General features: G+C 45.0%; 48 protein-coding genes and 1 pseudogene (1 of these 49 cut by a window edge). 10 read left to right on the top strand and 39 right to left on the bottom strand.

The annotated features are described in order from the left end of the window. Positions 1-389, bottom strand: partial view of an MBL fold metallo-hydrolase gene (locus tag A8806_RS14310; protein ID WP_242996092.1) — the 5' portion only. It extends 334 nt beyond the left edge of the window; 389 of the gene's 723 nt are visible here — the first part of the coding sequence; the start codon lies at positions 387-389; its stop codon lies beyond the left edge, outside the window. A 584-nt stretch (positions 390-973) separates the two neighbouring features. On the opposite strand from A8806_RS14310, the gene A8806_RS27130 reads away from it, so the two are divergent. The 3 genes from A8806_RS27130 (at position 974) to A8806_RS14295 (ending at position 3772) form a co-directional block, all read left to right on the top strand. Next, positions 974-1117 carry a peroxiredoxin family protein gene (locus A8806_RS27130; RefSeq protein WP_109731880.1) on the top strand — a complete coding sequence of 48 codons (144 nt, stop codon included), beginning with the start codon at positions 974-976 and terminating at the stop codon, positions 1115-1117. Positions 1118-1266: 149 nt separating this feature from the next. Next, positions 1267-2046, top strand: a complete 780-nt coding sequence (locus tag A8806_RS14300; RefSeq protein ID WP_109731879.1) for a response regulator transcription factor — start codon at positions 1267-1269, stop codon at positions 2044-2046. Then, positions 2030-3772, top strand: coding sequence for a cache domain-containing sensor histidine kinase (locus tag A8806_RS14295; protein ID WP_109731878.1), 1743 nt, complete (start codon positions 2030-2032; stop codon positions 3770-3772). Before A8806_RS14300 ends, A8806_RS14295 begins: the two co-directional genes overlap by 17 nt. A 243-nt stretch (positions 3773-4015) precedes the next feature. On the opposite strand, the gene A8806_RS14290 is transcribed toward A8806_RS14295, so the two are convergent. Beyond that, positions 4016-6754 carry a GLUG motif-containing protein gene (locus A8806_RS14290; RefSeq protein WP_181368732.1) on the bottom strand — a complete coding sequence of 913 codons (2739 nt, stop codon included), beginning with the start codon at positions 6752-6754 and terminating at the stop codon, positions 4016-4018. Between the two features lie 553 nt (positions 6755-7307). Further along, on the bottom strand, positions 7308-8729 hold the full coding sequence (locus A8806_RS14280; RefSeq protein ID WP_109731937.1) for a GntR family transcriptional regulator: 1422 nt from the start codon (positions 8727-8729) through the stop codon (positions 7308-7310). A gap of 339 nt (positions 8730-9068) precedes the next feature. On the opposite strand from A8806_RS14280, the gene A8806_RS14275 reads away from it, so the two are divergent. Next, on the top strand, positions 9069-9275 hold the full coding sequence (locus tag A8806_RS14275; protein WP_109731875.1) for a hypothetical protein: 207 nt from the start codon (positions 9069-9071) through the stop codon (positions 9273-9275). Next, positions 9262-12450 (top strand): response regulator, encoded by a 3189-nt coding sequence (locus tag A8806_RS14270; protein ID WP_109731874.1) that lies wholly within the window; start codon positions 9262-9264, stop codon positions 12448-12450. Before A8806_RS14275 ends, A8806_RS14270 begins: the two co-directional genes overlap by 14 nt. 241 nt (positions 12451-12691) lie before the next feature. Here A8806_RS14270 and proC read toward each other — a convergent pair whose 3' ends face one another. Continuing rightward, positions 12692-13474: a pyrroline-5-carboxylate reductase gene (gene proC / locus A8806_RS14265; protein ID WP_109731936.1), complete on the bottom strand. Its 783-nt coding sequence runs from the start codon at positions 13472-13474 to the stop codon at positions 12692-12694. A 169-nt stretch (positions 13475-13643) separates the two neighbouring features. Between proC and A8806_RS14260 the strand changes: the two genes are divergently transcribed. Together A8806_RS14260 and A8806_RS14255 are read left to right on the top strand one after the other, a co-directional pair. Continuing rightward, positions 13644-14183, top strand: coding sequence for a flavodoxin family protein (locus A8806_RS14260; RefSeq protein WP_109731873.1), 540 nt, complete (start codon positions 13644-13646; stop codon positions 14181-14183). A gap of 115 nt (positions 14184-14298) precedes the next feature. Next, a complete protein-coding gene (locus A8806_RS14255; protein WP_109731872.1) occupies positions 14299-15174 on the top strand; it encodes a LysR family transcriptional regulator in 876 nt (291 codons plus the stop codon). A 149-nt stretch (positions 15175-15323) separates the two neighbouring features. Here A8806_RS14255 and A8806_RS14250 read toward each other — a convergent pair. The 14 genes and pseudogenes from A8806_RS14250 to A8806_RS14185 all read right to left on the bottom strand — a co-directional run. After that, a pseudogene (locus A8806_RS14250) lies at positions 15324-15644 on the bottom strand (carboxymuconolactone decarboxylase family protein); the annotation flags it as partial. Positions 15645-15666: 22 nt separating this feature from the next. Further along, positions 15667-16200, bottom strand: coding sequence for a flavodoxin (locus A8806_RS14245; protein WP_109731871.1), 534 nt, complete (start codon positions 16198-16200; stop codon positions 15667-15669). A gap of 189 nt (positions 16201-16389) precedes the next feature. Beyond that, positions 16390-17220, bottom strand: a complete 831-nt coding sequence (locus tag A8806_RS14240) for a PRD domain-containing protein (RefSeq protein ID WP_109731870.1) — start codon at positions 17218-17220, stop codon at positions 16390-16392. A gap of 19 nt (positions 17221-17239) precedes the next feature. After that, positions 17240-19462: a PTS sugar transporter subunit IIABC gene (locus A8806_RS14235; RefSeq protein ID WP_109731869.1), complete on the bottom strand. Its 2223-nt coding sequence runs from the start codon at positions 19460-19462 to the stop codon at positions 17240-17242. A gap of 242 nt (positions 19463-19704) precedes the next feature. Then, positions 19705-21651, bottom strand: a complete 1947-nt coding sequence (locus A8806_RS14230) for a bifunctional metallophosphatase/5'-nucleotidase (RefSeq protein WP_181368731.1) — start codon at positions 21649-21651, stop codon at positions 19705-19707. A gap of 317 nt (positions 21652-21968) precedes the next feature. After that, a complete protein-coding gene (locus tag A8806_RS14225; RefSeq protein ID WP_109731867.1) occupies positions 21969-22979 on the bottom strand; it encodes an ABC transporter permease in 1011 nt (336 codons plus the stop codon). Between the two features lie 2 nt (positions 22980-22981). Further along, a complete protein-coding gene (locus A8806_RS14220) occupies positions 22982-23908 on the bottom strand; it encodes an ABC transporter permease (protein ID WP_330405369.1) in 927 nt (308 codons plus the stop codon). 68 nt (positions 23909-23976) lie between these two features. Then, on the bottom strand, positions 23977-24825 hold the full coding sequence (locus tag A8806_RS14215) for an ABC transporter ATP-binding protein (protein WP_109731865.1): 849 nt from the start codon (positions 24823-24825) through the stop codon (positions 23977-23979). After that, positions 24822-24977 carry a hypothetical protein gene (locus A8806_RS26235; RefSeq protein ID WP_181368730.1) on the bottom strand — a complete coding sequence of 52 codons (156 nt, stop codon included), beginning with the start codon at positions 24975-24977 and terminating at the stop codon, positions 24822-24824. The genes A8806_RS14215 and A8806_RS26235 overlap by 4 nt, the downstream gene beginning before the upstream one ends. A gap of 216 nt (positions 24978-25193) precedes the next feature. Then, entirely contained in the window at positions 25194-26285 is a 1092-nt protein-coding gene (locus A8806_RS14210; RefSeq protein WP_109731864.1) for a sensor histidine kinase, read from the bottom strand. Beyond that, positions 26282-26950, bottom strand: a complete 669-nt coding sequence (locus tag A8806_RS14205; protein ID WP_109731863.1) for a response regulator transcription factor — start codon at positions 26948-26950, stop codon at positions 26282-26284. The genes A8806_RS14210 and A8806_RS14205 overlap by 4 nt, the downstream gene beginning before the upstream one ends. 11 nt (positions 26951-26961) lie before the next feature. Then, on the bottom strand, positions 26962-27714 hold the full coding sequence (locus A8806_RS14200; RefSeq protein WP_109731862.1) for a Fic family protein: 753 nt from the start codon (positions 27712-27714) through the stop codon (positions 26962-26964). A 547-nt stretch (positions 27715-28261) separates the two neighbouring features. Further along, positions 28262-29236 carry an alpha/beta hydrolase gene (locus tag A8806_RS14190; protein WP_181368729.1) on the bottom strand — a complete coding sequence of 325 codons (975 nt, stop codon included), beginning with the start codon at positions 29234-29236 and terminating at the stop codon, positions 28262-28264. Positions 29237-29255: 19 nt separating this feature from the next. Next, a complete protein-coding gene (locus tag A8806_RS14185; RefSeq protein ID WP_109731859.1) occupies positions 29256-29489 on the bottom strand; it encodes a hypothetical protein in 234 nt (77 codons plus the stop codon). 188 nt (positions 29490-29677) lie between these two features. Here A8806_RS14185 and A8806_RS14180 point away from each other — a divergent pair, with 188 nt between their 5' ends. After that, the gene (locus A8806_RS14180; protein WP_109731858.1) at positions 29678-30556 is read left to right on the top strand and encodes a LysR family transcriptional regulator; all 879 of its coding nucleotides are present in this window, start codon (positions 29678-29680) and stop codon (positions 30554-30556) included. Positions 30557-30600: 44 nt separating this feature from the next. Here the strand turns inward: A8806_RS14180 and A8806_RS14175 are convergent, their stop codons facing one another. The 7 genes from A8806_RS14175 to A8806_RS14145 all read right to left on the bottom strand — a co-directional run bounded on the left by A8806_RS14175 (position 30601) and on the right by A8806_RS14145 (position 35347). Further along, the gene (locus A8806_RS14175) at positions 30601-32052 is read right to left on the bottom strand and encodes an MATE family efflux transporter (RefSeq protein WP_181368728.1); all 1452 of its coding nucleotides are present in this window, start codon (positions 32050-32052) and stop codon (positions 30601-30603) included. Positions 32053-32258: 206 nt separating this feature from the next. Beyond that, a complete protein-coding gene (locus A8806_RS14170) occupies positions 32259-32705 on the bottom strand; it encodes a GNAT family N-acetyltransferase (RefSeq protein ID WP_242996090.1) in 447 nt (148 codons plus the stop codon). 6 nt (positions 32706-32711) lie between these two features. Continuing rightward, the gene (locus A8806_RS14165) at positions 32712-33287 is read right to left on the bottom strand and encodes a DUF6434 domain-containing protein (protein WP_109731856.1); all 576 of its coding nucleotides are present in this window, start codon (positions 33285-33287) and stop codon (positions 32712-32714) included. 16 nt (positions 33288-33303) lie between these two features. After that, positions 33304-33939 carry a CatA-like O-acetyltransferase gene (locus tag A8806_RS14160; RefSeq protein WP_109731855.1) on the bottom strand — a complete coding sequence of 212 codons (636 nt, stop codon included), beginning with the start codon at positions 33937-33939 and terminating at the stop codon, positions 33304-33306. 105 nt (positions 33940-34044) lie between these two features. After that, complete coding sequence (locus A8806_RS14155; protein WP_278321115.1) at positions 34045-34524, bottom strand: GNAT family N-acetyltransferase; 480 nt, start codon at positions 34522-34524, stop codon at positions 34045-34047. A gap of 93 nt (positions 34525-34617) precedes the next feature. Beyond that, positions 34618-34950 (bottom strand): inorganic diphosphatase, encoded by a 333-nt coding sequence (locus tag A8806_RS14150; protein WP_109731853.1) that lies wholly within the window; start codon positions 34948-34950, stop codon positions 34618-34620. A 61-nt stretch (positions 34951-35011) separates the two neighbouring features. Continuing rightward, entirely contained in the window at positions 35012-35347 is a 336-nt protein-coding gene (locus tag A8806_RS14145; protein ID WP_109731934.1) for a winged helix-turn-helix transcriptional regulator, read from the bottom strand. A 132-nt stretch (positions 35348-35479) separates the two neighbouring features. Here A8806_RS14145 and A8806_RS14140 point away from each other — a divergent pair, with 132 nt between their 5' ends. Further along, the gene (locus A8806_RS14140; protein ID WP_109731852.1) at positions 35480-36052 is read left to right on the top strand and encodes a flavin reductase family protein; all 573 of its coding nucleotides are present in this window, start codon (positions 35480-35482) and stop codon (positions 36050-36052) included. A gap of 85 nt (positions 36053-36137) precedes the next feature. Here the strand turns inward: A8806_RS14140 and A8806_RS14135 are convergent, their stop codons facing one another. The 6 genes from A8806_RS14135 to A8806_RS14105 all read right to left on the bottom strand — a co-directional run bounded on the left by A8806_RS14135 (position 36138) and on the right by A8806_RS14105 (position 49222). After that, positions 36138-36377, bottom strand: a complete 240-nt coding sequence (locus tag A8806_RS14135) for a winged helix-turn-helix transcriptional regulator (RefSeq protein ID WP_207657865.1) — start codon at positions 36375-36377, stop codon at positions 36138-36140. Between the two features lie 133 nt (positions 36378-36510). Further along, complete coding sequence (locus A8806_RS14125) at positions 36511-38187, bottom strand: methyl-accepting chemotaxis protein (protein WP_109731851.1); 1677 nt, start codon at positions 38185-38187, stop codon at positions 36511-36513. Further along, positions 38184-40331 carry a sensor domain-containing phosphodiesterase gene (locus A8806_RS14120; protein WP_109731850.1) on the bottom strand — a complete coding sequence of 716 codons (2148 nt, stop codon included), beginning with the start codon at positions 40329-40331 and terminating at the stop codon, positions 38184-38186. The genes A8806_RS14125 and A8806_RS14120 overlap by 4 nt, the downstream gene beginning before the upstream one ends. Before the next feature lie 78 nt (positions 40332-40409). Beyond that, entirely contained in the window at positions 40410-43586 is a 3177-nt protein-coding gene (locus A8806_RS14115; protein WP_109731933.1) for a hybrid sensor histidine kinase/response regulator, read from the bottom strand. Between the two features lie 111 nt (positions 43587-43697). After that, positions 43698-47090, bottom strand: a complete 3393-nt coding sequence (locus A8806_RS14110; protein ID WP_109731849.1) for an EAL domain-containing protein — start codon at positions 47088-47090, stop codon at positions 43698-43700. Between the two features lie 23 nt (positions 47091-47113). Beyond that, positions 47114-49222: a putative bifunctional diguanylate cyclase/phosphodiesterase gene (locus tag A8806_RS14105; RefSeq protein ID WP_109731848.1), complete on the bottom strand. Its 2109-nt coding sequence runs from the start codon at positions 49220-49222 to the stop codon at positions 47114-47116. A 272-nt stretch (positions 49223-49494) separates the two neighbouring features. On the opposite strand from A8806_RS14105, the gene A8806_RS14100 reads away from it, so the two are divergent. Further along, on the top strand, positions 49495-50943 hold the full coding sequence (locus A8806_RS14100) for a GntR family transcriptional regulator (RefSeq protein ID WP_109731847.1): 1449 nt from the start codon (positions 49495-49497) through the stop codon (positions 50941-50943). Between the two features lie 105 nt (positions 50944-51048). On the opposite strand, the gene A8806_RS14095 is transcribed toward A8806_RS14100, so the two are convergent. The 8 genes from A8806_RS14095 to A8806_RS14060 all read right to left on the bottom strand — a co-directional run. Further along, positions 51049-51879: a class I SAM-dependent methyltransferase gene (locus A8806_RS14095; protein ID WP_109731846.1), complete on the bottom strand. Its 831-nt coding sequence runs from the start codon at positions 51877-51879 to the stop codon at positions 51049-51051. Positions 51880-51973: 94 nt separating this feature from the next. Then, a complete protein-coding gene (locus tag A8806_RS14090; RefSeq protein ID WP_109731845.1) occupies positions 51974-52723 on the bottom strand; it encodes an N-acetyltransferase in 750 nt (249 codons plus the stop codon). Positions 52724-52726: 3 nt separating this feature from the next. Then, on the bottom strand, positions 52727-53590 hold the full coding sequence (locus A8806_RS14085) for a helix-turn-helix domain-containing protein (RefSeq protein WP_109731844.1): 864 nt from the start codon (positions 53588-53590) through the stop codon (positions 52727-52729). 99 nt (positions 53591-53689) lie between these two features. Then, positions 53690-54175, bottom strand: coding sequence for a hypothetical protein (locus tag A8806_RS14080; RefSeq protein ID WP_330405366.1), 486 nt, complete (start codon positions 54173-54175; stop codon positions 53690-53692). A 295-nt stretch (positions 54176-54470) separates the two neighbouring features. Beyond that, entirely contained in the window at positions 54471-54887 is a 417-nt protein-coding gene (locus A8806_RS14075; protein ID WP_109731931.1) for a pyridoxamine 5'-phosphate oxidase family protein, read from the bottom strand. An 83-nt stretch (positions 54888-54970) separates the two neighbouring features. After that, positions 54971-55327, bottom strand: a complete 357-nt coding sequence (locus tag A8806_RS14070; RefSeq protein ID WP_109731843.1) for a winged helix-turn-helix transcriptional regulator — start codon at positions 55325-55327, stop codon at positions 54971-54973. A 72-nt stretch (positions 55328-55399) separates the two neighbouring features. After that, entirely contained in the window at positions 55400-56788 is a 1389-nt protein-coding gene (locus tag A8806_RS14065) for an MATE family efflux transporter (protein ID WP_109731842.1), read from the bottom strand. Between the two features lie 354 nt (positions 56789-57142). Continuing rightward, on the bottom strand, positions 57143-57671 hold a 529-nt coding region (locus A8806_RS14060), incomplete at its 5' end, for a hypothetical protein (RefSeq protein ID WP_181368727.1).

The following is a 57671-nucleotide window of genomic DNA, read 5'->3' as shown; positions in this document are numbered from 1 at the left end:
TTTTTATAGGTTTCATCGATTGCAGGAAAAAGATGTTTTCCATTGCCCAATAATTTCATAATGCAACAAAAGAACAGTGCAAGCCTACTACTACAACCACCATCAAATGAATTTTGTCCCCTTAACAAAACAGAAAATGCCTTTTCACTTATGATACAAGTAATATTTGGATGTTTATCCAATGCCTCTTTTAGAAAACCGGCATGGTCATCATGGGCGTGTGTTAGAAAAATATATTTAATATTAGACCAAGAAATTCCTTTTCGTTTCATAGACAAAGTACAATTTGTATAATTATTTTCGTAGCCTGTATCAATCATTACAAACCCATCTTTAATCTGGTAAAGATATGTATTCATGACTCTGTTTCCTGCATTATATATTTTCATACATCTCCTCCACGACTTCTAATTTTAGCAGTTTTCCTGGTACTTTTCTATCTTGTTGTTTTGATTGGGTAAATTATATCATATTTAATGAAAGAACTGTATTGAATATTTATATAGCTGCAGGGATACACCGAAGAAACTCCCCTGAAGATTTTTCACGCAATCACAAAAAATCAAAGAAACAGCGAAAGCCGTTCCATTACAATCTTTTTCGACTGGGCGTAGAATAAAGACAGAAAGAGAAAGTGGTGACATACATGGACGTTCGATCATTGTATCTAGGAACAGTGCTTACGGCGGGTCTCCCTGATCTCCCTGCATCGGCCCAGTTCTGGAAGCGATTCTGGGGCGGTCAGCCGCTGTACGGGGCATTTACGGGGCATTCCTGATGGCAGCCTGGACAATATATTATCCCTCTTTGGGTAACGTAGTAGAAAGGAGAAGATGACGATGAAACATAAATTATTTGGGGCAGCGGGTTTAAGTCTTTCGCTCTTGTTACTGACTGCGTGCGGCACCGGAGGGCGTGGGAACGCCCGCCAGCAACGGATGAACAAGAAAACAGCGCAAAGGAGAACACCAGCATGAGAAGGAATGAGAAGGAAAAAAAGAACGACGGAGCGTTGGCCCCCGATTTTGAAATGATGGATCTGGATGGAAATACTGTAAAGCTCTCCGACTTTGCAGGAGAAAAGGTCTATCTTAAATATTGGGCCTCCTGTTTTTAAATAGTGGAAGCGATACCGGTACTCACGGACTTGTACCATGAGTACCGGTGCTGTATAATAAAATGATACAGAGGCAGCACCCTATCCTTCGCAGTGAAAGCTGTGTATGGTGCGGTGTTATGTGCACTCACCGGAAAGGGGGCATTAGAATGTATCAGCTGCTGGTGGTGGATGATGAAAGCATCATCCGCCGGGGAATCCGGGCATTTATCGATTTTGAAGGGTTGGGCATCACTGGGTTCTACGAGGCCGAAAGCGGTGAGGAAGCCCTCGTGCTATTAGAAAAAGAGCCGATCGACCTGATCCTTGCTGATATCAATATGCCCAAAATGAACGGACTGGACTTCTGCCGCCGGGCAAAGGAGTACGACCCATCCGTCAAGATTGCCATGATAACGGGGTACGACTATCTGGACTACGCCATCCGCGCCATCAAGGCAGGGGTGGACGATTATGTCTTAAAGCCCCTCTCCCGGGACGATATCCAGGCGATTCTTTTCCGCCTGGTGGAGAAAAAGAAAGAAGCGGACAGCCTGGCAGCTGTGCGGCAGGAGGTAAATAAGCTGGCAGCGGACGCTGGCGCCAGAGAGGAAGGAAGTGTCCGCACACAAATGGCCGAGTGTTTAGAGGGACATCTTGCCGACGCCGGGTATTCCCTCAGCACGATGGCAGACGAGCTGGGATACAGCATCAGTTATCTGAGTACGCTGTTTAAAAAGCATTTTGGCGCCAATTTTAGGGACTACTTTCTGGACCTTCGGCTTGGGCAGGCAAAGATCCTGCTTTTGTCCACCCAGATGAAAAACTACGAAATCGCAGCGGCAGTAGGCATTGACGATCCAAACTATTTCAGTGTATGCTTCCGGCGCAAATATGGAAAAACGCCTACAGCGTTCAGGACGGAGGCGGGACATGGAAAAAAAGCATAGCATTCGCGGCTGGTTCCGGCGGTTCAGCGTTCAGCTCCCCCTGTTCGTTCTGGGCACGGGGCTGACCGTTATCCTGCTCCTTAGCGGAGCAGTCTATTTCTTCGCAGCCAATCTGCTGATGAATGAGACCGTCTCCAAAACACACGAGCTGATGGACTTAAGCGGAACTAATCTCTCCACCTACATCGCCCGCATCAAAGGGGAGTCCAACGTCTTCGCAAGCGACCCCACCCTCCGCCAATATCTTTCCGGGGATGACGAGAGCCTGCAGGAGGGCCTTCTGTCCCGTATCGATACATTGCTTGAAAACGACAGTGCCATAAAATCCATCGTTGTGGTCTCCAAGGACGGACGCATCCTTTCCAATGAAGAGGGCCTCGATATGTCAGTTTCCAAGGACATGATGAAGGAGGACTGGTATATGGAGTCCATCCACAACACCATGCCCATCCTCACCGGCGCCCGGATGCAGAGTTTTTCCTCCGACAAGGATAACTGGGTGGTTTCTATCAGCACGGAAATCACTGGCAACACTGGCGAGAACCTGGGCGTTCTGTTGATGGATATGCCATACAGCGTTGTCGAGGACCATCTGAGCCGTCTGGATCTGGGAACGAAAGGCTATGTATTCCTCCTGAATGAAAAAGGCGAGCCGGTTTACCATAAGGACACCAGTTACTTTTCCGACCCTGATAAGCAGAAGCAGCTGCAGGCGATTCTGGCAGAAGGAGACGGCTACGACAAAAAGCAGAACCTGCTTACTTACCAGACGGAAATCGAGAATGCCGGCTGGACCATGATGGGCGTGGTGTCTTTGGATACCCTGCACATGCTGGAACGGCAGCTTTTTGAGGCAGTGCTGCTGACCGGTGGTATGCTCTTCGGTGCGGTTCTGCTGTTTGGTTTTCTATTTACCCGCCGGCTGTCCACACCTATGGCCGACCTGGAACGGGGCATGGATGAGATTGAAAAGCTGGCGGAGATCAGTGTACAAAGGCATGGCTTTACTGAGGTGGAACTGCTGGCCGGAAATTATAATAAGATGATCCGCCGTGTGCGCGAGCTGATGAATGAAGTTTCGGAGAAGGAAAGGACGCTGCGCCAGGCGGAACTCAATGTTCTGGTGAGCCAGATCAATCCTCACTTCCTCTATAACACTCTGGACACCATCGTCTGGATGGCTGAATTTGGCGACAACAAAAAAGTGATTGCACTCACCAAATCCCTGGCCGCCTTTTTTCGCCTGTCCCTTGGCGGCGGCCGGGAGCTGGTCACCGTGGCCGATGAACTGGAACATGTGCGGCAGTACCTGTATATCCAAAAAGAGCGGTATGAAGAGAAACTCAGCTATGAGATTTCCGTCCCGGAGGAACTGCTGGATTACACAGTACCCAAGATCATCCTCCAGCCCGTTGTGGAAAACAGCATTTATCACGGTATCAAGCCGATGGACGGCCCCGGGCAGATCACTGTGACGGTGGCGGAGGACGGGGAACGGCTGCTTTTCACTGTGGCGGATAACGGTGTGGGTTTTGACCCCGCGGCGCTGTCTCGTGGCAGTGAAGCGTTCCAGAAGAACGGCGTGGGCCTGCAAAACGTGGACAGCCGCCTAAAGCTTATCTATGGTCCGGACTGTGGCATAACGGTCGAGTCCGCCCCTGGCGAAGGCTGCATTGTACGACTGACGGTAAACAAGAAAATAAAAAACACTCCATATATAAAGTAACAAATCTTATGGATTCTTCTGATGTGCGGGACAGATATGGCCACGAGAGCTGTACTTATCTTTATTGTATTCCTGGCAGGCACACACGAGAAAAGGCGGCGGTCAAGTTTTACCCAACCGCCGCTTTTAAATCGACTGCTAAAATATTGGCTGCCCTATTCTATCCTATCAATTCTGTACAATTGATAGAAAAGTGTTCTGACAGCAATCTGTTCAAAGCTATCTTATACTCTCTTTATCCATTTAACTCTGCCGTTTTCTAAAAGATATCATTAAGCCAATTCCGAACAGGGATGTCAGTGCTACCCAAAAGGGCCAGACAGGGGAGCTGTCTCCGGTTTGCACAGTGGAGGAAACGTCCGGTTTGCCCGGCTGAGATGGCTTGGTCGGCTGAGACGGAGTGGCCGGCTTTTTCTCCCATTTGGCTTTCAACACCACATCATGCTCTGGCATAGTAAAATCGCTGAGATTAACTTTGGCTGTATCATTATACCATCCGGAGAAGCTATAGCCCTTCTTTGCTGGATTGCTTACCGTTGCAGGCTTCGCACCAGCTTCCAGTGTCTGGGCACTCGGCACCGGTGTACCCCCGTCGGTATCGAAGGTTAGCGTATAGGTAACGACAGGAACGATAGTAAAGGGAACAGTTTTAATCAGTTCCTCCGGCAGATCGCTATCCAGAGACATCCAGCCATATTCGCCGGTGCTCTCTCCATTCTCAAGGATCTCACCAAATTGTTCCCAGCCGTACTGTATGTTCAAAATATGTTTTCCCAACGATAGCTTACTTAAATCGATGCCGCTGGTAAAGGGGGCCGCGTTCCACATTCCAGAAAGGACGTTGCCGTCGTCGATCTTCCAGCTCACCGGACGGTACCGCTCGTCACCGATGGCAGGATTGTCATTGTCCATGCCGGGGCCGACGGCTGTAAAGGATGGCATTTCATTTTGAATAAAGGTCTCGTCAGCCGTGATACCGGAGATGGAGGCGTCTTTCATATTGGATTCGATTCGTTCCGTGAGAAAATGTACCATATAGGTTTTTTCGTCCGTCCCGTCCTGTGCCTTCACGGTAATAGTAGCAGGGGACAGAAAATTTGACGCACCATTTACCAGCGTTGCATCGGTCGTTCCAATAATAGCTGCTCCCGTTTCCATGCATATACCTGTCAGTGTAAGCACCGCGTCCCGCGGTGTCTCGCGCGGCAGGAGTATGGAATAAGTATCAATGCCCGTTTTGAATTCTGGTACCGGAATCGGCTCGCTGCCGTTGACGCTGTAGCAGAGATTTTTTAACGTGGCGAGATTTGACTGATACATGCTGGATAAAACAGGGTGGGGAAATTCCGTGCGCGTAACAAAACCATCGCCCAACAGGTTGGAAACCGTACCGTCTTTGAATTCCTCCAGACTTTTGTTGGTCCCGTTAGAATCCTCTCGACCGCTGCGCTCAGCGTTATAATAGCAGTTAACCGCTGTTGCATGATCGTCGCTGCTCGCATCCCACATGCCATTTATCAGCGGCTTCGCAAAATCCTCATTATCGCTTTCATTTTCATGTACCCGACCAAACGCAAAGCAATTGGTGAAAGTGCCACCAGTGCGATCTTCGTCGTCGTTCGTGACCCATCCGACCAGGCCGCCGACCTCTCCCACCTGTCCTTCCACATCGCCCAAAGCGAAACAGTCGGTCGCCGTCGCACTGTAGCCGTTGCCCAACAAGCCGCCTATGCGGCTCTTCCCATTTGCCGTACAGGTAACGTTTCCCGTTGCAAAACAGCTTTCCAGTGTAGATTTTGGACCATAACCCACAAGGCCGCCAGACTGCCAGTCGCTGGCGGTAACATCGCCCGTAGCCGAGCAATTACGCAATACACTGCCCGGGGCGGCTCCGACCAAACCACCGATTGACCACGTGCCGCTGACAGCCCCGGAGGCAGAACAATTTTCCAACGTCAAGGCGGTGGCCTCTCCAAACAGGCCGCCCACAACGCCAAGATTTGGTGCTGTGATTGTTACGTCAGCATGACAATTGCTGATGAGAAATTCCTTGTTTTTTGTCACTATACCGGTATTACTATCATATCCGCCGCCGGTCATGAAACCCGCAAGACCACCGATTCCACCCCCATCACTACCATCCCAGCTTACGATGAGATTCGTTGTGATAAATCCGGAAGCAGAACAGTTATCCAACGTGTAAGCGTCGCCATCCTTGATGGCGGACAGCGCCCCCACTAAGCCGCCACTGTTTGGTGCTTTAGTCACTACCGAATCCGGCTCGATCAAGATGTCTTCTGCCGTACAGTCAAACAGACCACCACCAGTTACCTGTTCATTGCCATTGCTTACGACAATACCTATCAAGCCTCCGGCATCGAAGCAGCCCACAGTGATTTCTACCCCTTTTACATGACAGTTTTCCACTTTTGTATTATCATATAAATAACCCACCATTGCGCCAACGTAATAGGCGGTAGAAGCATTGGCCGTGTCCGTAATCCTTACATTCGATATGGTGAGATTTTTTAAATATACTCCATTATAAGAACCGAACAATCCCTGATCGTAAAAGGTTTTATTGTCCTCTTTCCCGTTGATGGAATAGTTGGAAATCATATGGTTCTGCCCGTCAAAAGAGCCGGAAAAGATACCTGTGTTCCCCGCGATGGGTTCCCACAGCCGATCGTCCAAATCCAGATCATTCGTCAGTTGAAAGTGCATGCCCGTGTAGGTTTCGCCGCTGTTGACCTGGTCACGCAGATACGCGAGCTGGGCGGCAGTGGAAATTAGATAAGGACTACCCTCAGTGCCGTCCCCGTCGGTGAAACCGCTTGCGGTGGATCCGTCCCAGACATCGGCATCCGACGCTGCCAGGACGACTGTGCCCAGCGGCAGCATCCCACACAGCAGACATAGGCTAAGCAGCATGGAAAACAATCGGTTTCGTGTGTGCTTTTTTACATATGTGTTTATTTGCATATGCATTTCCTCCTTTATACTCTCATTAGTTTTATGCACAAGCTCCAGCTATTTCAATCCATAAAACATAAAAAGCGCATTTCACCCATACAACTATGGGCAAAATACGCCTTTAATCTTTTTAGTTTTTTAACAAAAAAGGACAGAGTTATCCCTGTCAGATAGTCAGATAATGTGCTGTGCTGTGCTGTGCTGTGCTGTGCTGTGCTGTGCTGTGCTGTGCTGTGCTGTGCTGTGCTGTGCTGTGCTGTGAAAAGGGTAACCCACATTTGCATAACTGTCAACTCCTCTTCTGTTAAATTTTTATGAATTTTTGGATTTGTATAGCCCCCGAAGGACATCTTTCGCATAAACGTATATATTTACATGATACCATAAAAAATGCGATTTGCAATTGCTTTCAGAAAAAATCCATTTTTCTAAATCGACTAGTCTAGTAGTTACAGCTCTGATACACATGATATTGCAAGAGGCCGGCGGTTGGTGACCGCCTCCTGCTCTGGATTTATTATATATTAATAGCCACCCCTAAATGAAAACTGACCGAGAATGCCTATACCAGCTGTTCCTCCTTAAAGCCGAGTTCCAGAAGTAAAGCTCTGGTTCCCACAACGTTCTTTTTCATCAGCTCTGACAGATTTTCGGCAAAGCCATCGATATCCCGGCGGCAAAGCTTCTCTCGCAGACTCTCGGCATAGTCCTCGTAAAACCTGCCAGCATCCAGCTTTTGGGAAAACATATGAAGGGCGTGCCCCCATTGCAGGAGCAGGTAAAGCTGGCGGTATACCTCCCGGATAAAAGCTGAGGAGCTGTTCTCCCCAATGAATCGAAGGCAGGCTTTTGCGGCAAGGAACGGCGTTCCTTCCTCCGTAAGGCATTCAATTTCACGTTCAAGAGCCTGAAAGTCCTCATCGTCCAGCGAAGAGAGCGTATGTACCGCGACATTTTTGCAGGTCAGTGCGCTCATCTGCATCGCCTGCAGCAGCATGAGCAGGCATTTGCGGATTTGTAAATGCGAAAGGTCGGGCGGACCGGAAAGCCTTCCGGATATCACCCGTGTCCCGACCCCATTCTGCGTTTCGGTGACATGGATGTCGTTTAACAGCTCCAGTGTCCGCCGCATGGTAATCAGGGAAACATCATATTTCTGTGCCAGCGCCTGACAGGGGGGCAAAAGTTCCTCCTGTTTGTAAATCCGCGCATCTATTTTGCTCATCAGCTCGGCAGCCAGCGTATAGCACATTTGCGGGTGCTCTCTGTAGATCTGCCACTCAAATGGGATCTGTTTAACTGGCTCCGGTGTATCCAGCATGACACCCAGACTTTCAAAAAACATCTGCGTGACATTTTTGCTGAACGCCTGAGTCATCTCCAGCGCTTTTTCAATATTTCCTGCTTCAATCAGACTTAGCATCTGTTCGATATGCTCCGCCGCAGTATCTGAATCTTCAAAATTAGCGGGACGCTGAAGATAGGGGGGCTGAAGATACCGTACCATTTCCCAGTGTAGATTAAGCGCCAGGGAATTGTTCAGCGGGCGCATGGCCTCGGCGTAAAACATGTTGATCTGTTTCGCCGGGTGCCCCTTCCGCTTCTTCAGCTGCGACCGGATCTGTTTGATAGAATCCTCAGTCTGCCTTTGCAGATAGTAATGAACGATGGGTCTGAAAAGAATATCGGAGTTTCGGCACATGTCATTCATCCCCTCCCTGCGTGAGAGGAAAGTGTTCCGGTAGCGCTGCTCCTGCTGCTCGTCCGGCTGAAAGGTCACGATGCTGCGCTTGCGTTCAGTGGTTTCGATGTACCCTTCCTCTCGCATCCGGATCAACGCAGTACGCACGGTGAGAGCACTGACCTGAAACTGCCGGCAGATATAGCTGATAGAAGGAAGCTGATCCCCAAGCAGATAATAACCGAATACGATCCGGGAAGTAAAATAATCATAGATAATATCAGCCATGCTGTTGTTATGCATCGTTCCTCCTCCTTCTTTAAGAAATTCTTTATTTTCCGAGTTTACAAACCCAATCATGAAAGTGCTCCGTTCCCATTATTGCCAAACGCTGGAATGTGGGAAAAGCGCTTTCTGCATCCACATTCTGGATAAATAAACCACCGTTAAATGTGATTTTCTGCTTTTATTGTCCCCACTATATGCGTAATCACCTCTTCTTATTACCCAGCTATTTTGATAATTAAGTATATCACAGATGAACGTGGAAATCCATCATGGCAGGAAGCCAAAGGATATTGCATTTGTCAACTAAACAGGCTATAATAAACTGATAAATAAATGAGCAAGGTAGGCGGAGAAATGGATTGGGTTCTGCTAGAGGTAGTTGTGGATACGATAGACGTGCTGCAACGCTTTTCCAAGAAAAGCACCGTTTACCGAAAGTTCCAGCGAGAAGAAAAACAGAAAGCTGTCGCGGTATCCTATGAAAAGCTGCGGCATGCATACAGCACACTTGTCAGAAGCATTTGTTTCATAGAGGAGGCGCAGAAAAATGCCAGATCATAAGGAAGAAAACACGCGACAGCGGGAAAAACAGGCAGCGGCCGATTATGAATACAGTACCCTGATGCGCCTGTTGAGCGTCAGCGTCAGCAAGCATCTATTGGATGAGCATTTCACACTCGTCTGGGCCAATGGATTTTTTTATGACTTGATTGGCTACCCACAGGCGGAATTCCAAGGCCGGTTCCACAACCGCCCGGACGAATACTTCTACAATAACCCAGAGGGATTCCGGATCATGGCGGAATCCGTAAAAGAATCTCTGGCTAAAGGGGAAAACGGCAACTCCGTTTACCTGCCCCTTATCCATCCCAGCAGGGGGGCTTACTGGGTCAAGCTACAGGCAGCCTTTACAGACGAATATATTGATGGCTGCCGGATTGCCTACACTACCTTGACCGATGTGACTGAGATGATGCAGGCCAGACAGGAGTTTGAAAAGCTGACCCATGAACAGGATATGCTCATGAGCGCCTTAAACGTCAGTGTCAGCAAACACCTCATCGATGAACACTATACCTGTGTGCGGGCCAATGAGTATTATTACCGGCTCATCGGCTATTCTAAAGAAAAATACGAGACCCTGTTCCACAACCACCCCGACGAATACTATCGGAACAACCCGGAGGGATGGGAGATGCTGACACAGAAAGTAAACGAGGTTCTGGCGCAAGGCGGCAGTCAATATGAGCTGATTGTCCCGATGAAATACGAGGACGGTTCCAGCTACTGGGTCAAGCTGTTCACCTATTTCACGGAGGAATATATCGACGGAATCCAAACCGCCTATACCGTCATGACCGACGTAACGGAGCTGGTCCAGACGAAAAACGAGCAGGACATGCTGATGCAGGCCATGAAGGTCAGTGTCAGCCGCCATCTGGTGGACGAGCATTTCACGGTGGTCGGGGCCAATGATTTTTATTATGAGCTGATCGGGTACTCTAAGGAGGAATACGAGGCAGCCTTCCACAACCACTGTGACGAATATTTTAAGACCAACAAAGGCGGCTGGGAAAAAATCCACGGCAAGATTGAGGAAATGTATGCGGCAGGAAAAACCAGCTATGAGCTCTTTGTGCCGCTGAAACTTCCTGACGGGTCCACCAACTGGGTGAAAATGACAGGTTTTTTCACGGACGAGTATCAGGACGGCAGACAGCTGGCCTACACCACTATGGTCGACGTCACCGAGCTGATGCAGATCCAGCAGGAGAAAGCCGTTGCATATAATAACATCCCAGGTTTTATCGTCAAACACCGTATCCTAAGGGACAAAATCGTCATGATCGATGCCAGCGACGGCATTACGGATATTTTCGATGTGGATACAGAGCAGCTGGAGTCCTTCGACGTCTATGCTGCCCTGGAGACGGAAAGCAGGGCCATGATCGAAGCAAACCATCTGCATTTCCGGCAGGGCGAGCCCTTTGATGGTACACTGCGCATGAAGGACCGGGATGGCCGGGAGCGGTGGTTCCAGATCCGCAGTACCTGTACTGATTCTATTGCTGACGACCCGGTCTACCTGACGGTCTTTATCGACGTCACCGATATCACAGAGCTGCGGGAAATGCAAAAGCAGCTGACTGAGCAGAAGTCTGCCCTGCAGGAGGCACTTACAGCGGCGGAGCATGCAAATCGGGCCAAGTCAGATTTTCTGTCCCGGATGAGCCACGATATCCGCACGCCGATGAACGCGGTTTTGGGCATGACCAAGATTGGTAAAAAGTATGTAAACGATCCGGAACGGGTGATGGACTATTTTCAGAAAATCGACGTTTCCTCTAAGCTCCTGATCGACCTGATCAACGAAGTGCTGGATATGTCCAAAGTCGAAAGCGGCCGGATCCTGCTGGCAGAGGAGGAAGTGAACCTGGCGGAGTTGGTGCAGGGCATCGTCACTATGGTGCAGCCGCTGCTCCATGACAAAAGTCTCCTGTTTAAACCCTATATCAGCGGAATCACCCATGAAATGGTGATCAGCGACGTACAGCGCCTGCAACAGCTGATTATGAATCTGCTGTCAAACGCGGTAAAATACACGCCTGAAGGCGGGACTGTTACGCTGGAAATCAGGGAAACCCCAGCCGCTGGGTCAGATATGGCGCATTATGAGTTTATCGTTTCGGATACCGGTATCGGAATGAAGCCTGAATTCTTAGGCCGCGTGTTCGAACCCTTTGAACGGGCGGAGGATGTAAAAATCCAGGCGGTCCAAGGTACTGGTCTTGGACTCTCCATCTGTAAAAAAATCGCAGAGCAGATGGGCGGCACAATCGAGGTGGAAAGTACCTACGGGAAAGGCAGCCGGTTTACCGTATCAGTTTATCTCAAAGTGATGGAGGAAAAAATCGATTACAGCGCGCTGGCCGGTTTGTCGGTTCTGGTAGTGGACGACGATCACATTGTCTGTGAAAATACCTGCAAACGTCTGGAAGAACTGGAAATTACAGCGGAAGGAGTCGGCGACGGTCAGACCGCCCTCGCTAAATTGGAAGAAGCCCACGCCGCTTCCCAAGACCATTTCGCGGTCATCCTCGACTACCGAATGCCGGGTCTGGATGGTGTGGAAACCACCCGGCTGATTCGTAAGAAATTAGGAAAAGACCTGCCTATCATCATGCTTTCGGCCTATGATATGTCGGAGCAGATGGACGCCGCCAGACAGGCGGGTGCCAATGGTTTTATTACAAAACCCCTGTTTCGCTCCCAGCTCGTGTATAAGCTGAAGCAGTACGTAAACGGTGCGACCGCCGAAGAAAAACCGGAGGCGGGACCGCTGATCGGGGGCTCTTATGAGGGCAGACGGCTCCTTCTGGTAGAGGACAATACAATGAACCGGGAAATCGCCGTGGAGATTCTATCGGATACCGGTGTGTCGATCGACACGGCCGAAAACGGCCAAATCGCTGTGGATATGGTGAAAGACGCACCTGATGGAACCTACAGCCTGATTTTTATGGACATGCAGATGCCGGTTATGGACGGGTGCACAGCGGCCAAACAAATACGCTCTCTTCCACGAGAGGATGCAAAAACGCTCCCTATCATCGCCATGACGGCCAACGCTTTTGCGGATGACAGGCAGAAGACAAAGGATGCGGGCATGAACGGGCATCTGGCAAAGCCCATTGATATTGAGCAGCTGCAACGGGTACTGGAAAAGTGGCTGTAAGTATCGTGAAAATCAACTATCCGGTGTAGCCCCGTGATAATGACATATTTCGTAAACTGTAGACTCGGATTGCTGATCAGTGCCCGCGTCATGCTTACCCGCTGGCGCATCCCCTTAGAATATCCCCTTTCCCTAAATACAGCTCTTTATGAGTCATATACTCATAGAATGCTTCTGCACGCTCGATTGGAATACTGCACTCTCCTTGCCTGCTTTCATCTGACAGATAACTTCCAAGCTATCAGATGCACTTTGTACAGACTTCCATTCCTTCCATTACGGCATTCCTAAATCCGAACTGTTCTAATTTTTTCACCAGTTCAATTGTTATTCCCCCAGGTGTACATACCATATCTTTCAATTCACCCGGATGTTTCCCTGTTTCAAGTACCATCCGGGCACTTCCCAGTACAGTCTGCGCACACAATCTGTATGCCTGTTCTCTGGAAAATCCTTCTCTGACTGCACCATCTGCCATTGCCTCAATAAACATAAATGCCATTGCCGGTGAACTTCCCGATACAGGAATTGTGGCATCCATCAAACATTCAGGAATTTTCTCAGCAGTTCCAAAACCTCCGATCAATTCACATATGTACTTTGCTTCTTCTTCCGTGACCTGCTCATTTGGTGTAACCGCAGTAACTCCTGCTCCCACCATTGCCGGAGTATTTGGCATCGTACGCACTGCTTTTATTTTTCTTCCGAAGAAATTCTCTATGTCAGCAAATGTAATTCCAGGTGCCATTGTCCAAAATATAGTATCCTCACTTACAACATCCTTAATTTCTTCAATTACACTCTTATAATATTCTGATTTTATGGCGATCACTACTACGTCTGCTTTTGCTGCCTCTTTATTATCCGTAGTCACATTAATTCCAAGGCTTTTTCTTGCTGCCTCAAGCCCCGGTACGTATAGATCAGCTGCAATAATATCTTCCGGACAAATCAGCCCTTTACCAATAATACCTCCCAGAATAGCTTTTGCCATGTTTCCGCATCCAATTGTCCCTAATTTCATTTTTCCGCTCCTTTCAAATTTTGCCACCTGATTTTCTCCCACTTTATCATTAACCTTTTTCTTATGTCAATAATATTTGCATTAGATTTTCTTATGCTATATATGTCATTTTCTAATTTTACTTTTTGACTGTTTACCGTTATGATAATTTTAAAAGGAGGTCTTAATCATGAATATTCTAGTAATTAATGGAAGTCCACATACCAGGGGAACAACTGCATTGTTGCGCGACAAATTTACAGAAGGTGCTGCTTCTGTCGGTCATAACATCACTACTTTCCATGTCTGTAAAGAAGAGCTTCATCCTTGTACCGGCTGTAATCATTGCCGTACTACAGAAAATGGATGCATTTATAAAGATGGAATGGAAACACTAAACCCACTCCTGAAAAATGCCGATTGTGTCGTGTTCGTGACTCCCTTATACTATTTTGGAATGAGTTCCCAAATGAAAATGGTCATTGACCGTTTCTATGCCAATAACACAGCCCTTCGCAGCCTGAAAAAGAAAGCGGTTCTTTTAGCTGCATGCGGAGATACTGACAGTTGGACCTTAGATGCACTTTACCAACACTACCTAAATATCTGCCAGTACCTTCACTGGGAAGATCTTGGATCTATCCAGGCAATAGGCATGTACACCAGGGAAGATATCGAAAACAGTGATTATCCCAAAGCTGCGAAGATATTAGGCCAGTCCCTCGTCTAGAATAATAAAAGATTTCCCTTATGCAATATTCGTCTCAATTCGAATATTGCATATTTTTTGTGCAGTGTTATAATAATTTGTAACCTGTATTTATGTTTATCAGAAAGGATTTATTATGAATCTTTCCAAATACGATATACTACTAAAAACAATTGAACTTGGCAGTTTCACCAAAGTAGCAGATCACATTGGATATACGCAGTCTGCCGTCAGCCAGGTAATACACTCTCTGGAAAATGAACTGGGAACCGTTTTATTACTGCGCAGCCGCTCCGGGGTCTCTCTTACAACTGAGGGTGAAATTCTGCTTCCCTATATTCAGAATATAATCAACGACCATCACGCACTTGCTGAACAAATCAACCAGTTACACGGTCTTGTCCAGGGTACGATACGTATTGGATCATTTCATTCTATTGGATGCTATATTCTTCCTCCTCTGATAAAAGGATTCCAAGAATTATACCCCAATATCACTTTTGAGATTTCAGAAGGAGATTTTACTGAAGTAGAAGAAGGTCTTTCTGCAGGACAATTTGATATTGGCCTTTTTGCAATTCAAAATATTACCAATTTTGAGACTATCACCTTAAAGAAAGACAAGTTATTTGTCATTCTTCCAGAAGATCATCCTTTGGCTGGTGAGCCGTTTTTCCCGATAGAATCCCTGAAAAACGAACCTTTTATTTATCTGGATGAAGGCAATGATAATGACAGCCAGATCATTTTCAAAGCAAACCATATATCACCAAATATCAAATATTCTTCGAAAGAAGATAATACAGTCCTTTCTATGGTTGAGAATGGTCTGGGTATTGCAATCCTTCCGGAATTAGTGGTGTCTAGAACCAGTTTCCGGGTAATTCCCAAAAGGACTGCTCACCCCTACTACCGTACGCTTGGAATCGCTGTAAAGGATAGAAAACGTACTTCAATTGCTGTGAGGGAGTTTATTTCGTATACGCAAAAACAGTACGTTGCTCTCCCTTGATTTTTATGTTCTTTGTTTTTCGTTTAAATATTCTTTTAAGTTGTGTATTTCACCTGACTCATCTAGTTTTTCCATTAAATTATTGTTTTTCATACGTTTTACAAACGGTATGAACAAACGATTAATATACTTTTTTAAACTTCCCGTTCAGCTCCCCAAACTTCTTTCGCCATGTTAAATACAGCCCAGCCTTTCGGCCATCCTACATAAAACGCACAGTGTGTAATGACTGCCGCGATTTCTTTTTGTGTTACACCCGCAGTCTTTGCATTTGAAAGATGGTATTTTAAAGAAGAATCTGTAATCCCAGATGACATAAGTGCTACTACTGTAATGATGCATCTTGTCTTATGGTCAATATCCTGATTATTCCAGTTTTCTCCAAAGAGAACATCGTCATTGAAATGTGCGAACTCCGGTGCAAATTCACCAAGAGCGTTTCTGCCTGCTGTTTGTACAATTTTTTCCATCTAAGCTGCCTGCCTTTCCGAATTATAAAGCCTTATACTGTTCATCATTTACTGGTTCACACCATTTTTTGATATCTTTTTCCGCCCTGTTTACGGCACCACCACGTACAGCCAGCCCTGCTTCCACTTTTGCACCGGGGCACAACTTCTTGATATCTTTTACACTGCTGCCCATTCCGCTCCCTTCGTGGGTACAGAGAGGCTTTATTATTTTCCCGTTGAAATCAAAATGCTCCAGAAACGAAAATACTGCCATCGGCATTGTATTCCAATAATTGGGGAAACATAGGTAAATCGTTTCGTACTTCTCAAGGCTGTCCGGATAGCCTTTCAGTTCCGGGCGGGCATTCCGCCTCTGATCCGCCTGTGCCTCGGCAATACATTCGTTATAATTCTTTGAATATGCCTGCTGTGGTTCAATCTTGAACACGTCCGCACCGGTAATCTCCTGAATCATGCCGGCTGCCACTTCTGTATTACCAATCTCAAGGATCTTAATCTCCCCGTTCACGTAGTTTTCGTCTTTTCTTGAAAAAAATGCAATTAATTCTGACATATAGCTTCCCTCCAATCTTTCTTAATTAATATTGTATCCCCTGGTTTCTTACTTTTGAATCTCCAAAATGTCACTGGTGTATAAACTTATAGTTAATATAAACATCCTCCAGCCGTCAAAATAAAAATGACCGGCAGGCCCCTTATTATTACAGGAATCTGCCGGTCAAAACTATTTGAATAAATTTATTTACATTTCATCATTGACGACCCGTTCGATATGCATAGCCAGATACCCGATTTCGACCTCATCTAACTGGCATTTCAGGCTGCGCCCCACCTCATCACAAATCATAGCTGCGGTCCGGAACGCCTCCGGGAATTTAACCTCCATGTAATCATTCATGTTCAGCTTCAGGCGCTCATTGTTCAGAGCCCGGGCAACCATATAGCGCACATGGTTCATCAGTCGGTTATAGGCCAGGGACATAACATCTATCTTCCTCGATGTCTGTTCTTCCACCAGCGTAATGCACTCCCGAACTGCACGGGTAATCATCATAGCCTGAGATACTTTTTCATCATTAATCGCGGAATGAATATGAAGGGCAATATAGCCCACTTCGTGTTCGTCAATCTCTACTTTCATCCTCCCCTGAAGCAGAGGTATCATGCACTGTGCCACCTTGTACTCCTTGTAAAACAGGACACGGATATCCTCCGTCAGCGGATTACTGATCTGTTCGTGGTTTTTGATACGTCTGACGGCATATTCAATATGGTCTGCCATAGGAAACAGAATCGCCCGGTCAATTTTTCCGAATTCCCTTTCCGCTTCATTGAGCACGTCATTTGCCAGTTCCAGACAAACCGGGGAGACAGACTTGATAATCTCTCTCGCCTCCCCGCGGTCGGTCAGTTTCTGCAGGGAATACACCGTATCCTCCGACCGCTTTTCAATACGCTCCCCGACCTTTTTGCTGAATCCGGCCCCTTTTCCCATGAGCAGGTATTCCTTATTGTCATCCATCTTGATTACAAGAATCGTATTGTGATTCAAAATCTTCCTTATTCTATACATATCTCACCACCCACTTTTGTTATTCAAAAATATCTATGGCAAACAGCGCTTCTCCTTCATCTATTGCCCCGCTCTTTAACAGACGGACCTTCTGATTATCCTCAAGCTCGGTGCACAGGACCGGTGAAACAACAGACGGAGCATTTTCCTTCAGATAATCCAGATCAAGCTTCAGCATTGGCTCTCCCTTTCTGACTTTCTGCCCGTTTTCCACCAGTGCCTCAAATCCTTTTCCGTTGAGCTTAACCGTATCGATCCCGATATGGATGAGGAGGCTGACCCCGGTATCTGTCATGAATCCGATCGCATGCTTTGTTTCAAATACAAAACATACCTCGCCGTCCTCCGGTGCACTGACAATCGGTTCTGTCGGTGTCACAACCGCACCGTCTCCCATCATTCTGCCTGCAAAGGCTTCGTCAGGTGCTGTTGACAGATCTGCTGCAATCCCTTTGACCGGGCTGGAAATTATGACCGTCCTTGCCGGTTCTGCCCCTTTGTCAGCATTTTCAGCATTATTTTCCTTCTCATTACTTCCTTTTTTATTACTTTCACATGAAGTTCCTCTCTCTGCTGCATCCTCACCATCACTGGAATCTTCATACACCTCATCAGGCGCGCTCTCCAGATAGTCTTCCAGATTTGACTTAATGACAGTTACATGGGGGCCATAGATGATCTGCACGCCGCTTCCTTTATGCACTACGCCGGATGCCCCCGTCGATTTCAACAGAGCGTCATTTACCTTGTCAGGATCCAGAACTGTACAGCGAAGTCTTGTCGCACAGCAGTCCACATCACTGATATTTTTCTTTCCGCCAAGACCTTTTGTGATTGTCAGACTGAGAGCATCCTCGTTCTGTACTTCACCATCACTGCTGTTTTTGTTTTCCCTGCGTGCATTTACATCAGCCTTTGTGTACAGCTTTGTCTCTGCATCGTCATCTTCACGCCCCGGTGTCTTCAGGTTAAACCTCTTGATCAGGAATGTAAAGATAAAGTAATACAGGAAGAAATAGATAATCCCGACAGGGATAACCCTAATCCAGCTCGTCTTCTCATTTCCCTGTAAAATCCCAAACAGGAAGAAATCCAGAAGACCGCCCGAAAATGTCAGACCAACTGCGATATTGAGCATATGTGCGATCATATAAGCGGAACCTGCCAGCACTACCTGCACCGCAAACAATGCCGGTGCCACAAACAGGAAAGAAAATTCAATCGGTTCCGTAATACCCGTCATCATACATGCCAGTGCCGCGGACAGAAGAAGGCCTCCTGCGGCTCTTCTCTTCTCCGGCTTTGCACAGCGGAACATAGCCAGTGCCGCACCCGGCAGTCCAAAAATCATAAAAATAAATTCGCCCGAAAAATATCTTGTCGCATCTGCACTAAAATGAGCCACATTCGCAGAATCAGCCAGCTGTGCGAAGAAAATATTCTGTCCGCCCTGAACCATCTGGCCTGCGACCTCCATCGTGCCGCCCACAGCCGTCTGCCAGAAAGGCATGTAAAACACATGGTGCAGTCCGAACGGTATCAGTGCCCTCTTAATCAGACCGAAAATTAATGTGCCCGCATAACCGCTGCCCGTCACAAGTCCGCCAAGCGCATAGATTCCATTCTGTACTGTAGGCCAGATAAAATAAAGGGCAATCCCGACAAACATATATACAATTGTAGAAATTATCGGTACAAATCTGGTTCCGCCAAAGAATGAAAGTGCATTCGGAAGAGTGATCTTATAAAACCGGTTATGTAAGGCTGCAACTCCCAGTCCTACAATAATACCGCCGAACACACCCATTTGTAAAGTCTGAATCCCGCAGGAAGAAGCAATCGTTCCGTCCAGAACATCCGCTGCAATCTCCCCGGTCTTTGACAGTTCCCCATTAATCACCAGCATAGCATTGATCGCGGTGTTCATAACAAAATAAGCAATCACGGCAGACAGGGCGGATACTTCTTTTTCCTTCTTTGCCATACCGATTGCGACACCTACCGCAAAAATCAACGGAAGATTGTCAAACACAATACTGCCGACCTTGTTCATAATCACAAGCAGCCCATTCAAAATCGTCCCGGTTCCCAGTATGCCTTCCAGTCCATACATAGCAATCGTCGTCTCATTCGTAAACGAACTCCCGATACCAAGCAGGAGCCCTGCTACCGGGAGAATTGCGATAGGGAGCATAAAACTTCTGCCCACACGCTGCAAAACACCAAAAATCTTGTCTTTCATAACTTGTTCTCTCCTTTTACTATTATGATTGTCAGGACGTTTATGTATTTGACAGCGTACGATCTTGATGCTAGAAATAATCAAAAAAAGGGCATCCATACACATAAACATCCAAAATGTTATGTATAGTGAATGCCTCTAATGAGTTACATACTATATCTGAGATTGAGTCTATCATCCGCGTAGGCATTTGTCAAGCAAATTTTTCGCATTAGAAATCAGGCAGGATTTGAACAGTTACTCTAATTCCCCTGTGTTCCATATTTTTTTCTCAATGTGGCAGCGGCTCCGCCGATTCCGGCAAGCGTAAGCAGCAAGTATAATTCGATATTTACATCATCACCGGTCCTGACACTGTTGATTTTGTTATCTGGCGTTTTGTTTTTTGGTGTTTTGTTATCCGGCGCTTTTTCATTTTCTGGTGCAGGCACCGCCGGCTTCGGCTTACTGCCCTCCTGATTATCATTTCCATCTTGTCCTGGTTTCTCATCTACTGCCGGCTTCTCGTTGGTTGCAACCAGCCGTGCACGGCTAATCCCCTCAAGCACCACATTCTCCGGCTGACTTAAGTATGCCGCCAGCGCGTCCTCACATGCCTGATATTCATGCAGATTGGCCTTTCCTTCGAACTGGGGATAATCACTGGTGTCATTTGGCAGATAATTGTTCATCGCAACAGTATACATTTTATCCCCCTGAACCGCTTCCCCCTGGACGAGCACGCCCAGAATCCTGCTTCCCTTCTCCAGAGACAGGTTATACTTCACCTCTATTCCGCCTGCCTGCAGTGTATTTCCACTGTTATCCGGCCATCCGTCATAGTCACCTTTTTCATTTGCTTCTATATTTGCTTTCATGATATCCAGTGATGTTTCGAGTATTTCTAAAATTTCCTTGCCGCTAAGTTCTTTTGTCACAATATAGTTTCCATAAGGTGATACATCCAGCACATTCTGATATGTAACCGCTCCCTTTTCGATTGAAGCGCGGATACCGCCTGCATTTTCAAATGCAATGTCTGCTCCTGTAGCCAGAAGATATGCATCCGTAACAGCCCGTCCCATCGTTGTCTCACCGATTCTGATATGCTCCCATACCCCGTCCAGATCTTCCGGGGCATAGCCTGCCGGCTGGGAAAGTATCGTTTTCTGCTCTTCTGTAATTCCATCTAAGAGAGCCTGCACTCCCGGGTCCGCATCCAGAGCCTTGCCTGTATTATAATCCACCAGATTTTCTGTCATTTTGATGTCTTCTGCAAGATTTCCATCTGCATCCAATGTACAGCTTATATCTACATTTCCAAAATTCCACAGATTATATCCTGTCTCAACAACCAGTGCTGTACCACCGTCCGGTCTTGTAACTGCCTCATTGATGGTTGTATGTTCATGCCCTGCAATCCACAGATTCACACTATCCACAGAAGAAGCCAGCCCTTTCGGGTTAATACAGTGAGCCATACCAACCACGATCTGGCATCCCTGTGCTTTCAGTTCTGCCGCTGCTTTCTGTGCATAAACTGTCATATCCGTAAATTGAAGTCCTTCCACATTCCCCGGTGCAGTTGCATTATAAATCGCCGGGTCGATCACCCCGAATACTCCTATTTTTAATGTTTTACCATCTTTTACGACTTCCTTTGTAAGATACTGCCGGTCAAAAAACATACTTCCGTCTTCATTGACTACATTTCCTGCAAGGATGGAAAATTCCGGGCTGCCATTTTGTCTGACGATATTTTCCAGTTCTTTCAGACGGTCTTTCCCATAATTCCAGTCATGGTTTCCCGCTGCCATTGCATCATATCCACAGGCTGCCAGTACTTTCGCTGCTGACTCGCCCCGTACAAGGGTGGCAATGGACTGCCCGTGGAATGTATCTCCTCCGTCCAGAACCAGCGATAAGTCCTTTCCCTGTGATGCCTGGTCGATATAGGTTTTTACTTTCGGAAGTCCGATCACCTGATTCCAGTCATCTTCCAGAATTCTTGCATGAATATCATTCGTATGGACAACATTTATCCAGAACTCTGTTGTGCTATTCACTATAGCCACTTTTGATTCTGTTGTGCCATTCTTTGTTACTTGTGTCTGCGGTGCTATATCAGCCGCTAAGACCGTTCCTGTCATCATGTTAAACGCCAAGCACAATGAAATCAAAATACTCAGTATTCTTTTCTTATATCTCATACTCTCTCCTCTTTCCATATTACTGTTCATACCCTATGTCAGTTAGTTAAGCTGCAAGGTCAAAACCTGAGCAAGGGTCTGATAAAAATTTAAAAAATCACCCCTAAAAGTTGACAGGCACAATACTGATAGTATAAAGCATATCCAGGAGGATGTCTATCCATCCTTCCTCAGTTGTCTATGTATCATCTTTTTTGTATAGTTCAAAAGATTTTACATGCATGGCAAATAGAAAACAATGAATCTAACACAAACATCAATTTCTGGCAAAAACGTCACAGAATGAAAGGGTAAACTGCTTCAGGAGGCACTTAACATTATGTATTTCTTTTCCGGCGCACAGAAAGAACCACAAAGAGTAAAAACCATGCCACACAATGAGCCATTAAAATAAGAATATCTTTTACTGCCGCTGCCGGGCTTCCGCCGGACAAACTCATAATGCCTTCGAAGGCTGCCTGCGAGGGAACAATATAGCATACTGCTGAAAGAAGCCAATGGCCGCTCCCCACAAGAAAGCAAATGATTGGAACAGCCATGAACAGCAGCATAACAACTTTCAGATAGACCACGCTGACCATAATCCCCTCGGAAAACCTGCCGATGAACAGGCCGATAAGTGCGGCCACAAATGAAGAAAGAACAGTCAGCACCAGCATGAGGGCCGTGTTTTGCAGGGAAAGGCGGAAGCAAATACAGACTGTAATAATCGAGGATAAGCCCCCACAGAGAAAACCAACCATTATTTTCTGCATAATATACTGGCTGTAGGTCATGGGCAGAATCTCGTTAATGAACGCCACACCATCCTCTTTCTCCGAAACAATATTCACAGCATTGAAGGTACAGCCCATAAACATAGCAACAATCAGTGTTGCAGCCATAAACATGTCTTGAAATCCCCCCATCATATCGGCACGTTCCAAAACCTGGACCTTCACCTGCCGGGCCTCTTTGCGCTGCTCATATAAAGAAGGGAGCGTGTCGGCAGTTTGGCGGAACACATCCAGTTCATCGCCGGAAAGAATGGTCTTAATACTGTTCCCGTCAGCCTCTACACCTATTATATTTGTAGATGGTTCATTGACAGCATCCGTCAGTTCTTCCGGCGTTGGATAAGCCGTCACAGGGCCATACTGCTCCAGCCATGTGATAGTTTGGACAGACACGTCACCTTCCAAAACACCAAAATGAAGTTCCCCCAGTGAAGAAAGGTCAATCGAACCGGCAAAAGTTAATGCCACGGCAACGATAACCGGCAGGAGAAAGGACATCATACAAAACTTATCTTTCAGAACACTTTTAAGCTGATAACGCAATCCTTTCATCGTCAGCCCTCCTTTCCTATTTCTCTGCGGAACACAAATTGTACTGCGGCGAATAGCGCTGCAATAGCACCAACAGCACCCAAATAGTAAAACGGGCTGGCCGCAGGTGTTCCAAAATAAGCATTTTTCAGTCCCATGTAAATATGATAGAATGGATGAAACCTAACCCAGTCCAGTTTTACTGCCGTATTTGCTGACAAAAACACAGGGGTCGATACAAAAACAGCAATCAGCAAATAAGCTAGAGTAAACTGCCGGAAATCTTTTAGAAGCAGGGCACAAATCAGCCCGGTCAAAGCCATAATCAGGGACAGGAGCGCCGTCTGGAGCAGCACCGCAGGCAATATGGATGCGGTATCTGATAGTCCGACATTCAGCACAGTGAGTAATATTGCAAAGATCAGGTCGGACAATAGAAATATTACCAGTTTGGACAGGATAAATAGATTTTTACTCAAGGGCAGAATGGCATGGACACGAATAACACCCATACCTTTTTCCTTGAACAGCACCGCCGCAATCCCTAAAAATCCAACAGCGGCAATTTCAAAAAACAACAGTTCACAGGTAATATCTTTCCTCGCCTTTTGCTCCGGCGTATTGGAACCAACCACCCCGGCGCTGTAATTCCCTGACGGCTGCAGGAGAGAGAATGCATAGTCAGCCCGGTGGCGGTCCGCTTTTTCTGTTCCCTCATAGAATATTAGTTGTGGTTCCCCGTCGCTGGCATCAATACCGACTCCATTCGTATCATCGAGTAAAACAGAGTCGAGAACTTCTTTTGATGGAACTTGCTGAACCAGCGGAGAAACCGTTGTCTGTGTTCCCGCCGGATCATACAGGTACACATTGTATATCCCGGCATCCATGAATTTGATATATCCCAAGTTCACATACAGGGTATAAAGAATCAGAAACCCAAAGGACATAAGAAAAATTTTCCCGGATATCATCATCCGGCAATCTTTTTTAAACAAGGAATAAAAGCTTTTCCACATCAGGACAGCCCCCTTCCCGTATACTTGATAAACATATCCTCCAGCGTCGGCTCCTGTGAATGAATGCTTATAATCTTGTCATGTGCAAAGGGAATACCAGCCTCCAATTCGGGGGCTTCGACTGTCCTTTCTTCCCGTTTCCCCTGATACAGATAATGAATGACAACCCGGTGGTTACTATTCTGCTCTTTCAAATTCTTCGGAGTATCCAGCGCCATAATATTTCCATTGGAAATAAAAGCAACCCGGTCACACAGCAGATCGGCATCCAACATGTTGTGGGTCGTCAGAAATACCGTTGTGCCTTTCTTCCGCTCTGCTTCAATGATCCTGCGGAACAGGACAGCACCAGATGGGTCAAGCCCACTGGTTGGTTCATCCAGAAACAAGAGCCTGGGGTTGCTAATCAGTGCCCGCGCCATACTCGCCCGCTGCCTCATCCCCTTCGAGTAGGAAGAAACTGGCTTCTTTAAAAAGTCAGGCTTAAACTCCAATTCGTCCAAAACCTCCTCAATATCCCGCAGCTGTCCTTTGGGATAGAAAGAAGAAAAATATTTGAGATTGTCAATGGCACTCAGGTTAGCATACAGATACGGGAGCTCAAACAATACCCCGATCTTCTGAAAAAACTCCTGCGTATGCGCTGCAGAAATATCCTGTCCAAACAGAGACACACTGCCGCCGTGCCCTTTCAAAATCCCGGTCAAAATTTTTTGGGTCGTTGATTTTCCGGAGCCGTTCGGACCCAGAAATCCAAAGATTTCCCCATCTTCCACAGTGAAGTTCAGGCCATGCAGAGCCTGCTTATCTTTTCCATAGGAGAATGTCAAATCTTTTACTTCGATCATTCTTCATCACCCCACTTCCCGTGCTGCTCCTCTTTCCTCTCCTGCCGGCGCTTGTTCCACCACCTCATAAACTTGACTTTAAATGGGATAGAGACTGCCAGCACCACCGCGATTACTAACCACCAGTACCATGCTAAACCTAAAAATTCCATAGTATGACCTCCTTTTATTCGGGAATCAAAGTCCTCTTGTTGAAGTAAATTTAAGAAAATGCAGTGAAGTCCGTGTGAGGCCGCGGTGAAGCTGGTGTGAAATTCTGGTTACTGTGCATGCCCACAGGGGTGTATTGTAACCAATTCTACGCGGAAAAAGCCCTGCTTTCACATACGAAAGCAGGGCTGTAAATTAAATTAATATACTCCCACAGCTCACTTTGGGGTCTTTAACTCAATTGTAGGAATTGAAAAGTAGAATTGAACGCCGTCGGAAAGATTTTTTACGCCATATTCCAGCTTCTGCATAGACAGTATCTGCGCAACAATGGCGAGACCCAGACCGGAGCCGCTGTATTTTGAGTTGCCGTCCCTGTAAAATTTTGTCCAGATCTTAGTCAGATCTTCCTGCGGGATAACAGGGCCCTGATTGTAGATAGAGAAATGTAAAACTCCCGTTTGTTCTGTAAGAGACAGTTTTAAAATACCGCCCGGCCGGACATTCTTTTTAGCGTTTACGAGCAGATTGTCTAAAACCTGTTCCATACGGGCCTTGTCTGCATCAACATAGGCGCTGTGTTCGGGAAGTTCATATTGCAGAATATAATTGGCGTCCGGTGTATCGATCAGCAGCCTCCCTGCGACAGTTTCTAAAAACTCTACAAAGTCAAACCGTTCAGGAGCAAGCGGGCAGACTCCTGTTTCAAGGGCAGATAAATCCAGCAGGGTCGTAATTAGACTGCCCATTCGTTCGGTCTCCGCTATAATGATTGCGGAATACTTTTGTTTTTTGGCCTCATCTGTCTCATCCTGCAGCCCCTCGGCATAGGCACGGATAATACCCAGCGGAGTTTTCATTTCATGGGACAGGTTATCGACCAGCTCCTTGCGCTCGGCCAGCAGCCGCCGCTCCTGTTCAACGTCTTTTTCAAGCTGTTCATTAGCCGCTCCTAGTTCTGCAAGAGCCTGCTGCAGATTATCAGCCATCGTATTGAGGCTTGCCGCCAGTTCTCCAAATTCATCATTGGCCGTGATGGTACAAGGGGCGGAAAAATCCAGTTTTGCCATCTTCCGGGCCGTTTGATTAAGTTTAGAAACAGGCCTTGAAATAAAGTGCCCCATTAGAAAATCGACGATAAGAACAATGGCAATGACGAAGACAAACCAAATGGCAAATGAAACATCCGTATCTATTTCCAACTTGGTTGATAGAATATAGGAAAGAATAAGCAGGATGCCTGCCAGTTTAGAAACAAATAGTATCTTCTTACGGACTGTACGCAATGTAAATATCTCATCTAATTTCATACTGCCACCTCGAATTTATAGCCCGAACGTATGAGGGTAACGATATATTTCCCCTCGCCGCCTAATTTTTGCCGCAGGGTTTTGATATGGGTGTCTACTGTCCGAGTGGTCCCCTCAAAGTCATAACCCCAGATCCTATTCAGCAGCTGGTCACGGGTAAAAACCTGTCCGGGATTTACCATGAAGAAATGCAGCAGTTCGTATTCCTTATGGGTAAGCGTGATTTCCTGCCCGTCTATGAATACCTTGTGGGAGGACGGCACCATCGTAATTTTTCCAGCATTCAATGCATCCAAGGGTGCGGAAGAAGAACGGCGGAGCAGGGCATTTGCCTTTGCCAGCAGCACCCTTGGACTGAAAGGCTTTGTCATATAATCGTCGGCTCCATACTCGTAGCCTTTTAGTTTATCGTCCTCGCCGCCTTTGGCCGTCAGCATAATCACCGGTATACTGCTCATTTCACGCGCCATCCTGCAGACGGAAAAACCGTCCAGATGGGGCATCATCACGTCCAGTATCATCAAATCCATTGGATTGTTTTTCAAAACCATTAAAGCGTCCACGCCGTCATCAGCGGTGAAACAGGTATGTCCGCCCCGCTGCATATATTCGATAATAATATCCTGCATACTTTTTTCATCTTCAACAACTAAAACATTTGCCATACAAGCTCCTTTTACTTTTTAACAACCGGAACGATAAAATCTTTTACCATTTCAACATACCTTTCCTGCTCCTGCCCGAAATACCGGATAAGTGGTTCATAATCCTCATTTTGCTGGGCTTTATTCAGACATTCATAATATTCTGCTTTCCTGTCATTCCCTATAATGAACGGCATTACACAGCTTCGCAGGCATTCTTTGAACAAGATCATCCTGCCTGTCCGCCCATTCCCATCCTGAAATGGATGAATTTTTTCAAATCGGGCATGAAACTCTGCGAGATCCTTTAAAGAATGTGGCTCTTTGCTATTATAGTCTTCCAAAAGTACTTTCATATCTTCCTCAACATTTTCTGGAGTTGAGGTCATGATATTGGAAACCATATTTCTTCTGTTTTTATATTCCCCTATGGGATATCCATTTGCAATATCTTCAAACACACCTGCCTTTAAGCGGTAATGGTATTCCTTAATCAGTCTTTGGGACAGTATTTCCTCACAAGTATCCAGCATGTAATTGAACATTGTAAAATGTCCGGTCATCTCCTCCACATCCTTTGTCCTAAAAACACTTCCGTCTGCCCGGATTGTTCCTGTTTCAAAAATAGAGGCCGTCTGCTTTTCTGTCAGCGTGCTTCCCTCAATGCGGTTAGAATTATATGCCATCTTCCTCTGTGTGAGTGCATATACCCCTCCCCTATCCTGTTTTTCCATCTCAATACGGAACCGCTCTTTCAGCAGTTCCGTCATTTTGATATCATCCATATAGCACACTCCTTTACAAATATATATTCAAACAGACTATTGTATCTCTTCCTATGATTTATTTCCTATTATAGCCAAAGGTTTATCTTTAATCAACTGGAATCCTATACTTTCCCGGTACCGGCTTTCGTATAGTTGCGGTTTACCCCCTGCATATGCGCCTGCCTCTACTATTTAAAAGGATTGACGATAGTCTCTGTAAATAATATACTGTCATTAATAAAGCATTGCCCAAAATACATTACGAAAAGTGGGAGTGATTAATGAGGAAGCTATATAATATATTGAAAATGGTATCGTGGTGTTTCGTAGGAGTCTTCATTGGGAGCAGTATTTATCAATACTACGATTATAAAACACACCCTGATTTATACGCATGGCAGTCAGCCCCCTGGTATTTGAGTATTGAGATAAGAGGGGTGTTCACCGCCATAATTATCGCAGTTCTTCTTATTATAATGCATATTATCAAAAAGAAGCTTAAGTAAATCCGGATGTAGGGAATCACATCATTTTCCTGATAGTAAGGATGAACAGTATTTCGTTTTCATACTAAATATTCCTTAAAGAACTGTGTCATCTTATCAAACGGAATGATATCCGTCTGATCATACAAATCCGTATGGACTGCCCCCGGTATAATCATAAGTTCCTTGTTATCACCGTTCAGTTTTTCAAAGGCATCCTTGCTGAAATAGCAGGAATGGGCCTTTTCACCATGAATTAACAGCACTGCATTTCTGATTTCCTGACTGTACTGCAGGATCGGCATGTTAAGAAATGGCAGGGATGACGTAACATTCCAGCCATCATTGGAATTCAGTGATCTTGCATGGTATCCTCTGTCTGTTTTATAATAATCAAAATAATCCTTTACAAAGAAAGGTGCATCTTCAGGCAGTGTATCGACCACACCCCCTGCAAGTGCATATTTTCCATTCTTATAATCAGCAGTCCTCTGTGTATTCAGAGCCTTGCGTTTCTCGTATCTTGCTTCTTCGCTGTCCTCTGAGTCGAAATACCCTTTGGCATTGACCCTGCTCATGTCATACATGGTCAAAGCTGCCGTTGCTTTGATTCTGGTATCAATGGCCGCCGCATTCAGTGCCATTCCTCCCCAGCCGCAGATACCGATGATACCGATTTTTTCGGGATCAACATTTCCCTGAACGGAAAGGAAATCCACTGCCGCCTGAAAATCTTCTGTATTGATGTCCGGTGAGGCAACATATCTTGGCATTCCGCCGCTTTCCCCTGTAAAAGAGGGATCAAAAGCAATCGTTAAAAATCCTCTTTCTGCCATCGTCTGTGCATACAATCCGGCAGCCTGCTCTTTGACGGCACCAAAAGGCCCGCATACTGCGATGGCCGCAAGAGTGCCCTCCGCATCTTTTGGTACATACATATCTGCCGCCAGTGTGATACCATAACGATTATGGAAAGTCACTTTGCTGTGGTCTACTTTTTCACTGCGCGGAAAAGTCTTATCCCATTCTTTTACTAAACTTAATTTTTCCATCATTATAAGTCCCTTCTTTCTACTAAAAGTCTTCCCTGTTAATTCTGTAAATCAGAAAATCAAGACAGTCAATTTGCTTCTGTCCTGCATGGACAGTTTCCAGAAGTATTGTTTTATGTTTGGAAAGCAATGGCAGCATTTTTCTCCATTCCCCGCATTTCGCATAAGCCATACAACATTCTGCCGTTTTTTCATCACAGCCTGCATCCAATAGGTTTTGATACAGGATTCCAAGCGTATCCGATGCTTCCGCCATATTCACTACCTCCTTTAGTTTTATTATAGGCAGCGCCTGCTGATATGTCTAATATTTATAATTCATATCATGTTATTCTTTTAAAGAATAGTGCCGCGTGTTATAATGATCCTGTAATCTGACAGCACACGTATCTGTTCAGAATATCATCCACATTCATAAATTTAAGCAGAATAGAGGTGTCTTTTATGGAAATCAGGGTATTGCGCTATTTTATAGAAATCGCCAGAGAAGGCAATATGTCAAGGGCAGCTGAGACACTTCATGTCTCTCAGCCGACTTTATCAAAACAGATGAAGGAATTAGAGAAGGAACTGGGAAAAAAACTGTTTAAACGCGGAAGTACGACACTCACCCTCACAGATGAAGGCATGCTCCTGAGGAAGAGGGCCGAGGATATTTTGGAAATGGTAGATAAGACAACCGATGAATTCAAGGCACTTGATAATATCATGGGGGGAGACGTGCAGATTGGGTGTGCAGAATCCTACCTAATAAAATATCTGGCAAGAGCAATCGGCCAGCTTAAAGCTGACTATCCATTGCTCCGCTATCACCTTTCAAGTGGGAATACGGAACAGGTGACAGAAAAGCTTGATAAAGGCCTGCTTGATTTTGCCGTCATTGCAGAACCCCCAAGTTTGTCAAAATATAACTATATTGAAATTCCGGGAAGTGATGTATGGGGGCTGTTAATGAAAAGAGACAATCCATTGACAAAGAAAAAGACGATTGTCGTTGATGACTTGCTGGGATTAGACCTGATTTGCTCTGATCAGGCAATTAAGGTGGATATCCCGAGATGGTGCGGTGAAAAAGTTGATATGCTGAATTTTACCGGTACCACGAACCTCTTTTATAATGGTTCCGTTTTTGTAAAAGAAGGGCTCGGATCTATGCTGACATTTGACAGGCTCGCAGATACAGGGGCTGACAGTGGTTTATGCTTCCGCCCTTTATCCCCCGCTTTGGAGACAAAAATGTATGTAATCTGGAAAAAGTATCAGGTTTTTACACCAATTGCAAACTTGCTAATTAATGAGCTGAAGAACATCCTGCCGGAATGACAGGATGTTTTTCCTTCAATACACTATCTGTAGCGAACCTGATGTTACTCTTTACAGGCTGCTGTAACAATAGCACTCTTTTGTAATGAATGATTCTTCCCTCCTTCTAAAAGAGACTCAGTTCCTTTCTCGTCTCCCAATGTTCTGAAAAAGCGTACAGTCAGAAACATGGCAGCAATCATCCCAATGATGTCAGCGGCAGGTGCGGCAAACAGGATTCCGTTGATGCCGCTGCCCGGCTGGTTCCGTTCAAATAAAGAGGGCATCAGGATTACAAGCGGCACAAAGCACACAATATCACGGGTAAGAGAAGCAATGACCGCCATAACCGGTCTGCCTACAGCCTGAAAGAAAATGGAAGACATCTTAATCACGCAGGTAAAGATGACAAGTGACAGGAATACCCGGAATGTACGCTGTGCATATTCAAGATAAAGTGCATCATTTCCAGAGCCAAAGATGTTGATCACAACCTGCGGGCAAAACTCAAAGATCAGGGTAGCAATGACTCCGACAACAAGCGTTACAGTCAGGATTGTACGGTATGTTTCCCTGACGCGTACGTATTTTTTCGCACCGAAATTATAACCGAGAATTGGCTGCCCTCCAAGGACAATACCTACAACGATATTAATGACAATGGTAAATACTTTTGTTTCAATACTGATCACTGATATGGGAATATCCTGCCCATAAATCGACAGGGCACCGTATCTTGCCAGCATGATATTGCAGACCAGAGAAATCATGACAATGGACATCTGTGTAATAAAAGACGAGGCACCTAATTTCAGAGCGTTACTGAATATTTTAAAATGCGGTACAAAGCTCTCTTTAGTCAGGCGGAAACTCTTTGTTTTGAAAAAATATAGCACGCAGACAAGGAAAGAAAACGTCTGCCCTATGACTGTCGCCCAGGCAGCGCCTGCAATCCCCCGGTTTAAGACAAAGATAAATATTGGGTCGAGAATGATGTTCAATATTGCCCCAAGCGTCATAGATACCATTGAAACTGCCGGGCTTCCATCCGCGCGGATGACAGCGTTCATCATGTTCATCAGCATGAAGGCCGGAAAGAAACTGAGTACGATGGTGAAATATTCCACCGCCATCGAGATGGTCTGGTCAGAAGCACCGAACAGCCGAAGCAGCGGCTCCTTAAAAATGGCACAGAGTACCAGCGTGACAGTAACACCGCTGCCAATACAGCGATGTGCATTCTTCGTATCTTTTTTCCCCTGACAGAGACTGAGATAGGCTGCACTGCCATCACCGATACACCATGCAAAGGCCTGTGCGATAATGAGAATGGGAAAGACAATTCCTGTTGCCGCATTGCCGAGATATCCTAGGTCACTATTACCGATAAAAATCTGGTCGACAATATTGTAGAGCGCACTGATAAGCAGCGATAGAATGCAGGGAATCGAAAATTTCACCAGTAGCTTTGATATTTTCTCCTCACCTAGTGTACGATTTTGATTTGATAGTTCCATGATTATAATCCTCCTGTTATACATATTGCGGAGTCTTTATCAGAGAAAAGCTGCCTAAAAACTGCGAAGGACAAAAAAATAGTGCGTAGAAATCGTTTGGAATTTCTACGCACTAAGCTGTCCAGCCCAGTTAGAATAACATAATTTTTCGAGAAAAGTCAAGCAGGTTTTTTGGGAGGGATATTAAGATTTATCCTTATTTTCTACTATAGCCGCAATTCCATCGGTGTAAATCTCAGGCCGTTTACTACCCGCTCTTTATCAAGATCCCGAAAGCCAAGTTTGTGATATACTGGGATCGCATACGGCGACGAGTTTACTGTCATTCTATCAGAATGGCACTCTTTTCGTAATGTTTGAAACAACTGTCTGCCGATTCCCTGTCTGTGATATTTTCCATCCACAAAAAATAATGCGATATGTGTCCCTTCGCTACGCGATGCTATAACACCAATCAATTTTTCACGGTCAAAAGCGCCAAATAAACGAAGTTGAGTTATAAAATTTATATCGTGTATGCACTTATAAAATTCATCTATTCCCTCTTTTGTGTAATCTGGTGATTCGTATTCATTGAAAACCTTCCAAACCAGTGACAGCGCTTCCTCCTCCATTTCTTTCTCCAGTTCCCTGACAGTTATATTCTGCATCATACACCTCTAATCCTCCAATGCTGCAAGATCCGACTGCTCATAGCGATTATGCCCCTGCAGCTGTTTTTTATATTTCCAGCACCTAATAGCATCCTCCAATGATTTTCCCTGGTTATCTGCAAAAAAGTCACGTATATAAGTGTTATACTCAAATTGCCTGTCAATTTTTGTATTCCCTTTTTTCTTATCTTCTATAATTTGATAATAAGCCACAATCGCATCCCTGTAAGTTTTGCCTGCATTGCCTTTCAACCATTTTTGAAAAGCAACATTAAAAGAAAAACTATTCCCAATTTGTTCTTTAAAAAATGCCCTGTGTTTTTCTGAACAGACAAAGTCAGGTTCAATCTTTGTATCCTCCCGAATATCGGATATCACCACAGCCTTTTTCTTGGCGGCTGCCGCAGATAATATCTTTCCAGTATCAAGGAAATATGCAATCCTGTCTGTTATCTCTATCTTGCCCCCGGAAGTGGGCAAACCATTTTTCCTGCAAAAATCCACCAGCTCTTCTTTCAAATAGTAGAAATCACGAAATGTTTTACTATTTAAATTTCTGTCCAAAACAGGTCTTTCCGTCATATTTATCCTCTTTCCTCTATAGTATATTTTTATCCAAGTAACTTTGCAAACCCTCTGCAAATTGTCCTATATGTAGACCATCTACAAAAGAATGGTGCGCCTGAACAGAGACAGGCATCATGATTCTTCCATCTTTTTCATAATACTTTCCCCAGTCAAAAAGAGGTGTCGCATTGTCTTTTTTTCCTGAATTCGTATGTGAAATGTGTGTATATGTGACCCACGGCATAGGAGAACACTGAAATACATCGTTTCCCAACGGCCCCGTAAAATATTCTTTCTGTTCCTCCGCTGTCCTCAGTGCCAACCCGCAATATTCTTCCAAATCATCTATAAATGGAACATTCACTACTTTGAACAGTTCTGTCTCCTTATTCAGATACGTGAACGCTGTATCAATCCTGTCAAACAGTACAATCTGGCCATCTACAAACCTATAACGGAATGCCTCAATCTCATTTGCACATTTACAGACAGCATAAACCATCGCCATTGTAAAAGAAAGCCCCCGTTCTTTCACCACGCGTTTAAAGTTTGTAATATCCACCTCAAATGTCACACAAAATGCTGGTTCAATACTGTTCCTGAAAACCATACAGTGCATTGCCCTGTCCCATGTTTTTTCATCAATCACTCTGTACTGATTAGACATATCTTTTCCCTCCAAAATTAAATTAATCAGTTCTGCTCACTGGAATATAGTAAATCATCATTTATACTTCATTGCTTTTTGTTCGGTAAATATAGTTTCCCGGCATCACCTTCTAAATAGCTTCTTCCAAAAAGCATCATAATCTTCCCGCACGAAGTTCTCCTCAGACGATAATATTTCATATCTTACACCACGCATTGAGAAAAACTCGTTCGTTTCATAAATTCCATTCTTTTTATAAAACTTTATGCGCCTGTTCCTCGCTTCAGCATTATCCGCATTTTCATCAGGTGCTTCCACTTCAAGTAAAATAGTTTTATCCGGATATCTATCCCTTAACCATTTTATAATTTCCGAGCCATGTCCCTGCCCCCGCACTGCGTTATTAACAGCAAGATATAGAATATACAGGACCTTTTCCTGCTCAATAACATAAGCGAATCCACATAGCTTATCGCCATCGTAAAATGCTTTTGCGTTAATGGTCTTACGATGTACCATGATTCTCAGAATCCATAAAGGGATCTGTTCCTTACGGGGAAAAGAGCTTTTGTACAGTTTTTTAATAGCCGTATAATCCGGCATTCTCTTATGAATATTTTTTGCTGCTAAGTTCATTTTTATCACCATAACATTTTTTGAATAGTCCGTATGAATTTTCTGAGAAGAAAACAGGATTTATATTCTGGTCATTATGACCTCCGATTTGAAATACTGTTCTTGAAACTTTACCTGCTCCCAGACCTCCGCTTCCGTAAAATGACAGTTATCTGGTGCGACAACCCATTTTTCCTCAATATCATCATATCTATGTATGATTGCAATTACTTTTCCGGTAAACTCTTTGACAGCATGATTGACACCCAATATATAGGCATCCTGTTCTTCTCCATCCTGTGCCATAACTCCCTCTATAAAACCATAGTTAACTGGATAATAGATATCTTTATGTACAGGATGGAAGGTCCCTAATGGTCTGTCAACTGTTACTTTTACAATATCACCAATCATAGTCAGTCCCTCTGTAGCCCCGCCTAATGCTCGCCGCTCGCGGGAATAAATACATATTCAACTAATCTTCACGATGTTCTTCCCCCCAGATGCATAACTGGTCAAGCACCTGCATTAGAGATTTCCCCTTTTCTGACAGGCTGTACTCTACCTTTGGAGGGATTTGTGGGTATACATTCCGCAGTACAAGGCCGTCAGACTCTAATTCCCTAAGATTCTGGCTTAATGTTTTATCAGATATTTTCTTCAAATATCGCTGAAGTTCATTGAAACGGACAGTTTCAAATTCCATCAGACAATATAGGATAATCATTTTGTATTTACCAGATATCAGCGATAAGGTATAGCTAAATCCGGTTTTTTCGAAATTCGCATTCTCTATATATTTTGATATCATAAACATTACCACTTTCTTTTAGGTAAGTACCTTACTTTAATGTGGGTACTTGTTTTTACTTCTATCTATATTATAATGGACTCAGCAGATATGTAAAGTATTGATTCAATTATTTTTAAATGGAGGTAGTCTATGAAAAAAGATTTAGGAGTAAAGCCGTATTTATTTCCGATGCCTGTTCTGATGATTTCAACTTACGGTGATAATGATGTAGTTGATGTTATGAATATGGCCTGGGGTAGTATTTGTGCACAAAATATGGTGTCCCTGAATATCAGTAAAGGGCACAAGACATCTGAAAATATCCAGAAGCGTAATGCTTTCACCCTCAGTATTGCCGATATTCCTCACATTGAGGCCGCCGATTTCTTCGGTATCGCAACTGGCAATAAAATGTCCGATAAATTTGAGCGTACCGGACTGACTGCCACTAAAAGCCAGAAAGTAGATGCCCCTATCGTGAATGAATTCCCGCTCACGCTGGAGTGTAAGGTTGTCGAAGCAAGAGACGAGGTATACGGCTTTCATGTAATAGGTGAGATTGTAGGTGTCCTTGCAGATGAATCTGTACTGGACGAGAGCGGAAAGGTTGACCCGTCAAAACTAAATGCATTCGTTTTTGATCAGTTCCAGAATGGTTATTACGCCATTGGGGAAAAAGTAGGGCAGGCCTGGAGTACCGGAGTACCACTTATGAAAAAATAAAAACCGGACACAAGGGACACTTCACATAATGAGGTGTCCCTTTGCATTTTGCAAAGATGGCTATATGTCAATAAACAACTGAATTTTATAGATTTTTAGGTTCTTTTAAATATTCTATATATTCATTTCCCCATATCTCTAAAGCTGATAATACATTTTTGAATTTTGCACCTATTTCACTTAAAGAATATTCTACTTTTGGAGGAATTTGCTGATATTCCGTCCGAATAATCAGCCCCTCTTCTACAGCTTCCTTGAGTGATATGTATACAGTTGATGATAACTTAATGACAGTATTTGCATTTGAACATGGTACTGCCACCATTTATTCCTTTAAAGATGAACCAAAAGTAATCGAATTTTAATATCTGTTTTATAGAGTGGATACTTTTTCTTGTATATGTTACATACTTATTCAGCAGGCATTAGCATCGGAATCGCATTCTTCCCTGCCATATCTATTTGTTAGCATGCAATTTAAAGCGGCTCACCTTGTTTTTCAGAAGCTGAGACTGCCCGTAGAGTTCTTCAGACGCAGCGGCTGACTCCTCTGCTGTGGCAGAGTTTGTCTGCACTACGTCAGATATCTGGTCGATGCCTGCGGATACCATTTCCGTCGCGGCAGCCTGTTTTTTAGATGCCTCCGCAATTTGGTTTATTTTAGCTATCATTTCATCAGTGCCATTAACAACATTCATTAACGATGCTGCCGTCTTTTCCACTATTTTCGTTCCAAGACCAACAGCTGAGAGAGACTGCTGGATCAGCACCTCTGTACTCTTTGATGCTTCCGATGACTTACCGGCCAGATTACGCACTTCCTGGGCCACAACTGAAAAGCCCCTGCCTGATTCCCCTGCCCGGGCCGCCTCCACGGCAGCGTTGAGTGCCAATATATTCGTCTGGAATGCAATATCATTGATCATTTTAATGATACTTCTAATCTGTGTAGCGCATCCATTGATCTCCTCCATTGCATCCTTCATTTCCTGCATCTGCTGATTACACTCAAGAAGATCTGCAGCCATCTCACCTGCAGCTTCTTTTACCGATTGTGAGTTTTCCGCATTTTCACTCACCTGCTGTGATATTTCTGACATGGTTACTGCCAGTTCTTCTGCCGAGCCGGCCTGGGAGATTACACCTTCAGAAAGCACCTGTGCACCACTGGAAACCTGATCGGATCCGCTGGCTACCATGTCAGAGAACATATTAATCTCTGTCATAGTCTCATTCAAAGAATTGATCACAATAAAAAGAGCCTCCTGTACAGGCAGAAAATCCCCCTGGAATGTTTCGTAACTGGGTATCTCCAGATTCCCCTCCGCCAGCTGCTGCATAGCCTTGGAAATCTCATCCATATAATAGAAAATCTTATATGACATTTCACGCATACTGTTGGAAAGGCTTCCCAGTTCATCCTTTGAGATATATTTAATATCGACTTTCAAGTGTCCCAGTGCCATCTGCCTGGACGCTGCTTCCAACTCCTTGATCGGTCTGGTAACACTGCGGGTTATATAAATACCAAATAGAATGCTCACAAGTACACTGGCAACCCCCAACGCCAACAACATAACAATGAATTTCGTCTGTTCAGCACGCAGGTTGACAATCAGAGCATCTGCTTTCTTATCTGCAATGTCAATGAGCTCATCCAATTCTGCCTGTGCCTTATGGATGGTGATAACATTGTTGGCTTCCATATAGGTGGCAGCCTCCTCCTTTTGATTCTCCAGGGCAAGTTCCAGGACATGCTGGCGCTGTGGTGCAAGTTCATCCAGCGCAGCCTGAAGCCGTTCGACAATTGCCGGATCTCCCAAAAAATCCTTCTGTATAATCGGAATCTGCTCTTGGATTTTACTCGCGCACACCTTGGTGTTATCCAGGGCCTGCTTTGCAATCTCCTGGTCGGTACTGGATATGGCACGAAATACAGATTTCTGCATTGCCTCAAAGTTGGAATTCACGGTATTAGCTGCGTTCAACACTTTAAATGGCCCCTTATAAAAGTTCTCTACTTTTGACCTTATCCTTACCAGGTTTCCAATACTCACTGCAATACAAATGACCAATAATGTCAAAACAAATGCGTAAGAGATAATAAGTTTCCTACTGACTTTCAAATTCTTCACAGATTTTTTCCTCCTGTTAGTAATCCGGTACCCTTATGCATGTGTTCCGTCCTTATTAATTCAAAGAACGCATCCGAACTCATGGGTTTGGCAAAGTAATAACCCTGTCCATAGTCACAATGATACTGATGCAGCAGATCCAGCTGCTCTGCCGTCTCAATTCCTTCTGCCAAAGAACGTGTCATCGGAAGCTCCTTACATATCTGCATCGTATTCTTCATAATAATACGGCTTTTGACGTCACTGCTTAATTTATCCACCAGGGATTTATCAAATTTGATCTCACTGAATTCAAGTGTAGTCAGGATCGACAGATTGGAATATTTGGCACCAAAATCATCCAGGGAAACAGAGAATCCTTCTGCAGCTATCTGTTTCATTAGCTTGAGTAACTGCTGTGGCTCCAGCTTACTGATATTTTCGGTCACCTCTATGGTGATATTCTGCGCAGGGACACCGTATTCCCGGCAGATTTGCCTGATCTGTGTCACAATATCAGAGGCCATCAGCGTAACACGTGAAAAGTTTGAGGAGATATGGGTTTCAATCCCCTGGCTTTTCCATCTCTGCAGATCGGCACAAACCATCCGGAATACTAACAGATCCAAATGGCGGATGACGCGCTCCCTCTCATAGTTGGGAATGAAATGGTCCGGCAGGATCAGCTTTCCCTGCTTATCCCTTTTCCGTACCAAAGCCTCTGCACCAATGATCCGCCCGGTTTTCAGGCAGATCTGCGGCTGGTAATAGACCTCAAAGCGGTGGTCAGATATATCCCTTAAAAGCTCCGTGGCGATACCAGTGCGTGCCGTTTTCTTTCCTTGCAGAATTGCGTGATAATACCGCTGCTTTTCTGCATACATCAGATCATCAGCCTTCAGGATCTCTTCATCGGGGGATACATTTCCTTCCCTCCAGGTATGGCCAATGGAAACATCATATTTTTTGTTCCTGCCAAAATCCCGGATCAGACTTTCTGTAAGCAGATGAAAATCCTGTTCACTGATATCAACACAGAGCACCGTAAACTCATCTCCGCCTACCCGGTATGCATCACATCCTACGTGAGACTTCAGGGTATCTGCCACCTTTTTGATCACTCTGTCCCCATACTCATGACCGTTATTGTCATTTATCTTTTTCATCCCATTGATGTCGATATAGATAACGCCTAATGACTGCAGGGTTTGTTCAGAAAGCCTGTCCAGCATTTTAATGTAGCTGTTCCGGTTTTGCAGGCCGGTGAGTAAATCCGTATAGCTGGACCGCTCCAGATTCTGAATCAGCCTGCGCCGCTCCATTTCCTCCAACACAAAGCTGGATACACTGCGCAGAAGCGTTAAATCCTCTGTGCTTTCCGTAGGATTGTCTACGCCAAGGAAGCCGATAATCTGACCATTTTTTCTGAGCGGAGCAACGGCAAGACTTTCAATCCCCTGGTCCTTTAAGATGCGGTACTCTGGTGAATCCACGGTCAGATCCTTGTCCAGTGACGTGATAAAAAACTCTCCGTCAAGCTCAAATTTATCGTTCCACTCGCTAACATATTCAATGGGAATTTCCTGCAGCACATCCATTTGATAAAGAATATCGGGAGCGCACCATTCAAAGGTATTTTTGATATGATCCTTTTCGTATTCAAAAATATATGCCCGGTCCGCTATATAAAAATGGCCGATAATCTCCAGAAAATGGTTCACCGCCGTGTTCACATCCGGTTCACTGGAAAGCGTTTGAATACATTCAACCAAGGTTTCTTCCATTGTAAGCCGGTTGGAAACACGGTCAAACTTTTCTTTCTCGTCCGTGATATCACGCGCAATCTCAAGCCGGCAGTTCTTGCCTTCAAATGTAACTAAAATATCTGTAATATCAAACCACATCTGAATCTTTTCGTTATAATGCTCCCAATGATAGGGCTGTCCTGGTATCAATTTACTGTTTGTACAGAATGGACAGACCGTATCCAGACCCTGAATCAACTCGTAACATTTTTTTCCGTATATCTCCTGCACATCCTCAAATCCATATAGGGTCGCTGCTGCTTGAGTCATATATATTATTTCATTGGTAGCCGTATCCGTAGCATACGCTACCAAATTTTGCTGGTTGATGATAGCTTGTTCAAAGAAAGATTCTCTCACAGTATACCTCCCTAATCATCAGATCTGTAATTAATCTCTGCCTTCTTTGGCATATAACAGAATGGAAACCTCGTTTAATCATTCCGCAGAAATCAAATACTTTTCGATCTCCAGGGCCAGAGTATCAAAGCTCAATGGCTTTGCCATATGGCCATTCATCCCTGCAGCCTTTGTGTTTCGGATATCCTCAACAAAAGCATCCGCTGTCATTGCAATAATCGGTACTGTCCCGGCATCCGGACGGCTCAGTGCCCGGATCGCACGGGCAGCCTCATAACCGTTCATCACCGGCATCTGAATATCCATCAATATCAGAGAATAGTAACCGGGAGCGCTGGCCTGAAAAAGCCTGACTGCTTCCTCTCCATTTACAGCAACCTCCAGCCGGGCGCCAAAGCTTCCCAGCAGTTCTAAAGCAATTTCACGGTTCAGCTCGTTGTCTTCTACAAGCAGAAATGTATTATCCCGGAAATCGTATACCACATTTTCATGACTTGATGCTTCTTCACCCTTCAGGTACTTCAGCATACAATTCCTGAATGTAGACTGGAAAAAGGGCTTTTCTATATATCCGTCAATCCCCGTGGTCATCTCATTTTTGATCTCGCTCCAATCATAAGCGGACACGACCAGAAGCGGCATCTCACCCACAGATTCTCTTCGAATCTGCTCTGACACATCCAGCCCATCCATCCGGAGCATTCTCCAATCCATAATGATCATCTGATATTCTTCGCCTGCCTGATGCCTGTCACGGATATGGGATAATGCCTCATTAACACTTTCCGCACAGTCTGCCCCAACTCCGAGATCACTCAGAGCCTGCTGTGCATCCATAAGGACAACCGGGTCTGCATCCACCAGCAGGAGCATCCCGTTTATACCGGTAAAATCAACAGTCGAATGCCCGATGGGCTGCATAGGCAGTGTCACATAAAAAGTGGTGCCCTGTCCGGGCAGACTGTTCAATTGAATGTCACCGCCCAGCAGCTCAGTGAGCCGTTTCACAATGGCAAGTCCAAGGCCGCTGCCCTCGATCCGGTCTGTACGGCTGTCACGTTCCCTTGCAAATGTCTCAAAAATATGTTCCTGAAATTCTGCATTTATGCCGGGGCCGGTGTCTGCGATAGTAAAGGAAAGTGTCGAATTTTCTGGAATCTGTTCCACTTCAAATACGATCTGCCCATACTCCGGCGTGAATTTCGAGGCATTAGACAAAAGGTTCAGCAATATCTGACGCAGACGCAGCTCGTCACTATAATAATGTTCCTGCCGGATATTCCGCAGATGAACCTTGAAATCCTGATATTTTGTACGCACATTTGGCAGAGTGATCATAATGATCTCCCTGATCAGATCCGGCAGCGAAAAAGAGGCCGCATGAATGGAAACCTTGCCGCTTTCAATCTGTGACATATCCAGTACGTCATTGATCAGGTCCAGAAGATGATGGCTGGAGAGCCGGATCTTATGCAGACAATCTTTTACGCGTTCTGGTTCCTGCAGGTGGGCATCCGCGATCTCCGTCATCCCGGCGATCGCATTCATAGGTGTGCGGATATCATGGCTCATGCGGGAAAGGAAATCCGACTTCGCCGCATTTGCCAGTTTCGCAGACTCCAGTGCTGTGTTGAGCATCTCCGTGCGCTCCTCCAGCTGGTGCTGGAGCTTTCTTAGTTCCGTGATATCCGTAATGTCAATAAAGACCACCAGATAAACCGGGTCGTCGGCAATGGGATCAATACAGGTGCCGTGGAGCTGAAGCCAGCAGTCCCTGCCAAATTTGTCTTTGACACGGATGGATTCATCCAGCTCCAGCGCCTCTCTGTTCCGTAAATCCGGAAGCAGGGAATCAATAGTCTGACGGCTCTCCGGATGTAACACTTCCATAAAATCAACAGCAGACAGGTTGTCCAGATCCACATCAAAAAAATCCTTTATGCGGCTGCTGGCATCGATCATCATGAACCGGTCCGGTAAGATCCGGTATTTTACAATGAAACCGGGTACGTGTTCATAAGCAACGCTTTTATCCTGCTGTGCCTGCAGCAGTTCAGTGACGTCGATCATGGTGGTATAAGCCAGCTTTTTCCCATCCTGAAATTCATTTGTAAAGAAATCCACCATCTTTACCCATTTTGAAGATCCTCCCGGCAGCTTTAACGGCAGATATGCTTCAAAACTATCCTCTCCCGCCGCAGACATGCTGTCAACCTTGCTGCAGATGATGTCCCAGGTCTCCTGATTATCCATGAAATATTCGTCACAATGGTCATGGAATCTGGCCTCATATTCGGATTTGGTGTACCCGATGAGCTGATAATAAAATTCATTGGCCCAGACCAGGGAGAAATGTTCATCCACCTTGTGCTTGCTGACGCTGACCTTCATTGCCTGCATCATCATTTCCAGTTCATTCTTCGTCTGTACAAGCTCTGTCACATCTGTCATAACGGTATAGGATGTACGGTAGCCGTTCACATACTGATCTGTAAAAAAACTGACCAGTTTTACCCAGTAACTGGTGCCATCCTCATATTTCATTGGAACAATCAGCTCGTATTTGTCCTCCCCCTTCTCTAAAACAGATGCGACTTTTTTGGCAAGCATGTCCCAGCCCTCAGGGTTATTGCTGTAATATTCATCCGCATGGTTGTGGAACAGGGATTCATATTTTGACTTGGGATAACCGATCAGTTTATAATAAAATTCATTCGCCCAGATGCAGGTAAAGTGCTCGTCCAGCAAATGGGAGCTGACACTGACATTGAGTGCACTCATAAGCATTTCCTGTTCGCGCGTCATCGTCTCATAGTTTTTCTGTGCGCGTAGCTGCTCTTTCTGCACCTGCATCATTTCCGTCACATCCACCATTGTGGTGTAGGCAACCCGATACCCCTCTATATATTCCTCTGTAAAGACAGCCTGCAGCCTGATCCAAAATGAGGAGCCGTCCGGATGGACCATTGGCAGATAAACCGAGTACCCTTTTTTCCCGTCCGACAGGCTGGCCTCTATTTTATCTGTGAGTATTTTCCACCCTTCCGGATTATTTTCAAAATACCGGTCACATTGATTTTGGAACCGTTCCTCATACTCTGCCCTGCTATAACCGATCAGCTCATAATAATAATCGTTGGCCCAAATACATGTGAGATGCTCGTCAACAAGATGCTTACTGACACTGGCACCTAAAACTCCCATCAGCATACTGTATTCATTATTAAGCTGCTCATAACTTAGATTAATCTCCACCTGGCTCTCCTCCATCGTATTCTTTATTTTAATAACTGGATCCATACTGTTTGAAAACAGCTGAGCGGAAGTAAGCCGCTTTTCCAACTATAGTAGTAACTCTAAACACCCTTAAATTAGAACGCTTCTGTTACGGCCGTTTCTCTTAGCCTGATAGAGGGCGTCATCTGCCCGGCGGATCAGGTCATCCGGACAGAAATCATCCGGAGTTTGGAAAACAGCGCCAATACTGACGGAGGTTGCAAAAAGATTCCCCTGATATTCGAGCTGCATATGTGATATCCGCTCCACGAGACCTTGCAGCAACTTGGAGACACTCCCCTGCTCTGTTTCATATAGCAGAAGCAGGAATTCATCACCGCCGAACCTTCCAATCACTGCGTCTTCCGGCAACAGTTCTCCTACTCTTTTTATGACACGTTTCAGGGTCATATCACCTGCCTCATGCCCATAGGTATCATTGACATTCTTAAAACCATCCAAATCGAGGAGTCCCAGTACAACAGGAGGCTCCTTCATTCCATTCTGAAGCCGATCGGAAAGGAGTTCTATAAAATATTTCCGGGTTAAGCAGCCAGTCAAAGCATCGTAACAGGCCTGCTGCCTCAGCCGTTCAATGAGGTCCAGAGAGCGCTTCAACTCACGCAGATCACGGCTGTAGGCGATAATAATATCTTCATCATCATCTCCAATTACCGCCTTCACCAGTGTGACCTCGCATGGGATGTGCTCCCCACTCCGGTTCATATAAACCCATTCAAAAACATAGCGCCTGTTTTCCTGAATCTCGCTCATCGTTTTCTTTCTCTTTTCGGTGCTGATAGAGCCATCCGGCTGATAAAGCGGCATAAAACTGTCAAAGTCATGGAGGACTTCCTCTTTATCCCTGGCTCCCAGCATCTCTACAGCGATCTGATTACAGTCCAAAGCTTCCTGACACATGTTCCACAGGACACAGGCGAGGGGTGAGGAATCCACCATTGCACGAACACGCCTTGCCATCAGACGCTCTGCCTTTTCAGCTCTGATCTGGTCACGAAGGTCTCTGGTATAACCAGCCACCATTACGCTGCCGTCCTCCTCCAGCCCTTCAATGCGCACCAACGTTATTTCAGCGGGGATCAGTTCTCCGTCCAGTTTTTTGTGCATCCAGTTAAACTGGATGCGTCCCATCTGCATCGCCTCCTGAATTCTCTCTTTCGACCGTTCAGAGCTCAGACTGCCATCCGGCTGCCGTTCAGGGGACAACAGATTAAAATGATCGAGGTACTCCTGTTCACTTTCCAGTTCAAAAAGTTCCACTGCTTCGCGGTTGCACATAGTGTTGTGGAACTCTTTATCCCAGAGGTTCAGACAGAGTGGAGTCGCGTCCAGCAGCGCCTTGAGCCGCATCCTAAACTTCCATCGTTTTTCCGTTAATTCGATTTCCCCACGGAGATCCCGCGTATAACTGGCCACAACAAAGTCCCCCCTGTACGGGATCCGTACTGATACTACCTCTACCGGTATACTGCTTCCAGCTTTGTCACAATGCATCCATCTAAATTCGGAACGCCCGGTCACAAAGACCTCCGTGAGCTTTTCATGTACCATTTCAATGGAAGTGCGGCCGGCCGCCTGATATCGGGGAGAAAAACGGTAGAAATGTTCGACCACCTCCGTTTTCCCTTCTGCCCCAAACAGCTGAACTGCCTTTTCATTGCAGGCCATGATCTCAAACTGGCGATTCCAGAGCATGAGGCACAGAGGGGTCGCGTTCAGCATGGAAAACAGCAGTTCCTTGCTATTTTCCAGTTCCCTTTGTAGCTTCTCCTTATCAATAGAACTTACCAGACTCCTGCTGTCGTAGGCAGAGGTAAGATAGTTCTGAAAAAAGGCCTCCTGTTCCACCGGCCTGGAAATATAGAAACCCTGGACCATATCTGCATTGAGCAGGCTGATAGTCTCCCACTCTTCCTTTGTCTCAACGCCTTCCATGCAGACCGCCTTTCCCAGATTGTGGCACAGCCGGATAACGGACTCCACAAAGTCGTGGTTATACTGGCTAATATGCAGTGCCTTGACAAAATAGCGGTCAATCTTTACAACATCCATGCCGATCTCAGACAGGCGCCCGAGGGATGAATAGCCGGTGCCAAAGTCATCCATAGACAGCTCGATACGCATTTCATTTAAGCATTCCAGCGAAGCATTCACTCTGGCATCATCCGTTATGAAATAACTCTCCGTCAATTCCAAGGCCAGATTACGCACGGGCAGACCATACTTTCGCAGCAATGCCGCCACTTTATCACAGAAACTGGAATCCCGCAGCTGTACAAAGGACACATTGACATCCATTACAAAGTCCGGTTTTTGTTCTGTCCAGACTTTACAGACACGGATTGCCTGCTCAAGCACCCACACCCCCACAGGAAGGATCAAGCGGCTGCTCTCCAGCAGGGGAATGAACTCTGCCGGCGGTATCTCCCTGCCATCCGGCATCTGGTAACGCAAAAGTGCTTCTGCTCCCAGTACCTCTAGAGTATCCGTTCCACAGATCGGCTGGAATACCAGCCGAAATCCCTGATATCCATTGTCTATGCTCTGCGTCAGGCAATGGGAAAGCTGCAGTTCATTGAGCAGCCCGGCTGTGAATTCCACACACTGGTTCTTCCCATTTTCCTTTGCCTGTCTCAACGCGGCACAGGCCCCTTTCTCCATTTCTGCCCAGCTGTGCGCTTCCTCCGGATATGCGATGATCCCCCCGGACACCGTAAAATGGTAGGCACTGCCGTTTGCCCGATGCGGTTCAGAGGCATACCGCCTGATATTTTCGTAGATCTGAAGCATCTCCTCCCGCCGGACATTATTTCCAGAGAGCAGGAACTGATCCCCATCATACCGATAGAGCTTCACCTGTTCAGGGAGCATCTTTAGGATATCCTGGGCTGTTGTGCGCAGCACAAGATCCCCAAAGCTGTGGCTGTTGAGTATATTGATATTTTTAAAGCCATCGATTCCTAAAATCAGGAGCTCCCCATGAAAGCCTGCCCTGCCTTCCAGTGTACTTTCAAACCTTTCACGGCTGTAACTGTGCCGCAAAAGACCGGTCACCTGATCCACACCCTCATACTGCTCCATATTGCGCAGTGTGCCTACGATCAGCAGCGGCTTACCTGCACTATTGCGTTTGATCTTTGTTCGGCCACTCAGCCAGATGTAGGTGCCGTTTGCCGTCAATGCCTGATACTCCAAATCCAGAGTGTCCTCTTCAGAGTTGATAAACGCCCCATACAGATCCCGCACCCTTGCCCGGTCATGGGGATGGATCCACTTAATCCCCGTTTTCAGACAGTTGGTCATGCGGTTTCCGGCAAGCCCCAGGTCAGAGACCATATTGGGGGACGCCGAGAGAACATCCGTTTCCAGATCCCAGACATATATATAATCGCTGCTGATCGATGCTACTGCATTATATAAAAACATTTCCATCCGGTCAGAGTCTATATCGAACAAATCCATAGGAACACCTCCTTAAACCGCTTTTATGAAAGCGTTCTTCCAAAAGTCATCCGCTCGAACTCCTCCGGAGGTACTGGGCGGGAAAAGATATATCCCTGCAGCAGATCGCAGGTCGTCCCTTTCAAAAAATCCTTCTGCGCATCCGTTTCTACACCTTCTGCAACCGTAGTCATCTTCAGCTTGGCCGCCAGCTCAAGCACAGAAGTGACCACATCCCGTTCCCGCGGGTTGTCCATTTCTTCAGAACCAAAGAACGCCTTGTCCAGCTTGATGGAATCAATGTCAATATCTTTCAGCACATTGAGCGAAGAATAACCGCTGCCAAAATCGTCCATAGAGCAGTGATACCCGCCTCTGTGGAACGTTTCAATGATCTGCATCAGCACGTCCGGATTTTCAAATACCAGTGTTTCCGTCAGTTCAATCTCCAGCAGTTCTGCCGGGATGTTATACCGCTGACGGATATCCTCGTACCGCTTCAGGAAATCCCGGTCCAGCAGATGTGCCCGGGACATATTCACGGAAACCGGCACCGGCTTCTCACCATGACCGATCCATTTCCGCAGCATTGCGCACACACGTTCAAACACATAGAGATCCAGCTTTACAATAAACATATTCTTTTCAAACAAAGGGATAAAATCATTGGGCGGGATCAGACCTCTCTCCGGGTCAAGCCACCTTACCAGTGCTTCCGCTCCCGCAATGGTCCCATCGCGCAGCGACTGTTTCGGCTGGAGATACACGACGAACTGTTCTTTTTCAAGCGCATCACGCATCCGGTTTTCGATTTCTTTCTCCTTCATCAGCCGCAGCTGATCCAGCTCAGAATAAAACATGCAGATACACAGCTTTGCATCCGCTTTCCTGACGATATTCTCCCTGGCTACGTTTGCCCGGTCCTGAATCTGCATGATGGGCAACTTTGGATCCTCCACATAATAGACGCCTGCTGTCAGGGAAAGGATATATTTCTGTTCTGCATCCTCGTTAAAGTGGTTGACCTTTTCTGCAATATCATTCAGACGCGCCTCTATTTCCCTTTTTTGCGCAGCTTTGAGCAGAAGGCTGTAGTTATCCGCAGAAGTGCGGCTCACATATTCCCCCTCCTCCAGAGAGCCGCGGATCACGCCATGTATGTATTTCAACACCTTATTTCCGCTTTCAACACCAAACATTTCATTGAGAAGCTTGAATTTCTGTACGTCCATCCAGACCAAGGCGTAAGTTCCGGCCGGGGCTGCTTTTATCGCCTCCTCGGCTTTCAGTTCAAAGCAGGTACGGTTAAAGCCGCCGGTCACCGGGTCCACAAATGCCAGCTGCTCCAGCCGCATATTGGTTTCCTTCTGTATTTCCCGCTGCCGTGTAAGGTCAGTAATGTCGATATAAACCATCAGATAGACCGGGTCTCTGTCAATCGTATCAATACAATCTCCGTTTAACTGCAGCCAGACAGCATGTCCTTCTTTATCCCGTGCTTCCATCGTAAACCGGACTGGTTTTCCCTTTCGCATGATAGGAAAGGACTCCCTAAGTGCCGCCTCATTTTCCGGTGTATTTAAGTTTACCAGGGCATTCTGCTCCCGATGATCAAAAAAATAAAGAAATCGTTCGTTGGCATCCACAAGTTCAATCTGGCTCTCCCTGATCCGGAATTTTGCGATAAAACCGGGGATGCTGTTGTAGGTAACTGTTTGTTCTTTCTGCATCCGGATGATATCGCTGATATCGCTCATCACAGTATAAGCAATGTGGTATCCGTCAATGACATCTTCCGTGTATGTTCCAACCAGCCTGACCCAGATCATATGGCCATCCTTATGGCGCATTCTTGTGATATGCTCGTATCGTAACTCACCGGCTTCGAACGCCCCCATAGCAGCTGCCACGATCCCATCCCAATCGTCTGTATTACTGCGGAAAAAGCGGTCACACTGGTTTTCAAATACCGCCTCATACTCTTCTTTCGGATATCCAATCAGGTCATAATAAAAATCGTTTGCCCAAACAACCGTAAAATGATCATCCAGAAGATGTTTGCTTACACTTACACGCATGGAAGTCATCAGAAGATTATACTCATCGTTTTCCACAAAGTTATTTCCCGATGGGCTGTGTTCATACTTTTTCATTTTCACATTCTCCCCTTTCATGTAGGGTAATAATAGTTATTTCTGTATATCTATCCATCGTTTAAACTGTTCTAATTAATTTTTATTGTGCTCATTTAATATTTTTTATTATAAGCTATGTTTATAAATTATTCAATAAAATAGTACCTTTAATGGTGTTAAAAATGTTAAAATATAAATATCTTTGTAGTTACGGCTTTCCCGTTTCTTTGTATTTCGGAAAATATGTGGTATATTAAAGAAAATGATATCTTTAGGAGGATGAATTAAACTTGGATGAATTAAATCTATACAATATAGCCTACAAACATCTGTATAACTGTATTCTTTTCGGCTTATATCCTACCGGATCGAGCCTTCCTACCGTGCCCGATCTTTGCAAAACCTTTAATGTTTCCAGTGCCACCATTCACAACGCCCTGAGGCTTCTGGAGGAAGAGAATTATGTATCCCTGAGCCAGGGGCGGAGTGCGATTGTTACTTATGATATTAAAGAAGAGGAATGCCGGACAGAATACAGGGCTTACAGCTATGCTACAAAAGATGCACTGCTGGACCTGTGTGATACGATGATGCTGATATGGCCGGAGGTTATGCTGCAGGGATTGAAATTATGCAATAAAGAAGATTTGAAAAAGCTGACAGAAATTTTTGAACGAATGTCCCCTTACAACGAATATCCGTTCTTTGATTTTTTTCTTCATATCCTGAAAACCCTGGGGAATCCACTTTTTCTCAACTTATATCTGAGCGCAACCTTCTTTGGGCACCCCACGATTATGCATGCGGGGGATAAGGCATATATCTATGGTTATATGACCTATTTAAAAAGGGAAACTGCACAGATACTTTCTCTGCGTAAGGCATCTGATTACACACAGCTAAAAGATTTGCTGGTCCGCCTTTACCGGAAACAGATTGAAGGGGTGCATCTGTATTATGACTCACTGCCTATGCCCGAGTACCCGGTTAAGCCTATCCCCTATGAGTGGAATTATTTCTCGGAACGTCCGCTGGTCAGTTTTAATCTGGCTATGAAACTTCTCCGGCAAATTTATTCTTCTTTGGGAAATCAGGAATTCCTCCCCTCGTTTACTGCTCTGGCGAAACAGTATTCTATGCCATTAATTACGGTGCGCCGGGCAGTGAAAATACTTAGCGACATCGGAATTGTAGAGACGATCCCCGGAAAAGGGACACGGGTACTGGTGGGATTTGATAACCCGGCGCCGATTTCCAAACTCTCTACCCCCAACCTGAAAAAAGCCCTGCTGCAATATTTACAAAGCATGCAGATTATCCTGATAATCTGTAAAGATGCAGCCCGGTCTGTTTTTCCTACGCTGACGGATACTTCCATTCAAAGTACCATATCCTGGCTGAAAAATATTCAGATGTCCAAGGATTACTACATGACATTCGGTATCTGTTTCGTCCTGCTGAAAGAGAACGCACAATCGCCAGCTTTACGTCAGATACTGGGCGGACTGATGTACTTTCAGTATCTGGGGTATCCGCTCAATGATATGAAACCATACGATTTTAGATTTGATTCCCGGTCAACCACGACCCTGCTGAAAAGTCTGGAAGAAAGAGATTCTGAGCTGTTTGCCACAGAACTACAGTATCTGGCCCTTGATATCTTTAAGGCTGGAAAAGAAAAACTCATTGCCGGTGGTATTCATGAAGCCGATGCCCTCATGCTGCCGACCTTCGATTAAGGGTTAATCTATTAGGAAACAAAAAAGCAGAGCAGCCATACGCCCACAGGCGCGGCCCTCTGCTTTTTCTCTATTACACGAAAGATATAACAATGTTTCAAACCTTTACTTTGTAAAAACACCACAAATCGTTTCGCCTGTGTCTGAATATTCCTTTCCTGCTACATCACCATAAATTTCAAACATAAAGAAACCTGCACCTTGGATTTCTGACAGCAGCTTTTCTTTAGTAAAAAAATGATCCCAGACATTATAACAGCTTATAGTTTCATCAGTTAAAACAACACATTGGCGAAGTTCCGTAGCATCCTCGTCATCATATTGGTATACAGACTCCAAACAAATATGTGGTTTTTCGCACCAAAACCCGCCTGCCTCACAACATTCCCATGACCGGCTTTCTTTCTGTCTCATAATCGGTGTAAAAACATCAACAATAAACTTCCCATTTTTCTTTAATGCCCGATAAATCTTTTTCACTAAATGAAGCCGGTCAGATACCGGCATCACTGCATAGTCACAGTAAATTAACGTTATTACATCGAACTGCTCTGTATAATCAATCGTCAGGTAGTCCTGATAAAAATATTCGATTGCAGCGTCATGCAGTAATGATTGTTCTTTTGCATACTCAATAGAACGTTTGGAAAAGTCCACTCCTGTCACAGAGTATCCTGCATTGTAAAAACGCTGGGCGTATAAACCGGGACCACATCCCAAATCAAGTAAGAATTTGTATTGGGTCGGCGGGGTAATTTTAGAAATCCATTCAACTGATTTGTCTAGAAATTCATGCCTGCGGGTTGCCGCGTCCTCAAGTGGATTCAGGTGCGCCGCCAGCATCCCCTTTGATATATGTATGTCATTCCAGAAATCTCCTGTACTTGGAGCATATAGCTGTGGTTTCTTTAAATAACCACTTAATTCATTCATCATAATACTTCCTCCAAAAGCATTCGCTTTTTCCTATACAATGGTGCTTCTGTGAATACGCTACCACTTATCATAATGCACCACCGCCTCTTTTCTTTCACTTCTTCAGTATTTTTTTCAAATGTGCAACATCTAACAAATTTACCGTTTCGAATTTCCCCTTATAAAATACTGCCCAGTTATTGAAAACACAAGGCAGTTCCTTTGCCTTCTGCAGCGTGTCTATCTGAATAAATGAAGCCGGGATATCGTGTACAAAACAATATTCTTTTAAGATTTCAATATTTTGATAAATATAAGGGCACTGCGTATCATAATAGATCGTCAGTTCTTCACTCTCAATCACACACAACTTTGCATTCTGATTAAATGCCGGAACTGTTCCATCAAAAGAAAGCGCAAGTAACTCATATCCACTGTCAGTGGTATCTACAACCTCAAAACCACATTTTTTCGCGAAAGACTGGTCTGAAAGCCATGCTTTTTGCTTTATCGCCCCAAGCATACATATTCCGGATTTCCCTTTTTCCTTCGCATCCGCAATACAATACTCCATTAACAATTTTGCATACCCCTTCCCCCGATAATCACCTAAAACCCACAGGCAATAAATATAATAATAATTATCTCCCGTAATGGGGACCCATGCAGTTTCCAAAGGGGCATACTCAATAAATACGGTCCCTTTTACATCCAGTTTTCTAAAAGTATGTCCTTCTTTTAGCCTTTCAGAAATCCATTGTCTTTTAGCCTCCACACCCGGATGCAGCTTTTTGGTACGGATAATGCAGCACAAATGTTCATTGGCGAGATTTTCTGCCGTCAAATTTACAAACTCTTCACTCATATTTCAATTTACCTCGTTTTCAATTATAATTTCCCTAGCCGGCAATGTATCACTAAATATCCTCTGGTACTGCTTTGGCGTCAGCCCGATAAATTCTTTAAAATAGTTTGTAAAATGGCTTTGATCGGAAAAGCCCGTCATTCCCGCGACATCGATTGGTCCAATCCCCTGTTCCAGCAGTTTCTTTGCCCTCTCTATGCGTATGGTCTGCAAATAACGGTATGGTGATACCCCCACTTCTTTTGTAAAAGACCGCAGGAGGTAAGATTTTCCGGCCCCAATCATGGACGCCAGATCGTCCAATGCAATATTTTCAGCCAGATGCTGTTCCATGTAGCTGCAAAGCATTTTTGTCTTCTCTCCCGGCCCGTCATCTCCAGCCGTTTCAAACGGAGCGGCATATTCCTGCAGAATCTGGTCTATCAGGCAAAATAAGGACTCTTCTTTTTTCAGCTTTGGCATATCCAAAAGCATCGCTTCATACACCTCTGCTACCGACAGCGCAATTTCACTTTGATAAACGACATTTTGTGTGAAATGAGGAATGTAATCCTTCCCTGTGATTTCTCTGGCAATGCTGAGCATGACATCTGTGTGAATATTCACGGCACGGTAATCCAGCAGTTCCCTGCCTATAGGCGCACAATAATGGTTGTCCCTTGGATTAAATAAAATCAGGTCGCCGGCTTTCAAATCGTACTCCTGCCCCTTACACCAAAGATGGCGCTTTCCGCCTTCGATGAACCCAATCACATAATATTCATGAAAATGATTTGGAAACTTCTGTACAATGCCGCTTAACTGATATGCCTCTATTCCCAGATCACGGTCATAATAAATATGGCGCTGTTCCTGATTTCCACTCATGCCAGCTTACCTCCTATGCTTCATATTAAATAATTTTACCATCCCGGCGTAAATTTTTCTTGCAAGATATGGCACAAGTGGAAAATCTCCGGTATCCTGCTACTCGTAGTTTGATTTTTCCCATGCTTTCACTTCGTTTAATAATAATGTCCGGATAAACGGATTGTTTTCAGGGCAGGCAAGAAACATAAAAGCGCTGCTGCGGCATTTCTGGTAGTGCTCCCCCTTCATCCAAAAGTCATAGCCCATTGAACACCTCGGATTACAGGCATTCGGATCTGCCATACGCTTACATATAGGCGCTTTCTGAATCGAGCGGGCCATCTCATCCGGCAGTGTTTCCAAAACCTCTTCATACTCATTCACATGAACTCCATAAATCCGGACAAGCATGCCCTTTTTCCGGAATACATAATTGGCGACTGTCTTCTTATTATATATGTAAGAAACCATGTAACCGCTTTTGGCAGTCTTAATCTCTATCTTACATCCATGCTCCATTAACCTGTCATGTAACTCTTTTACAAAATCCTGGTTCTCCGCCGGAACCGTGGCAATAAAATCGTTAAACTCTGTCTTCTCCATAATCATTAATTCCTCTCTGCTTTTTTGTCTGTATTTTTCTGATTATAACTTAAATAGCAGAATATTACCTCTCTTTTACTGCACCTTTCGGATAGGTCGTATAATGTATTTTATCATCCTCCCCTATCCTGTAAAGCAGGAGATTGTTTCCACATTTTATATTCCACTAATAAAAGACAGGCGGGCTGTCAATGACTGGCATATGCCCACTTATCTGCCATTGACCGGTCCGCCTGCTTTTACTGTTTGTTCCGTAAAAATAATAGGATATTGACAATCCGCTTCGCTGTGTCTGTTAAATCTCAAAATCCTCTGAATGGAAATTACTATAATATCTGCCTTTAACGGCCGTGAATTTCAGGACGCAGTAATCAGGGTCTGTTACACCTTCTGTGTAATACATCGTGTCACCCTCCTGCCATAACATTTCTTTCGCCTCATTTGTTTCTAATACTTCCACAGTTCCCATCAGGCTTGCTCCACGGAAAAATCGTTTATCCACAAAATAAACGCTGGCTTTTGGGTTTTCCCGCAAAAATTTCACTTTATTTGAGGATGTATTTGTATGAAACCAAAACACCTTGATTCCCTCCCGTATCCTCGGTTTCAGCATTGCCTTTGTTACCGGGAATCCCTCATTATCTATATAGCAGATAAAAGCCGTACTATTTTTATCTGCCATATTTCCTATGGTCTGCTCTGGATTTTTCATCATGGTAAAACCCTCCCCTGTTTTTTATTTTTATTCTAACAGAGCACGGAACGATTGTACATTACACACTTTTTTGTGTGCACCTATATCAATCCCCTATTTTTCAAAAATTCTTCCTTACCGTCCTCTTTCATTAACTCAATTCCGATTTCCTGCATTGCAGTAATGACACTCAGCATCCGCCGGCCTTTATCTGTAAGGGAGTATTCCACCTTAAGAGGATAGCCCTCATATGGTTCTTTTTGTACCATACCGAAATCCTGCAGTTCCCCCAGATGCTGCAGCAGCATTTTCTGTCCGATCCCGGCGATATCATTCTGCAAAGCTGAAAGGGAAACGGCCCCCTTCCCCAGCTGCCATAAAATGATGGGCTTCCATTTACCACGTATAATATCATGCGTTAATTCCAATGGGCATGTATAGCTGTCCCGCATTTTCATGCAAATACCTCCGTAAATTAAATAATATCAATGTGATTTTGTTTTTATTGTAGCAGATTAAAAGTCCCCACTCTACCTTTTCCATTTTTTTCTATGATTTTCCTCACTGTTAATTAGTTTTTTTGTCTCCCATGACTTACCTCTAAAGTAGATCACACCTGCCAGCGCAGGTAGAATAGGAGAAAGTGCCTGACCAATATAAACTCCCATAAAACCCATTTGCATGGGAAATGCCAGAAACCAACAAACTGGCAGGCGCACGATCATGGCATCTAAAAAAGCATTGCACATAGCAATATTTGCAGAGCCCACGCCAATCGCAAAGGAATCCAGCGTATACATCACCGCATAAACCAGACTGTTTATACTGCAGCAGATCCGAAGATACATGACTCCCTCTGTGATGACGTCCGTACTGGCCGGGTCAAAAAGCATAATGATGGCTTCCGAAAAAATTTGGACAAATACGACTGTAATAAACGTAACAAAAGTATTTATCAACAATCCATACTGTGTAGTTTTCTTTACTCGTTCCGTATCCTTTGCTCCCATATTCTGTCCTGCCATAGCAGTTACAGCCTGTCCGACCGCCCAGCACGGCATGCCTGCAAAGGTATTTACTTTTAGTCCTATGCCGGAAGCCGCCGCCACCGAAACCCCAAAGGTATTCAACATGCCGGTGACCAGCAGATACGAGATGTTTACAATTACCATCTGGGCAGCAGCAGGCAGGCCTACCTTCAAAATGATAATTAATTTCTCTCTTTGCATGGCAAAACTTTTCAGCTTAAAATCAAATATAAACTCCTTTCGCTTCAAATGTATAACTGAAACAACCAGAGATAACCCTTGTGAAAGAATAGTCGCATAAGCAGCGCCCTTTGTACCCATACCCATCGGGCCGACTAGCAGCAAATCTAAAAAAACATTTATAACTGAAGCCACGGCCACAAAGTATAACGGGCTTTTGGAATCTCCAAATCCTTTCATAAGCGAACAAACCGCATTATATCCAAAAACGAATACCGTTCCCATGCAGATGATCTGCATATAATCGCAGGCATCTTTCATCGCCTCCACAGGTACATGGAGGAGCGAAAAAAGATGAGAATATAAAAGTAAGCCGGCAGCCGTAACAAGGATGGAAGCAATAAAAGACAAGCTGAATAAGGTTCCAATCGTTTCCTTTTGCCCCTGTTCATCATTTGCCCCTTTATATTGGGCTGCTAAAACGGTCCCTCCCATTGTGACACCAATACAAATAGAATTAATTATGAAACTTAACATGGATGCATTGCTGATAGCGGCAAGCCCGGCCTTTCCTACAACACGCCCTACCACCAGCATATCCGCAATACTATAAAGTGACTGTAATAAATTTGCGCCCAATAAAGGTACCGCAAACCGTATCAGCTTTTGGGGAACACTCCCCACCGTTAAATCCTTTTCCTGATTTTTCATATTAAATAATCCTTTCAAAATAGCAAAAGGCCGCAGACAAAACATTGTCCACGGCCAAATTTCCAATCATTTCAGTTCATCAAAAAAGGTAACACAAATAAGGCTCTTAAACCAGAATCATCTGATTTATACAGCCCTGCCTTTCAAATAAACCTGTTTATCTGATTGGGCTCCGCACAATGTCCTGTTTTATGTGATTGTGCAGAGCCAGATCCAATGCAAAACTTCCCATATAGCAACATTGTACTCACCCCTTTTCATCTCTTTAATGGATTAATTATAAAAGAATTAAAACTTGCTTGATAACTTAATAGACTTTACACTCATTGATTGCGTGGTATATGTAGTCGCTGACTATGATACGTGCTCTAAACACTCAACTCTTTCAGCAAGCTCATCAATTCGCTTATTTACCAATTTGTAAACGTCATTATCGATTGTTTCCATTCTAGTTAACGTATTGACCGTACTCTGGATATTGTCAAGCTTCTTCATGATAATCTCATTTCGATCGTCTGTATAACCCAGACAAGTATTCAGAATGTCTGCCTCCATCTTTTCCATACGGTCAATGAGCTCTTGCTTTATAGTATCAACTTTGTTGTCCAAGGTGCTAAATTTGCCATCTAAAACCACAACTTTGTTGTCCAAGGTCTCTACTTTATTGTCTAAGGCCACAACTTTGTTATCCAAGATCCCAATCTTGTTATCTAAGTCCACAAATTTGTTGTCCAAGATCTCTACTTTATTGTCTAAGGCCACAACTTTGTTATCCAAGATCCCAACCTTATTATCTAAGTCCACAAATTTGTTATCCAAGATCTCTACTTTATTGTCTAGAGCCACAACTTTGTTGTCCAAGGTCTCTACTTTGTCGCCTAAG

This window comes from Faecalicatena orotica, from assembly GCF_003149245.1.
GTDB classification, from domain to species: Bacteria; Bacillota; Clostridia; order Lachnospirales; family Lachnospiraceae; genus Faecalicatena_A; species Faecalicatena_A orotica.
Note: the sequence above shows the minus strand (reverse complement) of the source record. Positions and strands in the feature narration are given on the sequence as shown.

Excerpts from the sequence above, each read along its gene's own strand:
- A8806_RS27130 (WP_109731880.1), top strand. The coding sequence starts at position 974 with ATGAGAAGGAATGAGAAGGAAAAAAAGAACGACGGAGCGTTGGCCCCC.
- A8806_RS14300 (WP_109731879.1), top strand. The coding sequence starts at position 1,267 with ATGTATCAGCTGCTGGTGGTGGATGATGAAAGCATCATCCGCCGGGGA.
- A8806_RS14295 (WP_109731878.1), top strand. The coding sequence starts at position 2,030 with ATGGAAAAAAAGCATAGCATTCGCGGCTGGTTCCGGCGGTTCAGCGTT.
- A8806_RS14290 (WP_181368732.1), bottom strand. The coding sequence starts at position 6,754 with ATGCAAATAAACACATATGTAAAAAAGCACACACGAAACCGATTGTTT.
- A8806_RS14280 (WP_109731937.1), bottom strand. The coding sequence starts at position 8,729 with ATGCATAACAACAGCATGGCTGATATTATCTATGATTATTTTACTTCC.
- A8806_RS14275 (WP_109731875.1), top strand. The coding sequence starts at position 9,069 with ATGGATTGGGTTCTGCTAGAGGTAGTTGTGGATACGATAGACGTGCTG.
- A8806_RS14270 (WP_109731874.1), top strand. The coding sequence starts at position 9,262 with ATGCCAGATCATAAGGAAGAAAACACGCGACAGCGGGAAAAACAGGCA.
- proC (WP_109731936.1), bottom strand. The coding sequence starts at position 13,474 with ATGAAATTAGGGACAATTGGATGCGGAAACATGGCAAAAGCTATTCTG.
- A8806_RS14260 (WP_109731873.1), top strand. The coding sequence starts at position 13,644 with ATGAATATTCTAGTAATTAATGGAAGTCCACATACCAGGGGAACAACT.
- A8806_RS14255 (WP_109731872.1), top strand. The coding sequence starts at position 14,299 with ATGAATCTTTCCAAATACGATATACTACTAAAAACAATTGAACTTGGC.
- A8806_RS14245 (WP_109731871.1), bottom strand. The coding sequence starts at position 16,200 with ATGTCAGAATTAATTGCATTTTTTTCAAGAAAAGACGAAAACTACGTG.
- A8806_RS14240 (WP_109731870.1), bottom strand. The coding sequence starts at position 17,220 with ATGTATAGAATAAGGAAGATTTTGAATCACAATACGATTCTTGTAATC.
- A8806_RS14235 (WP_109731869.1), bottom strand. The coding sequence starts at position 19,462 with ATGAAAGACAAGATTTTTGGTGTTTTGCAGCGTGTGGGCAGAAGTTTT.
- A8806_RS14230 (WP_181368731.1), bottom strand. The coding sequence starts at position 21,651 with ATGAGATATAAGAAAAGAATACTGAGTATTTTGATTTCATTGTGCTTG.
- A8806_RS14225 (WP_109731867.1), bottom strand. The coding sequence starts at position 22,979 with ATGAAAGGATTGCGTTATCAGCTTAAAAGTGTTCTGAAAGATAAGTTT.
- A8806_RS14220 (WP_330405369.1), bottom strand. The coding sequence starts at position 23,908 with ATGTCCTTTGGGTTTCTGATTCTTTATACCCTGTATGTGAACTTGGGA.
- A8806_RS14215 (WP_109731865.1), bottom strand. The coding sequence starts at position 24,825 with ATGATCGAAGTAAAAGATTTGACATTCTCCTATGGAAAAGATAAGCAG.
- A8806_RS26235 (WP_181368730.1), bottom strand. The coding sequence starts at position 24,977 with ATGGAATTTTTAGGTTTAGCATGGTACTGGTGGTTAGTAATCGCGGTG.
- A8806_RS14210 (WP_109731864.1), bottom strand. The coding sequence starts at position 26,285 with ATGAAATTAGATGAGATATTTACATTGCGTACAGTCCGTAAGAAGATA.
- A8806_RS14205 (WP_109731863.1), bottom strand. The coding sequence starts at position 26,950 with ATGGCAAATGTTTTAGTTGTTGAAGATGAAAAAAGTATGCAGGATATT.
- A8806_RS14200 (WP_109731862.1), bottom strand. The coding sequence starts at position 27,714 with ATGGATGATATCAAAATGACGGAACTGCTGAAAGAGCGGTTCCGTATT.
- A8806_RS14190 (WP_181368729.1), bottom strand. The coding sequence starts at position 29,236 with ATGATGGAAAAATTAAGTTTAGTAAAAGAATGGGATAAGACTTTTCCG.
- A8806_RS14185 (WP_109731859.1), bottom strand. The coding sequence starts at position 29,489 with ATGGCGGAAGCATCGGATACGCTTGGAATCCTGTATCAAAACCTATTG.
- A8806_RS14180 (WP_109731858.1), top strand. The coding sequence starts at position 29,678 with ATGGAAATCAGGGTATTGCGCTATTTTATAGAAATCGCCAGAGAAGGC.
- A8806_RS14175 (WP_181368728.1), bottom strand. The coding sequence starts at position 32,052 with ATGGAACTATCAAATCAAAATCGTACACTAGGTGAGGAGAAAATATCA.
- A8806_RS14170 (WP_242996090.1), bottom strand. The coding sequence starts at position 32,705 with ATGATGCAGAATATAACTGTCAGGGAACTGGAGAAAGAAATGGAGGAG.
- A8806_RS14165 (WP_109731856.1), bottom strand. The coding sequence starts at position 33,287 with ATGACGGAAAGACCTGTTTTGGACAGAAATTTAAATAGTAAAACATTT.
- A8806_RS14160 (WP_109731855.1), bottom strand. The coding sequence starts at position 33,939 with ATGTCTAATCAGTACAGAGTGATTGATGAAAAAACATGGGACAGGGCA.
- A8806_RS14155 (WP_278321115.1), bottom strand. The coding sequence starts at position 34,524 with ATGCCGGATTATACGGCTATTAAAAAACTGTACAAAAGCTCTTTTCCC.
- A8806_RS14150 (WP_109731853.1), bottom strand. The coding sequence starts at position 34,950 with ATGATTGGTGATATTGTAAAAGTAACAGTTGACAGACCATTAGGGACC.
- A8806_RS14145 (WP_109731934.1), bottom strand. The coding sequence starts at position 35,347 with ATGATATCAAAATATATAGAGAATGCGAATTTCGAAAAAACCGGATTT.
- A8806_RS14140 (WP_109731852.1), top strand. The coding sequence starts at position 35,480 with ATGAAAAAAGATTTAGGAGTAAAGCCGTATTTATTTCCGATGCCTGTT.
- A8806_RS14135 (WP_207657865.1), bottom strand. The coding sequence starts at position 36,377 with ATGGTGGCAGTACCATGTTCAAATGCAAATACTGTCATTAAGTTATCA.
- A8806_RS14110 (WP_109731849.1), bottom strand. The coding sequence starts at position 47,090 with ATGGATTTGTTCGATATAGACTCTGACCGGATGGAAATGTTTTTATAT.
- A8806_RS14105 (WP_109731848.1), bottom strand. The coding sequence starts at position 49,222 with ATGAAAAAGTATGAACACAGCCCATCGGGAAATAACTTTGTGGAAAAC.
- A8806_RS14095 (WP_109731846.1), bottom strand. The coding sequence starts at position 51,879 with ATGATGAATGAATTAAGTGGTTATTTAAAGAAACCACAGCTATATGCT.
- A8806_RS14090 (WP_109731845.1), bottom strand. The coding sequence starts at position 52,723 with ATGAGTGAAGAGTTTGTAAATTTGACGGCAGAAAATCTCGCCAATGAA.
- A8806_RS14085 (WP_109731844.1), bottom strand. The coding sequence starts at position 53,590 with ATGAGTGGAAATCAGGAACAGCGCCATATTTATTATGACCGTGATCTG.
- A8806_RS14080 (WP_330405366.1), bottom strand. The coding sequence starts at position 54,175 with ATGGAGAAGACAGAGTTTAACGATTTTATTGCCACGGTTCCGGCGGAG.
- A8806_RS14075 (WP_109731931.1), bottom strand. The coding sequence starts at position 54,887 with ATGAAAAATCCAGAGCAGACCATAGGAAATATGGCAGATAAAAATAGT.
- A8806_RS14070 (WP_109731843.1), bottom strand. The coding sequence starts at position 55,327 with ATGAAAATGCGGGACAGCTATACATGCCCATTGGAATTAACGCATGAT.
- A8806_RS14065 (WP_109731842.1), bottom strand. The coding sequence starts at position 56,788 with ATGAAAAATCAGGAAAAGGATTTAACGGTGGGGAGTGTTCCCCAAAAG.